This is a genomic window from Pseudobdellovibrionaceae bacterium, from assembly GCA_019637875.1.
In the GTDB taxonomy this organism is placed as follows: domain Bacteria; phylum Bdellovibrionota; class Bdellovibrionia; order Bdellovibrionales; family Bdellovibrionaceae; genus JAHBUW01.
This window is the reverse complement of record JAHBUW010000004.1, coordinates 113,848-171,518: the sequence shown is the minus strand read 5'-3', so window position 1 is coordinate 171,518 and position 57,671 is coordinate 113,848. Positions and strand designations below refer to the sequence as shown.

General features: G+C 52.0%; 51 protein-coding genes (2 of these 51 only partly in view). 34 read left to right on the top strand and 17 right to left on the bottom strand.

Annotated features, from left to right (window positions below; genetic code table 11):
• On the top strand, positions 1–470 hold the end of the coding sequence (locus tag KF767_07300; protein ID MBX3017676.1) for an ATP-binding cassette domain-containing protein. It extends 1,300 nt beyond the left edge of the window; the window shows 470 of its 1,770 coding nt (coding positions 1,301–1,770); its start codon lies off the left edge, out of view; its stop codon occupies positions 468–470.
• Here KF767_07300 and KF767_07295 read toward each other — a convergent pair.
• Positions 448–1,629 (bottom strand): Fic family protein, encoded by a 1,182-nt coding sequence (locus KF767_07295; GenBank protein ID MBX3017675.1) that lies wholly within the window; start codon positions 1,627–1,629, stop codon positions 448–450. The genes KF767_07300 and KF767_07295 overlap by 23 nt on opposite strands.
• 139 nt (positions 1,630–1,768) lie before the next feature.
• Between KF767_07295 and KF767_07290 the strand changes: the two genes are divergently transcribed.
• Entirely contained in the window at positions 1,769–2,107 is a 339-nt protein-coding gene (locus KF767_07290; GenBank protein ID MBX3017674.1) for a glutaredoxin, read from the top strand.
• A gap of 9 nt (positions 2,108–2,116) precedes the next feature.
• Here the strand turns inward: KF767_07290 and KF767_07285 are convergent, their stop codons facing one another.
• Genes KF767_07285 through rfbA form a run of 4 tightly spaced genes read right to left on the bottom strand, consistent with a single transcriptional unit; the run spans position 2,117 to position 7,405 of the window.
• Positions 2,117–4,435 carry a fatty acid cis/trans isomerase gene (locus KF767_07285; GenBank protein MBX3017673.1) on the bottom strand — a complete coding sequence of 773 codons (2,319 nt, stop codon included), beginning with the start codon at positions 4,433–4,435 and terminating at the stop codon, positions 2,117–2,119.
• Between the two features lie 43 nt (positions 4,436–4,478).
• Positions 4,479–5,561 carry a glycosyltransferase family 9 protein gene (locus KF767_07280; GenBank protein MBX3017672.1) on the bottom strand — a complete coding sequence of 361 codons (1,083 nt, stop codon included), beginning with the start codon at positions 5,559–5,561 and terminating at the stop codon, positions 4,479–4,481.
• A gap of 39 nt (positions 5,562–5,600) precedes the next feature.
• Entirely contained in the window at positions 5,601–6,527 is a 927-nt protein-coding gene (locus KF767_07275; GenBank protein ID MBX3017671.1) for an HAD family hydrolase, read from the bottom strand.
• Positions 6,527–7,405, bottom strand: coding sequence for a glucose-1-phosphate thymidylyltransferase RfbA (rfbA, locus tag KF767_07270; GenBank protein MBX3017670.1), 879 nt, complete (start codon positions 7,403–7,405; stop codon positions 6,527–6,529). The genes KF767_07275 and rfbA overlap by 1 nt, the downstream gene beginning before the upstream one ends.
• 116 nt (positions 7,406–7,521) lie before the next feature.
• On the opposite strand from rfbA, the gene rfbB reads away from it, so the two are divergent.
• From rfbB to KF767_07220, 10 genes are all read left to right on the top strand, one after another.
• Entirely contained in the window at positions 7,522–8,550 is a 1,029-nt protein-coding gene (gene rfbB, locus KF767_07265) for a dTDP-glucose 4,6-dehydratase (protein ID MBX3017669.1), read from the top strand.
• Positions 8,511–9,419, top strand: coding sequence for a dTDP-4-dehydrorhamnose reductase (gene rfbD / locus KF767_07260; protein ID MBX3017668.1), 909 nt, complete (start codon positions 8,511–8,513; stop codon positions 9,417–9,419). The genes rfbB and rfbD overlap by 40 nt, the downstream gene beginning before the upstream one ends.
• Positions 9,416–10,000, top strand: coding sequence for a dTDP-4-dehydrorhamnose 3,5-epimerase (gene rfbC, locus KF767_07255; GenBank protein ID MBX3017667.1), 585 nt, complete (start codon positions 9,416–9,418; stop codon positions 9,998–10,000). The genes rfbD and rfbC overlap by 4 nt, the downstream gene beginning before the upstream one ends.
• On the top strand, positions 9,988–10,776 hold the full coding sequence (locus tag KF767_07250) for a 2OG-Fe(II) oxygenase (GenBank protein MBX3017666.1): 789 nt from the start codon (positions 9,988–9,990) through the stop codon (positions 10,774–10,776). Before rfbC ends, KF767_07250 begins: the two co-directional genes overlap by 13 nt.
• 87 nt (positions 10,777–10,863) lie before the next feature.
• Entirely contained in the window at positions 10,864–11,589 is a 726-nt protein-coding gene (locus tag KF767_07245; GenBank protein ID MBX3017665.1) for an ABC transporter permease, read from the top strand.
• Positions 11,589–12,785, top strand: a complete 1,197-nt coding sequence (locus tag KF767_07240) for an ABC transporter ATP-binding protein (GenBank protein MBX3017664.1) — start codon at positions 11,589–11,591, stop codon at positions 12,783–12,785. The genes KF767_07245 and KF767_07240 overlap by 1 nt, the downstream gene beginning before the upstream one ends.
• Before the next feature lie 217 nt (positions 12,786–13,002).
• Entirely contained in the window at positions 13,003–14,514 is a 1,512-nt protein-coding gene (locus KF767_07235; GenBank protein ID MBX3017663.1) for a hypothetical protein, read from the top strand.
• Positions 14,515–15,432, top strand: coding sequence for an NAD-dependent epimerase/dehydratase family protein (locus KF767_07230; GenBank protein MBX3017662.1), 918 nt, complete (start codon positions 14,515–14,517; stop codon positions 15,430–15,432).
• A complete protein-coding gene (locus KF767_07225; protein ID MBX3017661.1) occupies positions 15,429–16,226 on the top strand; it encodes a glycosyltransferase family 2 protein in 798 nt (265 codons plus the stop codon). Before KF767_07230 ends, KF767_07225 begins: the two co-directional genes overlap by 4 nt.
• Positions 16,223–17,122 carry a glycosyltransferase family 2 protein gene (locus KF767_07220; protein ID MBX3017660.1) on the top strand — a complete coding sequence of 300 codons (900 nt, stop codon included), beginning with the start codon at positions 16,223–16,225 and terminating at the stop codon, positions 17,120–17,122. Before KF767_07225 ends, KF767_07220 begins: the two co-directional genes overlap by 4 nt.
• On the opposite strand, the gene KF767_07215 is transcribed toward KF767_07220, so the two are convergent.
• From KF767_07215 to KF767_07205, 3 genes are read right to left on the bottom strand one after another with little or no spacing between them, the layout of a single operon-like run.
• Complete coding sequence (locus tag KF767_07215) at positions 17,115–17,984, bottom strand: hypothetical protein (protein MBX3017659.1); 870 nt, start codon at positions 17,982–17,984, stop codon at positions 17,115–17,117. The genes KF767_07220 and KF767_07215 overlap by 8 nt on opposite strands.
• Positions 17,971–20,490: an oligosaccharide flippase family protein gene (locus tag KF767_07210; GenBank protein MBX3017658.1), complete on the bottom strand. Its 2,520-nt coding sequence runs from the start codon at positions 20,488–20,490 to the stop codon at positions 17,971–17,973. The genes KF767_07215 and KF767_07210 overlap by 14 nt, the downstream gene beginning before the upstream one ends.
• Entirely contained in the window at positions 20,483–21,637 is a 1,155-nt protein-coding gene (locus tag KF767_07205; protein ID MBX3017657.1) for a glycosyltransferase, read from the bottom strand. Before KF767_07205 ends, KF767_07210 begins: the two co-directional genes overlap by 8 nt.
• 173 nt (positions 21,638–21,810) lie before the next feature.
• On the opposite strand from KF767_07205, the gene KF767_07200 reads away from it, so the two are divergent.
• From KF767_07200 to KF767_07155, 10 genes are all read left to right on the top strand, one after another.
• Positions 21,811–23,193, top strand: a complete 1,383-nt coding sequence (locus tag KF767_07200) for a mannose-1-phosphate guanylyltransferase/mannose-6-phosphate isomerase (protein ID MBX3017656.1) — start codon at positions 21,811–21,813, stop codon at positions 23,191–23,193.
• Between the two features lie 212 nt (positions 23,194–23,405).
• On the top strand, positions 23,406–24,809 hold the full coding sequence (locus tag KF767_07195) for a hypothetical protein (GenBank protein ID MBX3017655.1): 1,404 nt from the start codon (positions 23,406–23,408) through the stop codon (positions 24,807–24,809).
• 514 nt (positions 24,810–25,323) lie between these two features.
• On the top strand, positions 25,324–26,349 hold the full coding sequence (locus KF767_07190; GenBank protein MBX3017654.1) for a hypothetical protein: 1,026 nt from the start codon (positions 25,324–25,326) through the stop codon (positions 26,347–26,349).
• An 18-nt stretch (positions 26,350–26,367) separates the two neighbouring features.
• Positions 26,368–27,507, top strand: coding sequence for a dTDP-4-amino-4,6-dideoxygalactose transaminase (gene rffA, locus KF767_07185; GenBank protein MBX3017653.1), 1,140 nt, complete (start codon positions 26,368–26,370; stop codon positions 27,505–27,507).
• 54 nt (positions 27,508–27,561) lie between these two features.
• Positions 27,562–29,733 carry a hypothetical protein gene (locus KF767_07180; protein MBX3017652.1) on the top strand — a complete coding sequence of 724 codons (2,172 nt, stop codon included), beginning with the start codon at positions 27,562–27,564 and terminating at the stop codon, positions 29,731–29,733.
• Between the two features lie 156 nt (positions 29,734–29,889).
• Complete coding sequence (locus tag KF767_07175) at positions 29,890–30,579, top strand: WbqC family protein (protein MBX3017651.1); 690 nt, start codon at positions 29,890–29,892, stop codon at positions 30,577–30,579.
• Positions 30,580–30,595: 16 nt separating this feature from the next.
• Complete coding sequence (locus KF767_07170; GenBank protein ID MBX3017650.1) at positions 30,596–31,414, top strand: phytanoyl-CoA dioxygenase family protein; 819 nt, start codon at positions 30,596–30,598, stop codon at positions 31,412–31,414.
• Positions 31,415–31,417: 3 nt separating this feature from the next.
• A complete protein-coding gene (locus KF767_07165; GenBank protein MBX3017649.1) occupies positions 31,418–32,359 on the top strand; it encodes a glycosyltransferase family 2 protein in 942 nt (313 codons plus the stop codon).
• 6 nt (positions 32,360–32,365) lie between these two features.
• Positions 32,366–33,223: a class I SAM-dependent methyltransferase gene (locus tag KF767_07160; GenBank protein MBX3017648.1), complete on the top strand. Its 858-nt coding sequence runs from the start codon at positions 32,366–32,368 to the stop codon at positions 33,221–33,223.
• 11 nt (positions 33,224–33,234) lie between these two features.
• A complete protein-coding gene (locus KF767_07155) occupies positions 33,235–33,873 on the top strand; it encodes a hypothetical protein (protein ID MBX3017647.1) in 639 nt (212 codons plus the stop codon).
• An 82-nt stretch (positions 33,874–33,955) separates the two neighbouring features.
• Here the strand turns inward: KF767_07155 and KF767_07150 are convergent, their stop codons facing one another.
• On the bottom strand, positions 33,956–35,506 hold the full coding sequence (locus tag KF767_07150) for a hypothetical protein (GenBank protein MBX3017646.1): 1,551 nt from the start codon (positions 35,504–35,506) through the stop codon (positions 33,956–33,958).
• Positions 35,507–35,656: 150 nt separating this feature from the next.
• Positions 35,657–36,418: a class I SAM-dependent methyltransferase gene (locus KF767_07145; protein MBX3017645.1), complete on the bottom strand. Its 762-nt coding sequence runs from the start codon at positions 36,416–36,418 to the stop codon at positions 35,657–35,659.
• Between the two features lie 256 nt (positions 36,419–36,674).
• Between KF767_07145 and KF767_07140 the strand changes: the two genes are divergently transcribed.
• Genes KF767_07140 through KF767_07125 form a run of 4 tightly spaced genes read left to right on the top strand, consistent with a single transcriptional unit; the run spans position 36,675 to position 41,164 of the window.
• A complete protein-coding gene (locus KF767_07140) occupies positions 36,675–37,499 on the top strand; it encodes a hypothetical protein (protein ID MBX3017644.1) in 825 nt (274 codons plus the stop codon).
• Positions 37,496–38,404 carry a hypothetical protein gene (locus KF767_07135; protein MBX3017643.1) on the top strand — a complete coding sequence of 303 codons (909 nt, stop codon included), beginning with the start codon at positions 37,496–37,498 and terminating at the stop codon, positions 38,402–38,404. Before KF767_07140 ends, KF767_07135 begins: the two co-directional genes overlap by 4 nt.
• The gene (locus KF767_07130) at positions 38,401–40,416 is read left to right on the top strand and encodes an NAD-dependent epimerase/dehydratase family protein (protein ID MBX3017642.1); all 2,016 of its coding nucleotides are present in this window, start codon (positions 38,401–38,403) and stop codon (positions 40,414–40,416) included. The genes KF767_07135 and KF767_07130 overlap by 4 nt, the downstream gene beginning before the upstream one ends.
• Before the next feature lies 1 nt (position 40,417).
• A complete protein-coding gene (locus tag KF767_07125; GenBank protein ID MBX3017641.1) occupies positions 40,418–41,164 on the top strand; it encodes a class I SAM-dependent methyltransferase in 747 nt (248 codons plus the stop codon).
• Here the strand turns inward: KF767_07125 and KF767_07120 are convergent.
• Positions 41,154–41,915, bottom strand: coding sequence for a class I SAM-dependent methyltransferase (locus KF767_07120; GenBank protein MBX3017640.1), 762 nt, complete (start codon positions 41,913–41,915; stop codon positions 41,154–41,156). The two genes, KF767_07125 and KF767_07120, sit on opposite strands and share 11 nt — an antisense overlap.
• A gap of 68 nt (positions 41,916–41,983) precedes the next feature.
• Positions 41,984–43,429 (bottom strand): HAMP domain-containing histidine kinase, encoded by a 1,446-nt coding sequence (locus tag KF767_07115; protein ID MBX3017639.1) that lies wholly within the window; start codon positions 43,427–43,429, stop codon positions 41,984–41,986.
• 60 nt (positions 43,430–43,489) lie between these two features.
• Here KF767_07115 and KF767_07110 point away from each other — a divergent pair, with 60 nt between their 5' ends.
• The 6 genes from KF767_07110 to KF767_07085 all read left to right on the top strand — a co-directional run bounded on the left by KF767_07110 (position 43,490) and on the right by KF767_07085 (position 49,957).
• A complete protein-coding gene (locus tag KF767_07110) occupies positions 43,490–44,947 on the top strand; it encodes a hypothetical protein (GenBank protein MBX3017638.1) in 1,458 nt (485 codons plus the stop codon).
• Between the two features lie 205 nt (positions 44,948–45,152).
• On the top strand, positions 45,153–46,100 hold the full coding sequence (locus tag KF767_07105) for a YcaO-like family protein (protein ID MBX3017637.1): 948 nt from the start codon (positions 45,153–45,155) through the stop codon (positions 46,098–46,100).
• A 9-nt stretch (positions 46,101–46,109) separates the two neighbouring features.
• Positions 46,110–46,466, top strand: coding sequence for a hypothetical protein (locus KF767_07100; GenBank protein ID MBX3017636.1), 357 nt, complete (start codon positions 46,110–46,112; stop codon positions 46,464–46,466).
• On the top strand, positions 46,441–47,934 hold the full coding sequence (locus KF767_07095) for a hypothetical protein (protein MBX3017635.1): 1,494 nt from the start codon (positions 46,441–46,443) through the stop codon (positions 47,932–47,934). Before KF767_07100 ends, KF767_07095 begins: the two co-directional genes overlap by 26 nt.
• On the top strand, positions 47,931–49,193 hold the full coding sequence (locus KF767_07090) for a HAMP domain-containing histidine kinase (GenBank protein ID MBX3017634.1): 1,263 nt from the start codon (positions 47,931–47,933) through the stop codon (positions 49,191–49,193). The genes KF767_07095 and KF767_07090 overlap by 4 nt, the downstream gene beginning before the upstream one ends.
• Complete coding sequence (locus KF767_07085) at positions 49,190–49,957, top strand: hypothetical protein (protein MBX3017633.1); 768 nt, start codon at positions 49,190–49,192, stop codon at positions 49,955–49,957. The genes KF767_07090 and KF767_07085 overlap by 4 nt, the downstream gene beginning before the upstream one ends.
• A 28-nt stretch (positions 49,958–49,985) precedes the next feature.
• Here KF767_07085 and KF767_07080 read toward each other — a convergent pair whose 3' ends face one another.
• Entirely contained in the window at positions 49,986–51,464 is a 1,479-nt protein-coding gene (locus tag KF767_07080) for a hypothetical protein (GenBank protein MBX3017632.1), read from the bottom strand.
• A 156-nt stretch (positions 51,465–51,620) separates the two neighbouring features.
• On the opposite strand from KF767_07080, the gene KF767_07075 reads away from it, so the two are divergent.
• Complete coding sequence (locus tag KF767_07075) at positions 51,621–52,826, top strand: HAMP domain-containing histidine kinase (GenBank protein ID MBX3017631.1); 1,206 nt, start codon at positions 51,621–51,623, stop codon at positions 52,824–52,826.
• 7 nt (positions 52,827–52,833) lie between these two features.
• Here the strand turns inward: KF767_07075 and KF767_07070 are convergent, their stop codons facing one another.
• Positions 52,834–53,442, bottom strand: coding sequence for a hypothetical protein (locus KF767_07070; GenBank protein MBX3017630.1), 609 nt, complete (start codon positions 53,440–53,442; stop codon positions 52,834–52,836).
• A gap of 140 nt (positions 53,443–53,582) precedes the next feature.
• On the opposite strand from KF767_07070, the gene KF767_07065 reads away from it, so the two are divergent.
• Positions 53,583–55,565 (top strand): DUF885 family protein, encoded by a 1,983-nt coding sequence (locus KF767_07065; GenBank protein ID MBX3017629.1) that lies wholly within the window; start codon positions 53,583–53,585, stop codon positions 55,563–55,565.
• Here KF767_07065 and KF767_07060 read toward each other — a convergent pair.
• The 3 genes in view from KF767_07060 to KF767_07050 are tightly spaced (each overlapping or abutting the next) and all read right to left on the bottom strand, a layout consistent with a single transcriptional unit that may run on beyond the window.
• A complete protein-coding gene (locus KF767_07060) occupies positions 55,562–56,104 on the bottom strand; it encodes a 2OG-Fe(II) oxygenase (GenBank protein MBX3017628.1) in 543 nt (180 codons plus the stop codon). The two genes, KF767_07065 and KF767_07060, sit on opposite strands and share 4 nt — an antisense overlap.
• On the bottom strand, positions 56,101–56,754 hold the full coding sequence (locus tag KF767_07055; protein MBX3017627.1) for a hypothetical protein: 654 nt from the start codon (positions 56,752–56,754) through the stop codon (positions 56,101–56,103). The genes KF767_07060 and KF767_07055 overlap by 4 nt, the downstream gene beginning before the upstream one ends.
• A protein-coding gene (locus KF767_07050; GenBank protein MBX3017626.1) for a hypothetical protein crosses the window boundary here: on the bottom strand, positions 56,747–57,671 show its 3' portion. It continues 443 nt past the right edge of the window; only the last 925 of its 1,368 coding nucleotides appear in the window; its start codon lies off the right edge, out of view — the gene reads right to left on this strand; it ends in the stop codon at positions 56,747–56,749. The genes KF767_07055 and KF767_07050 overlap by 8 nt, the downstream gene beginning before the upstream one ends.

The window sequence follows — 57,671 nt, the reverse complement described above, 5'->3', positions numbered from 1 at the left end:
CGATCGAAGAGAACATCCGCTATGGCCGACCCGAGGCGACCACGGACGAAGTGATCGCGGCGGCCCGCTCGGCCAATGCCCATGACTTCATCGCGGCTTTTCCTGAAGGCTACCGCACTCTCGTCGGCGAAAAAGGGATTCAACTCTCGGGCGGGCAAAAGCAAAGGGTCGCCATCGCCCGCGCTCTTTTGAAAGACCCGCGCATCTTGATTTTGGATGAGGCCACGTCCAATCTCGATACCGCCTCGGAGCACCTGGTGCAAGAGGCGCTGTCGCGGCTGATGAAGGGGCGCACGACGCTCATCATCGCCCACCGGTTGGCGACGGTGAAGGACGCGGACCGCATCTTCGTGCTGGACCAGGGCCAGATCCAGCAGGTGGGTTCGCACGAGGAACTCGCCGCCGATCGACAAGGTTTGTATTTCCAACTTCTGCAACGTCAATTCATTACGAGGTCGGCGACCTCTTGATCGGCTCGGTTCCTTGCGAAAGAATATTGAGATAGTCGTGATACACGAACGTCTTGTGCCGATCCTTACCGGTGATTTCACGGACAATCCCCAACTGAATCAAAATTTCGAAAGCCCGAAGAACCGTCGGCAAAGAGAGTCCCGTTTCCTCGCGGACAATCGACGTATTGCATATGGGTCGGCGCTGCAACACTTCGAAAACCGAAAGAATACCCGCGGAAACTGACGCCTCTTCCAGTTTACGGCGATCATTTTTGAAAACGGTCAGAACTTTGTGCGCGGTCTCTGTCGCTTGCGACGCGGTTTCCTCGACCCCAACGAGGAAGAACTCGATCCACTCCTCCCAGTTGCCGGTGACCCGTACGGACTGCAAAAGCTCGTAATAACGCTCACGATGAGTTTTGAAATACAAACTCAAGTAAAGAAGAGGCTCCGACAGAACTCCTTCCATGCAAAGCATGAATGTAATGAGCAGTCGCCCCAGACGGCCGTTTCCATCCAAAAAGGGGTGAATCGTTTCGAACTGAACATGCGCCAACGCGGCCTTCACCAGGACGGGCATTTTGACTTTCGGATCGTGCAGGAAGCTTTCGAATTCGCCGAGAACTCTCATCAGCTCGCCCACCGGAGGCGGAACAAACAAAGCATTCCCTGGGCGGCTTCCGCCGATCCAATTCTGGGAAGTCCGGAATTCGCCCGGTTGCTTCAAGTTGCCGCGACCTTTGCGCATGAGTTCGGCATGAATTTCCCGAATGATCCGCAGCGAGAGAGGGAACTCTTTCAATCTCGTTAACCCGTAGTTCATCGCAGAAACGTAATTGGAGACTTCAACCACGTCATCCATCGGCGCACCAGGAGCGGCGGCGTTTTCGTACATTAATAGATCGGAAAGTGAAGACTGCGTTCCCTCGATCTGTGAAGAAAGGAGAGCTTCTTTGCGGACGTACATATAGATGAAAAGCGATGCATCGGGCAGAATTCGACTCATCCCATCGAGACGACCTATGGCAATCACCGCCTTATCAATCAGCGGATAAAGCCGAGAAAGATCGATCTCTGGCTTCGGGGGAAGCGGCTTCGGCACGTAGGATTTGTAGGTCTCTTCGCCGCTTTTAACGACTTGCCATGTTCCTACTCTGTCTTTAAAGTCAGCCTTCATGTAACTCTCAATTTTGGGCAAATTTGTTAGCTATTTAAAGTAACTCTCATTTTTGTAAGTCACAATAAATAACTCACATTTTTTATAATTTTATTTACTTAGATGAATTCAAATCAATTATAGAAGACTTGAGGAACCCATGAGACCGCTACTGTCCAACGAACTGGTCGTCCCGAACGCGCAACGCTGCCAAGAGCAGTTTCACCCCTGGATCGTGAAAGAAGTCGAAACCCTGCGCACCACGCACGAGTGGCTCGTCGTCGGCATGAAGATGAATCCCGTCGTGAAAAACGCCCGTAAATATTTGGACGAGCAAGGAATCAAGTATCACTACGTGGGTTACGGCTCGTACTTCTCGATGTGGAAACCGCGCCTCGCCTTGAAGATGTGGGTGGGCTGGCCCACGTACCCGATGATCTTCCACAAGGGAAAACTCGTCGGCGGTTTCGTGGATTTGAAACGCTACCTGAAGGGCTAAGCGCCCCGCCTACGGATCCGCCGGAGAGCGCCCCACTTCCATCCGGTAGCGGGAAAGATCCAGATATCCCGCCTCGGCGGGATCCTCCCGGCGATTCACCTCTTGGATTTGGTCGAAGACCCGCCAAAAATCGGGGGACCGACGGCTGAGCGAATACTTGCGATGAAAGGCTTCGAAGTCGCGCTTCAGCCCGATTTTCTTTAGACCTTTCACGAACCCCGTGAGCTCATGCCCTTCCACGACGAAAATGTCATTGGGATAAGATCCCCGCACACCCGGCAGGATCGTCAGCGTGTCGCTGTCGGGATCCAGACGATGCCCCTCCCCGAACATCCACGAAATATTCTGGTACTCGCGGTTGCGGATGAGTGAATACAACTCGGTGACCTCGCCCTTCTCTTGAAGGACCAGAAGCGAGAACTCCGGCATCCGTTTCGCGAAGTAGGATTTTTCGTGAACCGAAACCGAGGCCAGCTCACGGAGCGCGCTCGCGACCGGCGGAAGTTTGTCCTCGGGCGGGCGAAGTTTCTTCCGGTTCAAACCGTCGGCTCCGCGAATTGCGGGCGCAAGGCGTGTGAAAAGAATCCGATCCAGGAGATGCGCGTGTGTGTCGGCCTGCCCCTCGAACGAAAGCGCCGCCGGAATTTTCGGAAACTGGTCCTCATTCAAGAGATTCAGCTTCATTTGCGTGAGCGTCCCCTGGTACCAGAATTTTTTGACCTTCAAGCGCTCTTCGGGCGGCAAGAAATCGAGATAGTTGTTCTCGGCCTCCATACGGATCAGGTCCATGTAAAGACGGGTCATGGCTTGATGTTTGACGTCACCGAAGACGTCGAAATTCACGACCAGGTTGTAGACCAGTCGTTCAAAAATCGAATAGTCCAACATGAAGACCGTACGTGGAAGATCCCCTTTCGCTCCGAAAACGACTTCGGCATTGTCGTCGTGACGGAAGACGGTCAGCAAGGCGTTGGGGTTTTCCCCCTCCCCGTTCCAGATGTGCGAGAGGTCGAGCCCCTTGGGAAAACGCTTCTCGAGCTGCCGCGCCTTCAATTGCCGATAACGATTGCGCAGTTCGGTGATGGCTTGAAAATCCTTGAACGCGCGCACGAGCCCCAGACGGGCATCCAAGTTCCCGGGCAGAAGCAAAAGCCGCTCGGACTCTTGGGCGAACTCGGGGTCCAAAAGCATCACGTCCTTCGCGGGATCGATGAAGAAAACGAAGAACTGTTCGCGGATGACGTTGACCGCGACGCTGCCGTTACAAACCGGGCCTTTGATGAACGTCATGATGTGGTAACGCGCGTCTTCGAGCAAAAACCGGTAGCGCGCGGCCACGGGAATTTCGCGAAAGGCGACAAAGGGATTCCCCGAAACCTCGCGGGCGAACGAGGGGAACTCGCGGGCCGTCCATTTCTCTTGCGCGAAGTTGCGTTTGATCCAGTCGAGTTTCTTTTCGCTGATCTCGTAGGGAATATGTTTCTTCGCGACCGTTGCGCCGACGTCCTCGTAGAAACAGTAGTGCCACTCTTTCACGCCTGGGTCGTCGTTCGGCTGGCGCGCGCGGACGGGCGTGATGGCCGTCGTGCAACCGGTCGACGACCGCGCAAGCTTCAGATAGCCAGAGTGCTTTCCCGGAAAGGCGAAGCGGGCCAGGAACAAATGCTCGAAAAGGTAACGCGCGACGAGCCGCGATTTCAGGTCCTTCGCGTTGAGGTAGGCCTCCCAGTCGCGAACGATCTTGAGCTCCTTCGGCGAAAGCCCTTTCAGCTGCAGTGTTTCGATTTCCCCGGGGGCGCCGGCCTTGAGCCAGGTTTTGATCTTCAGTTCCTCGTCCGCGGTCAACGCCGGTAAGGCGTAAGGCATGGCAAATTCGGGATGGCTTTTCTCAAGGGCGAAGACGTCCCGCTCGGTTCGCACGCACATGGTGTTCTCGCGGACCGTGAGGCTGGGATAGCTCGTCCGCTTTTTGGCGATCTCGATGAGCCTCCAGAACACCGATTTCTCGCCGTGGGCGAGAACGTCGAAGAACTCCTTCTCGCGCCATTCGCGGGTGTCTTTGGCATCTTCGAACATCCGCGTGGGCGCCATCTCCTGAAGGCGGTCGCCTTGATAGACCGAAAGCAGGTTGGCGCCGCGCTGGGTGCCCGCGTAGCTCTGCAGATTCATCTGGCAGGGCGATTCGTAGCAGCTGTGGCAGGAGATGCAGCGCGCGTTGAAGATCGGCTGGATGTGGTCGTGGAAGTAGGATGCGGGGACCGTGGCGGGGGTTTGCGCCCCGGCCACGGCAGAGAAACCGAGCGCCCACAAAACAAAAACACTCATCATCGCCTCAGACTGTCATGGGTCTTGGAGGCGCGCAAAGTAAAGATCAGGTACGAGCAAGCGTTTGTTGAATCTCTTCGAATACGCGATGGGGCGAAATCGCACTTAAGCAGCGGTTGTCGCTACAAGGGGCGAAGTTCTTGCCATCATAGCAGGGCTGACACGGAAGCTTTTCGGCGAGCTGTAGGATGCGCCCACGGTTACCAATCGGAAAACGCCAGCTTCCCTCGGTGGGACCGAAGAGGCCAAAAACGGGAACGCCGGCCAGTCCACCGATGTGCAGGGGGCCTGAGTCGTGCGTCACGAGAGCTTCAACTTCGCTGAGTGCACCGACGAATCCGAGAAGATCCAACTCGCCGATGCGATTTTTCACATTCAGTCCTTGGAAACTCTGCATCACCCATGCGTCGGTCGGAGCTCCAAAGATTTGAACGTCGAAACCATTCGCGAGGAGTTCTTCAGCAAGCTTACGGTAGTGCGTGATCGGCCAGCGACGAAGGCGATCATCGGCAAGGAGATTTCGCGCTCCACCAGGAGCGAACGCGATCACTTTCGAACCCTGACCTTTCCAGACCTTCAGGGGCCTGGGCATAAATTGTTTGGGATCCGGCGCCATGCTTGAATCTTCACGTGTCGCCAGTTTCAGGTATTCGTAGGAATGGTGCCTCGTCCCGGTTGGGATCCGATTCCCTCCAAGATGACTCCCGAAGCTAAAAACGGGACCACGAACCCCTTTGAAGAGAAGACGATAGCGCGGATCTGCATGTCCGATGAGGACTTCATCATATCGGCGCCCCAGGAATCGAAGAAAAACCTGCACGAACACGGTCAGCTTCGCCGTCAGGTTGCCTGCAAAAAGTTTTCGATCATTGATGGTTTCAATGATTTGAGCGTCAGAAAAAGTACGTACGAGCGGTTCCAAGGATTGACCGCAAACCCAAGTCACCTCAACGCCTTGCCGGGCAAGACTGCGTGAAAGGGGGAGCGCCATGATGACGTCGCCGATCGCCCCCAGCTTCACGAAAAGCACGCGTTTGCCCGTTGGCGCGGCAGTCATTGTTTGGGTTTCAGCGTCTTGCATGCGGCAAATGGTTTCATTGTCCGAGAGACGAGGCAAGACCGAAGCCATGGCATGAAGAGATCACCTCGACGCTTGGCATCCATACTGCTATCTGTCGGTAAGGCTCTCAACCTGCTTTAGAATCTCCGTGAGTTCCAAATCGGGAGTGATTTTGAAAGCTCCTAGGCAACCAGCACGCTGGCCCGCCTCCACGTCCACATCGGAGTCGCCGATCATCACCGAACGCGAAAGATCCAAGTTCAGCCGTGATGCTGCCCAGGTTAGCATTCCCGGTGAGGGCTTGCGCAGTCCCGGCGCGACCAGCCCCTCGACGAAGGCGGAATCCGGAAAATATCCTGCGGCGAAGGTTGCATCTAAATGGACACCTTCGGCGGCCAGCAACTCATCCATTCGCGATTGGACCGCATCGAACTGTTCCCAAGTGTACCATCCTCGACCGATACCGGACTGATTCGTCACGCAGACGACCATCATACCCCGGCCCCTCGCCCAGCGAATCAACGGTACAATTCCGTCTTTGAGGACCACGGCGGCAGGATCCGTAATGTAGGGAACCAGATCGATAATCGTGCCGTCACGATCCAAAAAGAGAGCCGCGATCGGCTGAGCAGACGGAAGCGTTCTTGGCTCGGGTCCAAGCTTTGGCGTCGCAATTCGGGTAGGCTCATTCTCGGCAATTCGCTTCAGCATCGCGCTCGCTCTGTTCCGAAATTCGGGATCCCGAATTGGCAACTTCAAAGAATGGGCTGGAGAGAAGCGATCGACGTTATCAAGCTCATGGGATACTCCAAGAATGACGCTACTTCTCGGATCGCGCGGCACCGAAATTTCGGGATTTTCATGCACAACGACGTCGGGAAAATGCTCGATCAGCCAACGGAGCTCCTCGCCCGTGAGACTTCCACCATCGACACCGAGGTGGCCTTTTGTCCATAGCGTGACTAAAACTGGAATGAGCTCGGGACAGTCACGCTTCAGGTCGTCAAGAAGGTGCGCCGAGATCGGGGATGGCATCAGCCCAATCCCGAATCGGCCGAGATTCTCCTCAGATAGTCACCGTAGCCATTTTTGGAATACTTATCTGCGATCTTGAGAAGCTGAGCTTTGTCGATGAACCCCTGAGTGTAGGCGATTTCTTCGATACAGCAGATCTTCATCCCTTGGCGTGCTTCAATCGTTTGCACAAATTGGCTTGCTTGCAAAAGAGAGTCGAAGGTGCCGGTGTCGAGCCACGCGAAACCGCGGCCAAGCGTCGTCACCTGGAGCTGACCTTTTTCGAGGTAGATCCGGTTGACGTCGGTGATTTCAAGCTCGCCACGAGCCGAGGGTTTGATCTGACGGGCGTAATCGAAAACCTTCTCGTCGTAGAAATAAAGTCCCGTGACTGCCCAGTTTGACTTCGGAACTTTGGGTTTTTCTTCGACACTCAATGCCTTCCACGACTTGTCGAATTCGACGACTCCGTAACGCTCAGGATCACTCACATGGCTGGCGAAAACGTCGGCGCCTTTGCTCAATTTAGAGGCATTCCGAAGCTTCGTCGGCAGGTCATGTCCATAGAAAAGGTTGTCACCCAACACGAGACACACTGGAGAGCCCTTGAGGTCATCTTCAGCAAGGTGAAACGCCTGGGCAATACCTTCAGGTTTAGCTTGCTCTCGATAGTGAAACTTCATGCCCAATTGCTCACCACTCCCGAGCAGGCTCTGGATCAGTGGCAGATCGCGAGGCGTCGATATTAAAACGACCTCGCGTATCCCCGCCATCATCAGGGTGGCTAGCGGATAATAAATGACGGGTTTATCGTAAACGGGCAACAGCTGTTTGCTAACGGAATCCGTCAACGGAGCCAAGCGCGTTCCTGATCCTCCAGCGAGCAATATTCCTTTCAAGAGACAACCCCATTCCTTTTTTGATTCGCAGACTTAGAAACCTAAATAGGTACAAAAGATGATTGTCCTTGTCTAGGGAGTTTGGCAGACATATGCCTTTGCGAGAGGGGAACTAAATGGGGCGTTGCCTACTTGTGACCGGTGGAGCCGGCTTTATTGGAAGTCAATTCGTTCGCATTGCCTTAGACAATGGATATCGGGTCATCAATTTCGACGCGCTGACTTATGCTGGGCATCTCGCGAATCTGAACGACGTTGAGAAGCATCCCGAGTACTGTTTCATTCACGCCGACATTCGCGATCGCGGCGGACTGCGCGCAGCAATGGCTGATCATCATCCCGATGGGATCGTTCATTTCGCGGCGGAGAGCCATGTGGACAACTCGATCCATGGTCCTCAGGTTTTCCTCGAAACGAATATCATGGGTACGTTTTCACTTCTCGAGACCGCACGCGAATACTCAAAGCTCTCGAAAAAAGCGTTTCGCTTTCTTCATGTGTCAACCGATGAGGTCTTCGGAGAACTCGGGCCGACCGGAAAGTTCTCTGAGACCACCGCCTATTCACCGAACTCTCCTTATTCCGCGAGCAAGGCGAGCTCGGATCATCTCGTGCGGGCTTGGCATCACACCTATGGTCTCGAGACGATCATCACAAATTGCTCGAACAACTACGGTCCAAGGCAATTCCCCGAAAAGCTGATCCCCCGAATGATTCTTAATGCGATTGAAGGAAAGCCGCTGCCGATCTATGGAAAAGGGGAAAACATTCGCGACTGGATTCACGTTGAAGACCATGCTCGCGGAGTCCTGCAAGCCTTCGAGAACGGTCAAAGTGGCCAAACCTACTGCCTGGGCGGCAACTCCGAACGCAAAAACGTCGAAGTGGTCCACTCGATTTGCGAAATTCTGGACCGAAAAATGGCCCGGGCTGACGGCAGAAGCTACAAAACGCAAATTGAGTTCGTCTCTGATCGACTAGGCCACGACTTCCGCTACGCAATCGACGATCGCAAAGCGGCGAATGAGATCGGCTTCAAACGACGTTTCGACCAATTCGAAGATGGTCTTGCCTCAACCATCGACTGGTACCTGAAAGCCGATGAGTGGCTGGCAAAGCTTCGCTCAAGGAACTCGGCGAAATGATTTTGATTCTTGGACGCAATGGACAGATCGCACGCGCCCTTCAAGATCTCGTTTGGGACGAGGAAGTATTGGCTCTGGGTTCAACCGAAGTCGACTTCACCCGTCCCGATCTTATCGCATCTCAGCTGGATAGGCACATCGAAACCCCTCCCCGGTTTATTCTCAATGCGGCCGCCTACACGGCCGTAGACAAAGCCGAGTCAGAGCGGAAGGACGCTTTTCTCATCAATGGTGAAGCGGTCGGAGCCATTGCACGCTGGGCCACTTCACGCGGCAGCCGGATTCTACATTATTCCACGGACTATGTTTTCCCGGGATCAGGTGAGCGCGCGTGGACTCCCTTCGATGCGACAGACCCCGTGAATACCTATGGAGCAAGCAAACTCGAAGGCGAAAACCAGCTTCGGGTCCATGCTCCCGACGCCTTCATCCTCCGCGTTTCTTGGGTCGTCTCTGAATACGGTCACAACTTCGTAAAGACCATGCTCAAGCTCGGACGCGAGCGAGACGAACTGAGCGTCGTGCACGATCAGATCGGAAGCCCCATGTCCGCAAGAAGTATTGCGGAACTCTCACGTTTGATGATCCTCAAGGCTGATCAAGTTCGTGGCGGAGGTACATATCATCTGTCCTCGAAGCCCTACGTTTCGTGGCACGATTTCGCACAATCCATTTTCGCGTGCGCCCGCGACAGCGGATTCGACTTGAAAGTTAAAAAAGTAAACGCCATCTCTTCCGAAGAATATCCGACCCCGGCTCGTCGTCCGCATAACTCGCGCATGTCGGACGACCTCTTCTTCGAAGAGTTCGGTCTCCGAATGAGGCCATGGCAAGAAGATCTTCGACAAATCATCGGGAGACTCAGATGACCTTCGAAACCCTACCCTTACAAGGGCTCATTCTTATTCAAAACCGAATCTTCTCGGATGACCGGGGGTATTTCACCGAGCGCTATCGCACGGACTTGTTTAAACGACACGGAATTGCAGAGCCTTTCGTTCAAGATAACTTCTCCTGGTCGAAGCCTGGTGTCATTCGCGGGCTCCACTTCCAGCATCAGCCCGCTCAGGGGAAGCTTGTAACCTGCATCTCCGGAAAGATCCTGGACGTGGCCGTCGATATCCGACTCAATTCGCCGACCTTTGGCCAACACTATAAGGTGGAACTCAATGCGCGTACGCCAACCTGGCTTTGGCTTCCCGCGGGGTTCGCGCATGGATTCAGTGTATTAGGCGAGGAACCCGCGCACGTCCTTTACAAAGTGACGGCGGGCTGGGGTCCGGGCGGCGAAGGAGGAATCTTCTGGAAAGACCCGAAGCTTGGGATCGACTGGCAGGTCTCATCACCACATTTGAGTTCCAAAGATATGCAACTGCCCTCATTCGAAGAATATCGTAACAATCCCAAGTTCTTCTGGAACTCACGAAGCGAGGCTCCATGTCACACGTGATTTGGCCCAAAGATCAAGAACGCCTCAGGAAGAGCTTTCAAGATTCGGCGCCGTTTAACCATTTGGTCATCGACGATTTTTTGGATTCCCAACTCGCGAGCGAGGTGAGTTCCGAGTTCCCCGAGTTTTCTTCTCCGATCTGGTACTCCTACGAAAACCAAATCGAAGATAAACGCGCGATGAACTCATGGGATCGCTTCCAAAAAAATACGTATCGGTTGTTCGCTTACCTGAATTCCCCCGAATGCCTAAGGGAGTTAGAGCGGATCACGGGAATTCCCGAGCTCCATCCCGATGTGGGATTGAATGGCGGGGGCCTCCATGCGCACAAGCGTGGAGGAAAACTAAATGTTCATCTTGATTATTCTATTCACCCCAAGCTCGAACTCGAAAGACGATTGAACCTCATCATCTATCTCAGCCCTCGTTGGGATGCATCTTGGGGCGGAGGACTTCAACTGTGGAGTCATGATGCGGAAAATGAAGCCCCCGGCCGATGCGAAAAAACCGTGGACAACGTGTTCAATCGTGCCGTTTTATTCGACACCACTCAGAACAGTTGGCACGGACTACCCGATCCCCTGCAGTGCCCAGAAGGAGTAGTGCGACAGTCACTCGCCATTTATTATCTGACTGATCCCCGGGCCGAGGCGAGCCGGCGGGGTAAGGCCCTCTTCGCTCCTCATATGGATCAAAAGAACAACCCCGAAGTGATGGAGTTAATACGGCGAAGATCCGGCATTGAATCCGCAAACGAAGTTTACCGGAAAAAGTAGGGATTTAGGCGGATCATTCACGTGGCATCAAACCAAATGCGACGCCGCGAGCGCCTCCAGCTCTTGTGGCAACTTACGAAAATTGAGATGCGCCAAAAGTACTCCGCTTCGGCGTTTGGACTGGTATGGGTTTTTCTTCTCCCGATTCTGAATATCGCGATCATTTGGTTCGCGTTCGAATTCGGAGTGAGAACCACCCCGCGTGAAGGAGTCCCATTTATTTTGTGGCTCCTGACGGGGATGATCCCGTGGATGTTCTTCTCCGAATCGGTTCTGAGCGCCGCGACCTCAATTACGGAAAAGTCTTACCTCGTCAAAAAAGTCGTTTTCGATTTTTCGATGCTTCCGCTCATCAAACTCCTCGTCGCCGGAGTTCTGTTCACCACTCTGGCGCTGATCTTCGTCTTCGTGCTTGCGGCCTACGGATTCTACCCGACATGGCATTGGATTCAGTTTGCCTACTACACGATAGCGCTTTTCGCACTCGTAATGAGCGCAGCGTGGTTGCTTGCGACGATCACCGTTTTCTATCGCGACTGTGCCCAGGTCGTCTCGCTCGCCGTGCAAATTGGGTTCTGGACCACTCCTATTTTTTGGTCCGTCGAGAAACTTCCCGCCCACTTTAGACCTTATGTCGAGCTCAATCCAATGGCCTACATCATCACGGGTTATCGACACGTGTTGTTTGATCAATCAAACTTTTGGGATGACGGGGCCGCGCTGATCAAATTCTGGACTCTGGTGATCCTCTTCGCCAGCCTCAGTAAACTCGTCTACGGCCGAGCAAAGAATCACTTCGCGGATGTGCTGTGATGATGGACGCATTGGTGATCCGCGATATTTCCAAAGTCTACCGCGTTTACAATCATCCCTTTCAACAATTGATGGAGATGATTGATCCTCTCGGACGTCCGAGACATCAACCGTTCCACGCCTTAAATTCGCTTCACCTGACGGTCCCACGCGGCGAAACGCTCGGGGTGTTAGGCAAAAATGGGAGCGGAAAGTCGACGCTCTTGAAGATCATCGCCGGAGTCCTCACGCCGACTTCGGGAACCTGCACCGTGAATGGAAGAGTCTCGGCGTTACTTGAGCTCGGCGCGGGCTTCAACCCAGACCTCTCGGGCAGAGAGAATATTTATTTGAGCGGGGCTCTCCAAGGTCTTCCCCGCCAACGTATGGCCGAGAACTTACGCTCGATCGAGGAGTTCGCCGACATCGGCGCGCACATCGAGCAACCCGTCCGAACTTATTCGAGTGGGATGTTCGCACGCTTGGCCTTCGCGGTCTCCATTCACGTCAATCCAGACATCCTCATCGTGGACGAAGCTTTAAGCGTCGGAGACGTGTTCTTCCAAGCGAAGTGTTTCGCGAAATTCGATTCTTTCAAGAAGGAAGGTAAAACCATCCTATTCGTCACCCACAGCCTCGAAACGGTGGCGAAGGTCTGTAGCTCAGCCATCCTCCTGGACGCGGGAAGACTCGTCGCGGAAGGAACACCCCATGCGGTCATCAACGCCTACCGCCGAATCGACTCAGGTCGCACTCCCACCGCCGAAAAGGATGATACCGACAACTACGGTTCAAAGGAGCTCACCATCGCTTCGTTTGAGATCAAAGGAAGGGACGACCGAACGGGACCGGAGTATCTGCAAGGTGATTTGGTCGAGATCAAGATCAACATCGAAGGCGATGCACTTCTTCCAGGATTGATCTGCGCCTTCGCCATTCGCTCGGTCGAAGGATTGGACGTCGTCGGATCAAACACCGAACTCTTGGCTATTGACCTCTCGCGATCTTTCGCTCGCGGAGCCCGGTCGGTGAAATTCAAGCTGCCATTGGACCTGCGCTCAGGCCAATATCTGCTTTCTCTCGGTTTGACCCGAAAAGACGAATCGGGCGCACTTAAAATCGTACATCGTCGTTACAATTGCCAATCATTAACGATTCTCCCCACCCAAAACGGCACGGGAGTGTTCGCGCCCCAGATCGGAGTCCAAATTGAATAATCACCGAATCTCATCCGATATCGATTATTCCGATGGCGACGTGGAAAAGGAAATTTTGGCGACCGTCCAACAAGCGAACACGCTAAGCTCAACCACGTCCATCGCTCCGGAGCGCCATGCGAACTGGGCTTTCGAATATCATTTGAGCCACCGGCGAGCGAACTTGCTCCGTCACCTTTCCTTTGCCGGTTGCTCGGCTCTAGAGATTGGCGCGGGAATGGGAGCGATGACCCGCTTTCTTGCCGAAAGTGCCTCTCGCGTCACGGTCGTCGAAGGCACGCGATCCCGTGCCGAAGTCCTTCAGTCACGAGTGCGGGATCTAGAAAACATCGCTGTCCATATCGGAGACTTCAAGGCCTTCGAGAGTGATGAACTCTACGACCGTGTCGTCGTCATTGGCGTGCTGGAATACGCCGATGTGATATGGGGTGGGGAAAGTCCGTTTCTAGATTTTCTGACGAAATGCCGAAAACACCTTAGACCAGAAGGCCAGCTTATTCTTGCAATCGAAAATCGCCTGGGCTTCAAGTATTTTAACGGTGCCACCGAAGACCACACCGCCCAGCTGTTTGACGGCATCGTCGGCTACAAAGGAGCGCGCTCTCCTCGAACATTCTCTCGTCATGAACTGCAAGAGCTCTTCTCGAATGCCGGTTTCGGGCAGACCCGTTTTTCATATCCCGTACCGGATTACAAAATGCCGAAAGGCGTTCTCCAGCAGGAGTTGTTCGACCTGAACCCCTCATTGTTTAAGGAGCTCAGTCTCTCAACATACAGTCGGGACTATTCAGGACATCGGAGCGAACTGGTTCCGGACGAGCTCTTTGTTTCTGCTTTCTCTGATGGACAACTGCTGGACCAGTTTTCGAACTCTTTTCTGATCCAAGCCAGCCCCCTCGGAGAGGTCGCCGGACCGCGAGAACTCGCCACTCTTTACTCGTCTACGACAAGCCCGCTGACCCAAACTCAGTTCACCGAACGCCAGGGTCAGATCGAAGTGACGAAATCTCATATTCACGGTCCAACAACCTCGAAAGGTCTCAAGTGGATCGCCCCCCCGCCGACGATCGTCAAAGGCACGACGCCGGTGAGCTTTGCGCTGCTACGTTCGAGTTACTTCAACGACGACAATAGATTTGATCAAATCTGGGCCGCGTACGAAGCCCTGATCACGCAAAGCCGTGACGGCACGACCGTCCCCTCAAATCAGTGGGACTTAATTCCACGAAACATCATTCAGAATGACGATGGACTGACTCCCATCGACTTGGAATGGGAACTCAACGAAGATCTTGAGATCTCGTACCTCATCTATCGTGGAATCTCTTCCTTAAGTCCCTACGTCAAATCTTATCTCGCCGAGCGATTCGGCACTTTGGATGTCTTCTACCAAGCGAGCTGCGAACGTCTTGCCGTTCTGCCGGAGCTTGATCGATGGATCGGATTTGAGATCCAAGTTCAAGTCGAACTCAACGGCCAAAGTGGTCATTTTGAGGATCTCAAAGCCGACTTCATCGCCTCCAAACGACCGCAAGTCCGCATCACCGATCTCGGACGCCAGCTTTCATTCCTTACGCGTGAGCGCGAGATTTTGCTCGCCGAGCAAGTTCGCTTGAATGCGGAGTTACGCACTTTCACCGATAAACTCGCGCGTATTCACCGGCTTCCGGGAATGAAATATCTCCGAAAGTTCAAACGTTTTGCCGCCGCCTCGCGGAAGGGGCGCTGAATGAATGAACACGCGCGTCTCTTGTTGATCACCGGCGGAAGTGGTTTCATCGGCCAGCATTGCGCAAGGGAAGCTCTCCGTCGTGGTTTTTCCGTGGTGATTGTCGACCTGAAGCCAGGACAGTTGCGGGCTCCTAACCTCCGCTACATCCAATGCGACGCCCGCGACTCCTCGGCCTTTGCGTCCGAACTGAAAACCGCCGACGCCATCATTCACCTCGCGGCAACTGTGAACGTCAAACAGTGCGAAACTGAGCTCGAAGTCTCTTACGCCAATAACGTGATGACCACGATCGCCTTGCGATCCGCGATTCGAAGCTCTACGAAAAAGCAACGTTTCGTTTTTGCAAGTTCCGCGGCCGTCTACGGCGACCTCGGGCATGCCCAAGCCAGCGAAGATTCTCCCACCTCCCCCCTCTCAAACTACGGACTGCAAAAACTTTTTTCAGAACGTTTCCTCTTTCAGAACGAGCACCCGCAACTATCGACCATCGTTCTGCGTTTTTTCAACGTCTTCGGTCCCGGCATGGACCGGACTTCTCCGTATTCCGGTGTCATCGAGATTTTTATGAGAGCCTGCGAAGAGAATCGCCCTCTCACCATTCGCGGCTCCGGGGAACAAACCCGGGACTTTGTTTATGTCGGGGACGTCGCCCGGGCGGTCGTCGACGCCGCCACGTCTGACTCACCAGGCGGTGTTTTCAATGTGGCCTCGGGCCGCGCCATGACGGTCAACGAGCTCGCGGATATGATCGAATCCATCTACGGCCGCCCCTTCTTTAGACGAAATGAGGAGTTCGGTGGGTTTGAAATCATGCACTCAAGAGGGGACTCCCGAAAAATCCAGACCGTTCTTGGATGGCAGAGCGAGGCAAACTTCGGCGCATCTTTGCGTATAACCAGGGAGACACGGAGTTGAAGATCAGCATTTGTATCCCCGCTTACGAGGCCCCACGACTTCTCTTTCGCGCCCTTCTTTCCGTGGTGAGCCAAAGTGGAGAGGGTTTTCAGACCGAGATTGTCGTGACAGATGACTCCAGGTCCGATGCCGTTCAAAATGTGGTTCGACAGTTCCAGGACAAAGGAACGGATATCACCTACGTCCGCAATCAACCGAGTCTGGGCGCACCGGGAAACTGGAATAAGGCTCTTCGCCTCGCGACGGGAGACGTTTTGACTCTCCTTCACCATGACGACTTCTTCCTGAGAAACGACTACCTTGCAAAGCTCGCGCAGGTTTACTCTAGCGATCCGTCGATAGGGATGACGATGGCAAGATCCAGCTGGATTCGGCCACTCTCCCCGACTCGTCTTCAACGCGGCCCTTCGAAAAGGCAAATTCTCAAACTGAACGCGGGCTATATGCTGGAACTCTTCGGGACCAATTTTGCATCGACACCTTCGGCCGTGACATTCCGGAGTCAGTGTCTTGAAGACTATGACAAGCAATTCAAATATCTATTGGACGTGGATCACTATCTGGCCATTCTTAAGCTTCGGAGTCCGCGCGTGAAGCGTTTAGACAAGCCGTGGATCGGTATCAATGTCGAGGATCCCGGCCAAATTACAAATGCCATCGTATTCAGGAACCCGGACTCCATCAAAGCCGAATGGAAAGCGCTCTTCGCGAAATGGGCTCCCCGAGATTTCTTGATTCGACGACTTGGCGCCACCAAGATATCCAAAGCACTTGAGAAGGACGGCCTGACATGAAAATCACAACGGTTATCCCTGTCTTCCGTGACACCCAGTATTTGCTGGATGCCATCCAAAGCAGTTTCCTTCAGACCGACGTCGAGCACGAAGTCATTGTCGTCAGCGATGGCAACTCGGAAGAGATCGAGAAAGAAATTCTTACCTTCACAAAAATTCCGGGTGTGCGTGCAGAAGTTCTTTCGGTGAATGTCGGCTTGGCCGAAGCGCGAAATGCAGGCTTTCGCAAGGCCACAGGAGATTTTGTTCGCTTCTTGGATGCCGACGATGTGCTCTTGCCTGACTCCGCAAAACAATTGAAGGCTTTCCTCACACATTCGGAAGTAGATGTCGTCATCGGTAAATATCTTTTTAGTGATCGAGAACTCGTCCAAACCTGGGGCAGCGACTTGCCGCCACTCGCGACAGATGTCACCGGTGCAGACATTCTTTTCGGCTGGGAGACCTCGATTTCGATTCCGATTCACAGCGCTCTTTTCCGCCGCACGACCCTTCAAAAGCTGAACGCCGATGGTCCGTTCCGTTCGGGGATGCGGGCGAAAGAAGACTTCATTTTTTGGGCGGAACTCCTGAATATCGGAAAGTCTTTAACCATCGAAGATACCGTCTGTCTTTATCGTCAACATGGTACTAATATGTGTAAAGATATTCGCAGTATGGGTGAAAGCTATTTGCGAGCGGTGAATATTATTTCCTCAACGGTCGTTGCCGACTCCGACGTCCGGCTGCGTTTTTTGGACCACAGCCTCAATCACTTCTATCACTTCTACTTCCGCCCCCAACGCGGTTATCTCGAGGAAAAATTCGCGACATGGGGATCTCGCATAGAACATGCCCTACGGAAAAACCAGCTCCTCTTCCGCACGGCGAAGTCGTTGCGCAAAGCTCTTACTTAGTACTTTCGCCCCCGACACGCCAAAACTTCGCGCGAAGACGTCGGGCGAGGCGCAGAACTCGCAGAGCTTCGGCGACATAATAGAGGCCCCCGGCACGAAACAAAGATGTACGAACATCAAAAATCCCCGGGGAGACCTTGCGAATTCTTTGGCTAAGAACAAGCTCAGTCAAAATCATCTGAGCCTTCAGACGTAAATTCTCATGGTTTTCCTGGGTCCAAGGTTTCGCCGAGTGCCATGTTGCGCCCAAGCGATAACCAGGGTCCACTCTTCCGGTCAGCCACTCATGCAAGTAAGCACGAAGACTGGGGCTCACCAAAGCCTCTCTCGCGAAGAGAGACTCGCCACCGAACACTTTCGACCAATCCATCTCGAAGGAAAAGCGCCCCAGCTTACGCACTGTCACCGCGGGCATCACGAAATAGTTTGTCCGAATCCAGCTCCGAAGTGAATATCCGAAAAACTCGACACCCGACGGATATTCGTCCACATAACCGCAGGTCCATCCAGCCTGAACTCGCTTCTGGATTTCCGAAGGACGAAACATCTTAAGAAAGCCCCCGCCATAATTCACCGCGAGCGTATCGTTGGCGAAAACGAACACCGCCGTCGCGGCCGCGGGTCGAGAGAAGATGTGCCGAATCCCGACATCCCAACCGGAAAACTCACGCCCCGAGTTGTCCCCTTCCAGAACCACCGCTTGATCAAATGGCACGCAGATCTTCTTGTTGTCGACGATCACGATTCTCAACGGGATATCCGCAAAAATTCGACTCGTCGTCTCGATAGCGGTCCTGAGCGCCACCTCGCGATTTCGGTCCCCCCACTCGAGATAAACGAGGATCACCTCACCGAACGCCATATGCTTCATCCGCAACGGCGGATCGATCGAGGATCCGGCCACAGCCTTTGATCGCGCACGCCCGCGCGAAAGAGGGGTCGATCCGAAGGTGCAAAAGTCCGACCCCGATATACAACAAACCTCCGAACCAAGTGCTCGAACGCCAACCTCTTTCGACGAGGCCAAGCTTGAATCCAAAACTCATATAGTCCGCGATCATACGATCCGTGATTCTCCAAGACTCAATGGCGCGCCCCTTGAGTTCCTGAAAGCTCGTCCCCGGTGGACGATAGAAGAAACCCTGGTAAGGAACGACGCCAACGGCGTTCCCATCATGCTGAACATAGTCGTAGAGCGGCGAAGCGGGAATCGGATAGACACCTCCGCGAGCCGCCGCCACGAGGGCGTACCACTGATCATGATACTTGAAAGAGTCCGGGATTTTCCAGTGGGAGCGCAGAAGTTCCACGTCCATCAGGCTGGCCGCTCCAGTGACACAGTTGCGGATCAGGAAGTGGGCGGGTGACTGCTCTTCCACTTGCCGATCCTCATGTCTCCAGGCCGACTCCGCGATCAACTCATTCCCGCGATCCGTGAAACGGACAACCCGCATATCGCAATGAACCAAAGATCCCATCGGCTTCGATTCCAAAAAGTGCACAGACCTCGAAAGCTTCTGCGGATACCATTCGTCGTCTTGATCGCAGAACGCGACGGCGTCGATATCTTCCGCCAGAACCATCGAGACGCCACGTTCAAAATTTTTGGTTGCCCCTAGCCTCTCACAATTCTCAAAGATGCGGAAACGAGGGTCCGAAAGCTCGGCCGCGACCTCCAAGTTCTTTGTGATCTCGGCAACCGACGAATCAACCGTGAGATAGCAAACCCAACTCCGGAAGTCCTGTGCCCTCAGGGAACGCAATTGCCTTACGAACATCCTCGGATCCGGATCGTAGACGGCCATGGCAATGCCCACCTTTCGAACCCCGCCGCGACGCAATCCCGAGGATGGACCCACCGTCTTAAATCTCAAAATGCGGTTCAACAGATACTTCTGATCTTCGAGGCTGAGAACCCAGTACCAGCCCACGATCGGCGTCAGAAGAAAAACGGCGCCCGCAGAAGCGATACGTAACGACAAAGAAAGAGGCATCGTCACGGCCGCGAGGCCAAAGAAAAGAAGAATCCCTAAGACCGCGCGCGCCAACCCTTCTGTTGCCTTCAGGCGCGAGAGCGACACGTAGTGCAAGGCCAAACTATCGAAAAGCACACGCACCATCCATGCTCCCGCCGCACCGACAACGCCATTGAATCGGAGGCCGACATAGAGAAAGAGCGCGTACAAGGGAAACTCCACGACGTGTAGTTTCGCGGGGAGCGAAGGCTTTCCGATGGCCTGCAAGAAGGCCGCGGGTACAAAACCGATGCAGTTCGCGAAAATTCCGAGCGCAAGGACCGAAAGTACGGCGGCCGACTGATGTGCGTATTCGGGGTTAATCCACAGGCGAAGAATCTCTTCCGAAAGAACGGACAGAGAAAAGGACAGCGGCGCGATGACGATCACCAGAAACTTGGTGCTTCGGAAATATAAAGTTCTGAGTGAAGGCAAAGACTCAGCCTGCGCGGAGAACGCCGGAAAGATCACGCTAATCACGGCGCCCGGTAGAATCCAAAACTTCAGCACGATTTCCATCGGCGCCGTGTAGTACGCAACGGCCACCATCGAAATCATCGAACCGATCAGAAAGCGATCCAGATACGAAAGGAAGGGCTGAATCAGATTGGACATGGATATCCAGAATCCAAAACTCAGTAGCTCCCGCAGGACATTTCGCGGCACCCGAAAGCCTTTGGGATATCCCGAAAGGCAGCGACCGCACATGACTAACATCAGCACCCACATCAGAATTCGCGCGAAGACCAACGTGGCGATGATCCAGGGAAGCTCGATGGTATAAGCCGTCATCGCTAACGGTAAAAGGTAGGTCAACGCCCCAATGGGAACCTGTATGAAGTTGATCCAATCGAATTTCTGAAAAGCCTCAAGAGTCCCGCGAAATATGGTCGAGCTCACCACGAAAGGAATGACGATCCCCATGATCTTTAGACTATTCAACACCTCGCCGTGCAGCCGATTGTCGACGGAAAAGAAATGAACCGTTAACCACTCCGACGAAAAGTAAAGAATCCCACCGCCCAAAATACCCAGGGAGACCGAAATGAGGAGTGCCGCCCAAATCGCCTGAAAAAGCTCAGAGTTACGCAAGGGAATTTTCTGAACCACGGTTCGCACAACGGCCCGGCCCAGCCCGAGGTCGAAGAGATTGAAGTATCCCGCGAGCACCCAAGCCAAAGCCAAAACGCCGAACTTTTCGGTCCCCAAAGCACGAATCAATCCAGGGATCGAGAAAAACGCGATGAGAATCGGCAGTGCCTGCCCGATGATGTTGATGAATACGTTGCGAGCCAGCAAGTGCCCGGCGGGGCGCACCGACATCGCACCCAACTCTTGATCGGTATTACTCACGGAAGTCTCCGTAAATAAAATTCCCGTCCAAGACTTGCTCTAGAGGCTTCATCGCCAATAACTTTCTCTCTTGGTGGCCGTCTATTGAGAGTATCCGACGAACCCAATCCTGAGGATCGTCGGAAACCCATAGAAGGGAAGATCCAATAAGTGCTTTGTCGACTCTTTCGACTGCCGCTGAATTCGCCAAAGTAGGAATTCCCGAAGCCACAGCATCCAAAAGTTTAACTCTAACGCCCGATCCCTCAATATGCGGGATCAGAAAAGCCGAGAGACTGGACCAGAAATCCTCCATATCAGTCAGAAAACCGAGATACTCTACGAAAGGATATTGCTTCAACTTCTCCCGCATCTCGGGGCTCGGATTGCGACCTACGACACGAAGGGTTCCGGACCAACCCCGACGAAGAAGCTCGGGACCGAGGCGATCCAGGATCCACTCGAGGCTCAAGATATTCGGCGCGAAGTCGAGCGTCCCGACAAAACCCAGAACGCTCCCCATGCGCCGACTCTGATCGAGGTCCTCGACAAATCGCCGCTGGCGCTGGAGAAGGCGGGCGGGGTCATAACTCGGGGGCCTGACTCGCTGGCAGGCGGCAGGATGTCCAAGACGAGTTTGGAAATCCGATGCGTCCTTGGCACTGACGTACCAGCACTCGTCCACGAGGTTTGGCAGTATCCTTTCGATGTCGGTCAGCTTTCGCGCATTCATTCGGTGGATAACCCGAAAAGGGCCAATTTTCTCGTTTTCGGCCCTCAAGCGATAGAGGTCGGATTCTATATTGTGAAAATGCAGAACCCGCGTCTTCTCTCGCACATTGTCCCTGGATGATAACCAGTTCCACGCATATGTATAATGATAGATCGCCAGATCAACTTCAGACAACTCTTGGCGGTGGTCCAAGGAGCGTGGGTAGTAGAAGTCGGCTGGACTTGGTGCTGCGCTGAACAGGCTATTCAGCGTTCGCAGGGTACGTTTACCAATCCCCTCACGGCTTGTTTCATCTTCTCCCCAGCTAACGACTTTGACCTTTCCCTGAAACGGGTCAGACAATTGAGTCTTTCTAGAGATTCGATCCGCACTTTCTTTCCAAGTAACTAGCTCCACATCGTGCCATTGCGCCAGGCTCCGAATCTGATCGAACATGACTTGGTAAGCCCCTTCTGTGATGGGGTACGGAAAATATGGGCAATAGATACGGATTCGAAGGCGCTGCACGAACGGAAAAATACTCCGTTCTACTTAGGGACTCACACTGCTGCGTGTTATGTTTCCACACCTCCGATTTCTAGGCTATTAAGTAACTTTGGAGGAGTTCCTTGATCCCAGTCATCCTATCCGGCGGCAGCGGCACCCGCCTTTGGCCTCTTTCTCGAGCCAAGACGCCGAAACAATTTTGCCACTTTTTCGAGCAAACCCTACAAGAGATGACTTTGCGTCGACTGACAGCTTTTGGATCACCTTGGATTGTTACCAACAAAGGATTGCGCGATCAGACGGTTCTCCAACTAAAGCAATTGCAGATCCCTCTCGAGCATCTGATTCTAGAGCCCGTGGGCCGCAATACGGCGCCCGCTATCGCGTTGCTTTGCCATGTACTCCGTCAAAACACCGACAGGAATCAACTCGTCGGTATTTTTCCGGCAGATCAGCTTATTACTCAGGAAAAATCCTTTCAGATCGCTGTCCGCGCCGCCGAGTCCGAGGCCGCAAGAGGCAAAGTCGTCACTTTAGGCATTCGTCCGTACTATCCCGCGACCGGCTTTGGCTACATTCAGACGAGCTCAGAAGTACCGGCAAGCGCTCGTGAGACTTTGAAGTCCGTCGAGCGTTTTCACGAAAAACCTGACCTCCCAACCGCGAAGAAATTCCTGCAAAGTGGGTTGCACTACTGGAACGCCGGAATATTTATTTTCCAGATTGGCACGATGGCCGACCTACTCCGTCTTCATCAACCCGAGATGTGGAGACTTATCGAAAGCGTCCAACTCGACCTTAGTAATCTTGAAACGGTTTACTCGCAGATTAAAAACATCAGTATCGATTACGCAATTATTGAGAAGCTAGGGCCTACAGAACTTTCCTGTGTCCCGTGTGATATGGGATGGGATGACGTTGGTAGCTGGGACGCGATTGCAGAGATCAAAGGCAAACTTGAAACGCCAAATCATGTCACCGTGGACTCCGAGAACAACTATGTGCATACGCTTCCCGACAAACTCTACAGCTTCGCCGGAGTGGACGACCTGATCGTCGTGGATACCAAGGACGCACTTCTTATTACCCGCAGAGGGCAATCGCAAAAAGTGAAAGAGGTCGTCGAACAAGTCGGTAGTCGAGCACCTTCACTCCTGCAGCAGCATCCTGATGAGGAACGTCCCTGGGGGGGCTTTGAAGTTCTCAAGAATACAGATTCGTTCAAATCCAAAGTCGTCTTCGTGAACCCGGGTCAACAGATCAGCTATCAGTCGCACACCAAACGCGAAGAGCATTGGCTTGTCGTCGAAGGACGCGGCGTCGTCGTGCTCGACGAACAGGACATACCCGTCGAACGGGGCAGTTACGTGAAGATCCCACTGCAAGCCAAGCACCGTATCCGCAATACCGGTACGTCCGTCATGAAGTTCGTCGAAGTTCAGCTCGGAAGCTACTTTGGCGAAGATGATATCACTCGATATCAAGACGATTATAGTCGAACGTAACTTTTTGAAGTAAGGCCCAATCTTAAATGCGAACTAAGTTTTTCTTTCATTCCCGCGGTGCTGGACGGTATGCCGCGGCCATCTGGGCGAGCACAGTCGCGGGCTTGATGTACTTGCTCTTCTCGAGGCTATCCTTAAGCTTGTGGGATGAGGGTTTTCTTTGGTACGGGGTTCAACGCGTTTTACAGGGCGAGACAGCGTTCCGAGATTTTATGTCCTATGATCCCCTCCGTTACTACTGGAGCGCAGTATTTTCAGTTCTCTGGGGCAACGAAGGAATTGTACCCATTCGTTTCTCAATTGCAATTATTCAGGCCTTAGGAATCTTCTACGGAATCCGCATACTCCAACAAGAGAAAATAACAATTCACCCATTTATGGTGGCGATTCTCTCGATCGCATTGGCCGCATGGATGAGTCCAAGGCACAAGACATACGATGCAGCCATAGCAATTTTCAGCGTATTTAGCGTAACTGTTTTTCTGAGCAACCCAAATGAACGATGGAACGAATTTAGGCTCGGACTAGCCGTTGGCTTCGCAGCGCTAGTTGGAAGAAATCACGGCGTGTATGCCTTGTTTGGCGCAATACTCGCGTATTCGACATCTCTCTGGCATGGATCACAAGAAGGTAATTGCCGCATTCGCTCGATCAATTCGTTCACAATGGGCGTGATCGTTGGCTACAGCCCGATTGCTGTGTGGATGCTATTCTACCAAGGAGCCTTTGGCGCGTTTGTAGATAGCGTTCTGTTTTTGTTCACCATCGAATCCACAAATCTTCCCCTCCCGGTTCCTTGGCCCACGCCGTCCAGAATCATAAGTAGTTTTTCCTTAGCAGAGGTTCGAGATCTATTGCTTGGCATTGGATTTGTTTGGTTCGCTCTCTGCTGCTTTCTCGCGCCCGCAGTTCTGTTTTTGAGTCGCTGGCTCCCATCCCTCCGAAGCCCAATGTTGATTGGCAGCGCATGTTTAGTTCTTCCTTATGTTCATTATGCATTTTCGCGCGCCGATATCGGTCATTTTGCACTTGGAATATTTCCGATTTTTTTCTTCACGATCGCACTTGTACAATTATGCAAGCCGTATCGAACACTCATTCTACTCGCACTAACTGCTTCAGGTCTTACTTTAGCACTGCCCTATATTTCAGGCTGGAAATGCCTTGCGGAACAGCCATGCCATATTGTCGAAGTGCATGGTGATCAAATAGCCGTGGACGCTAACCAGTATTCGGAGATTTCAGTAGTACAAGATGCTGTATCTAGTTTTGGAGGCAAGGAGAATGGTTTTCTGGTCGCCCCATTTATGCCTGGAGCATACGCGCTATACTCGGCAAGATCGCCGATGTGGGCAGTTTACGCGCTGTGGGCAAGAGGAGAGCAGGCGGAGCTTAGAGAGATTCAACGAATGGAAGAATCAAAAATTAGTTTCGCTCTTCTGGACCTACAAGATCTCGACGGAAGAAAAGAATTGAACTTTGCAAGTACAAATCCAAGAGTCCTAACTTACATCGAGCAGAAGTTTGCGAAATTCAAAATCGTCAATTCGCACGTGCGGCTATATTACGGACCGAAGAATTCATCTGCAGCCGAAGGCATGATTCCAGGTGACTAAATCCATCTTAGCAAGGTGTCTTCTACACTTCTCGAGTTTAGGTGCGCTTATCTCCATGGTCGCATGGCTACCCTCCTATTACCGCACAAATGACGATGTCGCTATTCTAATGTGGACGAAGGGCGTCGGCTTGTCTCCAGTTGGAACAGAGTTCACTGTTTTCACACACTACCTATATGGCCGATTATTAAATATTCTCTTCGACTCATTCCCGTCGGTGAGTTGGCACTTCTTGATCTTATATATTTTGGGAATCTTATCGATTTACATAGTTATTCGACTAAAATACTCAGCTGCTGGAATAGCAACCTGCATTTTGCTCTCAGCCGCTCTAGCGATACTCCTAGTCCTACAGTTCAACTTCACCACTGTAGCATTGGTTACTTCGATAACTTCAGTCTCTTTGATGACTCAGAATGAGAAGCGCAATCAATTTTGTGGTGCGACGTTAATGTTGATAGCCTACTTGATACGGCCAATGGCCTCATACCTGGGGTTATTCACCCTAGTAGTTATGCAACTCGCAACTGTATTTCGCGAGCGCAGAATAAATCCTAACTCTATTCTTACGACAGTAGCTTTGATTGTCTTAATGGGTATAGGGTCCTACTTTAACACTAGCCACTACGACCGTGAAGGGTGGGAAGGTTTTTTCGAGTTCAACGAACTACGAGCAAACATCAATGACTATAATTTGGTCCGTAGCGACAGTGAAGCAGTTCAAAATTCGAGTCTCTCAGCAAATGATTTCGAGATGCTTCGAACGTGGAACTACGCTGATCGAAAGGTATTTTCGATCGATGTTTTAAGGGCGCTCGGCGCCTTTACTTTGGACAACTACTTCAGACTGGATCGCGTTCAAACTTTCGCTCGATACTTACAGCCCGAATATCTTTTCTTGTCGATGTTGGTAGCCCTGGTCGTCTTTTTTTCGGGTGGCTTTCGCGACAGCTTATTTCAATTTGCGTTATCCTCAATATTGTTCTTCGGGCTGGGGCTCCTTCTGAAGATGCCTGATCGAGTAGGTGACGCGATTATCTTACAGCCTTTGATGCTCGTTCGGCCACGGCATGTCTCGAAACGAAAACTAACCTTAACTCTACTTTCAATGCTCATATTGGCGTTCTCTTATCACAAGATAAGTGCCAAGAAAATTGAGCTCACAAACGAAAACAAACAGTTAAGTGAGCGCTTAAAAACCCTACGGTCAATGCCGCTAGATCTCGTTGTCTTGTGGGGGCCAATGCTTAGGATCGAATTCGTCCACCCCCTTGATAGCCTTGAATCCTTTCGGATGATAAACCTTTTCGGTCTCGGAGCAACGTCGCAATCTCCGTTTAACGACTATTGGATGGAGCGCCTTGGTTTTGATGACATCTATCTTTACACGCTCAACAATTCTCGCACCGCAATCATTGCGGATGAGGCTCGAATATCTATTCTCAAGCAATACTACATGGAACGTTACGGACTACGAACAAACGCTCGAAGTATCGAACCTTGGCTTTTCCAAATTTATGAAGTGAATCATCAACCATAGAAAGACACTATGTCTAAAATGCAACTATCCTTCAATTGGCCCCACATGACGGGCAAAGAGCTAGAATATATCGCAAAATGCCATGCGAACGGAAAGCTTGCCGGCGATGGCCCGTTTACTAAGAGTTGCCATCGGTGGCTCACGGAGAAAACTGGAGCATCTTCTGCTCTTTTGACTCATTCTTGCACCGCTGCTTTGGAAATGTCGGCGTTACTTTTGGAATTACAGCCAGGGGACGAAGTCATAATGCCATCGTACACATTTGTTTCAACGGCAAATGCATTTGTTTTGAGGGGCGCTGTTCCGCGCTTTATCGACATTCGAGAGGATACCCTCAACATTGATGAAAGGTTAATCGAAAGCGCAATCAGCGAGAAGACTCGTGCAATTGTACCTGTTCATTATGCTGGCGTTGCTTGCGAAATGGATGAAATTATCAATTTGGCAAGAACGTACAAGATCCCTGTCGTCGAAGATGCCGCTCAAGGTGTTATGTCGACGTACAAGGGACGAGCATTGGGCGCGATCGGAGATTTCGGCGCCTACAGTTTTCATGAAACAAAGAATGTAATCTCAGGTGAGGGAGGAGCTATCCTTGTTAACAACCGAGAATATATTCAGACAGCCGAAATCATTCGCGAGAAAGGCACAGACCGAAGCCGATTCTTTCGTGGAGAAGTCGACAAGTATACTTGGCAAACCGTTGGCTCATCTTTTCTTCCAGGCGAACTCATCGCCGCGTTTCTGTGGGCACAACTAGAGGATGCAGAAAAGATTACGGAATTGCGAATGCAGGTATGGGAAGAATATCACAAATGCTTAGAAGCGTTAGAGAGTGCGGAGTACCTTCGACGCCCGACAATACCAAGACATTGCGGTCATAACGCTCACATGTACTACGTAATTCTCGACCGGGGCATTGACCGACAACGTATTCTTGCAAAACTTAAAGAATCTGGCGTGTCCGCAGTGTTTCATTACGTGCCTCTTCACTCTTCACCAGGGGGCAAAAAATATGGGAAGACCGGCGGAAGTTTGAATATAACTGACGACCTATCTGAGCGAATTTTAAGACTGCCACTTTGGGTTGGAATGTCCATTACAGACGTTGCTCGAGTGGTGGAGGTGCTCAATCAAGCTCTAAAAGAGACTCGATAGTCACATATGTACCTCAGTCGACTCCGCTCACTATCGTACAAAACAATCCATATCGTGTGGCTGATAATTGCCATAGTCATTTCTTTACCTGCTCTGAACGGCTTCGTAATTGCGCCATACCCGCCTGGTGATGACGTCAATCTTCCGACTAATTCGTCTTTCGAGCGGCGGGAGTTTTCCGATTATGGCAACAGTTTTATACCTAGACTCCATATACAGCTAAACAATGACAGCTCTCGTAATCTTAAGTTTTGGAGCATGAGAAATGAACTTGGAAGCCCACAATATCATGTAGGTAGCTTAAGCCCCGCATACTTTCCATCATGGATTCTTTCGTTCCTAGTTAAAGATGCTTGGATTTTTCAAACGATTTTTGTTTTAGGATTCATCTATCTAATCGGTTTCTTTGCTATCGAAATAGGACGCAAATCCCAAGCACACCCAATCGCAGGATTAATATGCGCTATCGTCTCCGCTACCTCTCCAGCTGTTCTTTTCTGGACGAGCTTTCCACTCTTCATCGGAATTTGGTGTTGGTCTCTAGGAATTTACTATTCACTAATTAGGCTTACTCAAGTCCAAAACATATCAAATAGCTTGATTTTAGGATTCTGCGTTTACAGCCACTTAATGATAGCGACACCACAAGCTTCAGTCTACGCGGCTTACATTTTCGCAGCTCTTCTTACTTGGCTTTCGTACCGCAGCTCACGCGGGCGAATGATTTGGGTTACCGCATTTGCTGGTGTCTGTATCGGCGTCTTAGCTAGCATAACTCCGTTTATTGACGTGTACCATATGCATCAGAATTCCTCACGCATCAGTGCGGGCTATAGTTTTTTTGCTCAAAGCCAAACCGCTTTTGCCAATCTTAATGACCTAGCAAAGTTCTTCCTTGTCACTTTCACACCAGACCTTGTTGGCAGTCCGATCCGGAACGATTACCCACTTCCCTTCGCAGCAGTGTCGTTACCATGGCCCGCACTTCTTCTCGTTCTGGCCGGTTTAAGGTTGTCCAGATCACAACTTCCATTGATTGCTATTTTGAGCGCACTAGCCTTGATGGCGTTCTCACCAAGAGTCTATGAGTTCTCAATCAAATATTTAGGCTTCGGTTTTTCTCGTGGAAACCCACTCAGTTATGCCTTCGTTCCGTTGTTCATCCTTGGTTTAAATGGTGCCGATCTACTTTTACGAGACCGACTAAAAAGGTCTAAACTCCTCTTGATAGGAGCAGTACTTCTTATACTTCTTGGTTCAGCAGTTTGGTGTACTGCGGCCTTAGGACTACGCCTAAGCTGGGTCGCCTTCATACCTTACGCAATGCTATTGGTAGTGTTGTTCACTACAAATCATCACGTCCGCAGTACGGCAGTTGTTCTAGTAGCCTTGAGTTTCGTTGTACTGCTAAACCTGAAACTAATCGTATGGCAGCCCTACTCAGACATGAGGCAGAGATCGCGAAGCACCAACTACCTCGTCAATGAATTATCTCAATGGGGAAGATTTGCCATTACCAGCAACGATGTTTCATTCCTTCCCCCTAACAGTAATGCCGCTTTAAACCTTTCCAGCGCACATACTTACAATAGCCTATCATCTAAGTTCTATCATCGCGCAATCGGTCGCCTTGGCGGAAAAATGTCAACATTAGGACGATCGAACCTGTACATCTCCCCATCTTGTGACGACATAATTTTCCAGTTAAGTAATATCGAGATTCTTGTTTCATCTGAAGCAAGATCAGAGTCCTCGTGCAGTCTTCCAACCTTAGCAATTGACGGACTCCACTTCTCCAAGGTGAAGAACCCTTTCGGATTCGGGCAGGTATTTCCAGCAGATAAAATCGATCAACACCTGCACAAAAATCAATTGCCTATCGGATCGAAATTGAATGCAAATTCAAAAGAATCGGACTCATTCGAATTCATTTTGCGCGTACCAACGGATTCCATCGCAGTTTTTAGTCACATCTTTCACGAGAACTGGAGTGGCACGTCCATAGACGAAGAAGGAAATGAACGTCTTCTCCGCACTTTCCCGTTCGCCGGAGTTTATCAGGCATATTATCTTCCGAAGGGCTCATCGAGCTTAAAAACGGAATTTAAAGCACTCGGCCGTTTCATGATCTGGGTAAATATATTCTGGCTAGTTATCGCTCTCGGTCTGACATTCAATTTTCTAGGTAATTTCACGCGGAAATCTCGCCCCCAACTCAAAAGTTAAAGGTCTGAGCATCCCTGAAGCAATGCGGCGAGCCTCGGTAAGAAGCATTATCTCGCTATCTGCTGTAAGATGAACCTTGATATTAGATCAGTAAGAATAGATGGTCTGTGCCTACTATAGGCCATATCGCGAAATCCTGAAAACGTCCGGGTTATTGTGAAGAAAATTGCTATCCTCCAATCCAACTATATTCCTTGGAAGGGGTATTTTGACCTCATCGGCTCGGTCGATGAATTTGTATTCTACGATGACATGCAGTTCACGAAGAATGACTGGCGTAACCGAAATAAAATTAAAACGCCTCAAGGTGCCGCTTGGCTATCTGTTCCAGTTGGCCAAAACATAAGTCGGACAATTAGGGAAGTAACTCTACCAAATAGTGATTGGCAGGCCAAGCACTGGAGAGCCCTCCAGTTAAATTATAAACAAGCGCCGCAATTTGACGAGATCGCGGATTTAATTTCGCCATTGTACTTGAACCGTAGGTTCACCTCTTTGTCAGAACTCAATCATGCTTTGATAGGAAAAATTTGCGAGTACCTCGGCATCGTTACAAAACTGTCAACGAGCTGGGACTATAAACTTTTGGGAGATAGAAACGAAAGACTCGTGAATATTTGCCGACAAGCGGATGCTCAGGTATATGTGTCTGGCCCAGCGGCTAAGGCCTATATCTCGGACGAATTGTTTGATCGCTCAAATATTCAAACAGAATGGTTTAGTTACGAAGGCTATCCTCCTTATCCGCAGCTATGGGGAGAGTTCGAGCATGCTGTGTCGATCTTAGATCTGCTATTTAATTGCGGAAAAACATCACCCCAATTTATGAAGTTCGGTAAAAAGTGAGTTCAGGAGTACGAAAATGAATCTTCTTGATTCCCAGTTTAAATTGCGTCCAATTTCCCAAGATGAGCAAGAAACGCAAAAGTACAATATCTTGACTCGCGGATTTGACGTCATCCCTAACTTTCTTCCGCTTCCGTTGTGCTCTAAACTTTGCAATAAACTTCAAAGTGCGGTGTCAGAGTTTTCTCCGGTCCCTAACTCGGCTCGCAGCCATCTTGATCGTCACCAATTGCACGACTTAATTACCTACGACCTGGATTTCGCGGGCCTCCTTGAAGATGCACGCCTACAACCCTTGATCGGTAACTTCCTTGGGAAGTCGTGGATCATGTACGCAGCAACATCCTCTTCCATTCCCCCAAACGGGACGAACTATTCGAATCGAATTCACATTGATTCACCTAGATTTCAACTTGGATATGCGTTCAATCTGGGCGTCATTTGGGTTTTAAGTGACTACACTGAAGACAATGGGGCTTTAGAAGTTCTGCCCGGCTCCCATCATGTTGAAGACTCTCCAAGCGAAAGCCACTTCAATAACAACGCGCAAAAAGTGATTTGCAAAGCCGGCTCGCTAATTACTTTCCATGCCCGCTTGTGGCATCGCACTGGAGCAAATCGGTCAGATGCTTGGAGACACTCGATGACAATGAACTGCTGTAGGTCCTTCATGAAACAGCGCATGGATTGGGTGCATTTTGTTAAGCCAGAAATATCGTCCCAACTTAATGAGCAAGCACGGAGACTTATCGGCTTTGACACACGTTTACCCAAAACATTAGAAGAGTTTTTTGTGCCTGAGGACCAGCGGCTTTATAAAGCCAATCAAGGATAGAGCGTGATTGAATACTCAGTCGTAATTCCAGTATATAATAACTCGGCAACAGTACGAGAACTATTTGAACGCCTCGTACTTACGTTCACTTCACTTGGCAAATCCTTTGAAGTTCTACTGATAAACGATGGCAGCCGAGACACCTCGCTCGAAGTTCTTAGAACAATTGCTACCGAAGACGTCAGATGCAAAGTTCTTTCTCTATCGCGCAATTTCGGCCAACATCCTGCCATTTGTGCCGGCTTCGAGAATGCGAAAGGATCGAGGATAGTCCTTATGGATGCAGATCTTCAGGACTCGCCGGAAGACATCCCGTACCTAATCCGTCAGATGGACGAATCTGAAGTTGATGTCGTGTACTGCATCAAAAAGCGCGGAGAAAAGAAATTCTCTTCCAGGATTACCTCGGTCCTCTATCACTACACCTTCTCGAAAATCGTCAGGACTTCTGTGCCCACGAATGTCGGTACATTTCGAATGTTCAATCGAAAATTTCTAGACGCATTATTGCGATTCAAGGAAGTTGAGGTGCTCTATGGTCCACTCATGTTTTTCATGGGATTCCGAAGCTCATTCGTAACTCTAGATTTTCGAGATAGAAGCAACGGAAAGAGCTCCTACACTTTCACTAAACGCCTCAAGTTGGCAGTCAACTCTCTCATCAGCTATACTGATATCCCTCACAAAGTATCTATTTACTTCGGATCCCTACTTCTATTTATCGTTATTGTGTGGGGAACCACTATTTTTATTCAATTCGCTATGCTTGGAAGGGCATTACCGACGGGTCTTACGTTGCTAGTGCTCGTATCACTTATTTCACTCGGAAGTATTTTGGTCTTTCTTGGAATTATCGGAACTTATCTTTTCCGAATTTATCAAGAAGTACTAAATCGCCCCAGATATCTAGTGGCGGAGTCTTTTAACTTTGAAGGCGAGAATTGAGGCTAAATGAAAAACGAAAAAGCCCGCCAAGAGGCAATTGAAGCAAACATATTTGTACACTCTGCTCTCGCAAACTCAGGCGAGTACAATAAGAGTCCACATTTTCGTCCTGAGAACAAAGAGAAGGTACGGAATATCCTAGGAAGAATTGTATCGACATACCTTCACAATAAATGCCAAAGATCGATCGATTTTGGGTGTGGAACAGGCTTCTTAACACATATGCTGACCGATTTCTCTCAGCACGTTGACGGCATCGATATCACAGAAGATATGATGAAACAAATCGACCTTTCGTCAGGAAAAATCAGTCTACACCTTTCGCCTGCTGAGAATACTCCCTTCGGAGGTGACCTTTTTGACTTAGCCACAGCCTATTCATTTTTGGATCACCTAGTGGACTACAAGGCATGCCTTCGCGAGGCATATCGCGTGCTGCGAACGGGAGGCGTTTTCTACTCTGACTTAAATCCTAATAGAGATTTCATCGAACTATTCGACAGAATTTCAAGAGAAAATTCGGACTATTCAACACTGCCTGCCATCTTAAGAAAAGAGATTTTGGGATCGCTACATAACGGTGACTACTACCAAAAAACTTTTGGCCTCGATGCAACTATGCTTGAAAAGGCTGAACCTGGAAAGACCATCTCTAGAGGTTTTTGTGCGAAGGAGTTTGAACTCGCGGCGAGAGAAATTGGATTCAGCGAATGCAATTTCGAATATGAATGGTATCTTGATCAAGCAAGGATCATTCACGGTAGCACCCGAGAAAGTTCAGAAGGAATCGAGGGCTATCTTCAATCGATTCTCCCCGCCAGCAAGTCGTTATTCAAATACCTACGGGTAGTACTCATTAAGTGAAAAATTTAGTAGTGTTCGGAGCAGGCTCTCTCGCCATCAGCGTTGCTAAACTCGCGCTCGAAAATTGCGGATACCACTCGATTAAATTTGTAGTTGATAATCCAACCGCTGACTTAATTTTCTCTGAACCTGCCATCGCTTGGCATGATTTCCTTCAGTCAAAACACCTACGCGATGACTTCATCATTGCTGTAGGTTACCGGGATATGGAGGCACGAAAATCAGTATTCGAAAGATGCCATAATGCAAAATTAAAGATCGTAAACCTCGTTTCAAATCACGCCAAGATACATAGTTCGGTCAAACTCGGAGTAAACAACATCTTCTTTGATCAGGCGGTGGCTGAGCACGGTGTGGAAATTGGAAACAACAATGTTATTTGGACAAATGCTGTACTCTGCCACGACACACAAATAGGTAATCACAATTTTTTCGCCGCTGGCGCTGTTATTGGTGGCCACTGCAACATTTCTGACTGTTGTTTTTTCGGTTTCAATTCAGTAGTGAAAGAAAAAATGAATGTGAGCGAGCATACTTTGCTAGGTGCGCTTTCATACCTGAACAAGGACCATGTCTCGCATCATACCTGGGTCGGTGCGCCAGCTAAACCGATAAAGGAACATTTAGACGGCCTGAAGATCCCTCGCTAGATCACAATTTTAGAAAGATTTGAATAAGACATTCACATTCCCGCTCAATCGCCCACAGTCTGCCTATTTTGCACAGATAACGTCATTGACTAGTAAAAAACTCGTAAGGCAATTCCTCAAGGAAGCTCCGATTATCTCTATAATGTTTTAGGATGTACTCATACGTTGCACGATGGGTATGACGATACTGCAACTCTTCACGACCATCCAACGAAAGGTTCCAGACTAGAATGGCCTTCGGGGCATTCTTACGCAACAAAGCGATTTCCTTCTCTTCAAACCGGTCGTTTCTCGGCAGGACACCGTAGATTTCCCAGATCGGTGAGATTTTTCGAAGCACGGAATACGCACCAGGCCACAAAGGAACAAAAGCAATGTCATTCTCACGAGAGCTGAACTCACGGTTAATCTTCTCGATCAACTGAATTTCCGCTTGGACCTCAGGAGATATCCACAAACGTTCCCCGGAGATATTGACTGCGACAAATTCTCGGATGTTCCAAGGCAAGATCGCAAATTTAGACGGAATCATCAGAAGCAGGATGATGATAACACCCACTGCAAATCGTCCTTTGCCGCGAACATTGAGCGCGAGAAGCGAGATACCGATTAGAAATGGATAGAGCCCCAGCGACAAATGCTCTAAATCCGCCCGTGAATAGGCATAGTGCGCGTAGGGTAATGAAAAGCTAGCGCAAGCAATAAGGACCAAACGAGTTCGCTCTTCAAGATCGATCTTAAATCTGCGTAAGACGTAGGGAACAGCGACAAATAAACCGATTCCCAGAAAGAGTAGGCCCACGGTCAAATCTTTCAACTGCCTCAACGCCCCACCGCCGCCAAATGCATCCCAAGGCATCGGAATGGGAAGCGGAAGATTCGTTGCTCCCATCTCGATGATCGAAAGAACAGAGTCTAGAAATGCCGCCCAATATCCCGGAATCAACCACAGCATGAAGAGCTGGGGCGAGAAACCAAGCACGACACCAATAGCGAAGAGTAGAACACGATTCATCGAGATTATTTTGCGCTCCAGAAAGGAGGTCATCACCGTCGCGATGACAAAACCGACGACACCATAAAGACCATGGTTTCGACCCAAGACGGCGACTCCTCCAACTACCACTCCCGCCATGAAGAATCTGGCTGAACTCGGATGGGTTAGGACATGGAATGTCGTGAAAACTAACAAGACCGACGCGAAGATGTCGAAGCCCTTATACCACCGCAGCATCCACAATGTCGCGATGACGATGTAGCTCAAAACCATCACCCATCGCCAACCACTCAGACTTGCCCGCCCCAGCATTAACGTAGCACCAAGAGCAACACTCACGCTCTGTAAGACCATCGCGGCATATCGGACGGGAATAACACCATCACTTCCCAAAGCAGTCATGAACCACGAAGACCAATAATATCTGAAGGGATCATAAGCGATGAAATCACGAATGGGCACTTCTCCACGCAAAACCGCCTGAGCGCCATACCAGAGAAAGCCTTCATCCCATAGGTTCAGTCCGTAAGGAATTTGCCAGACGAAAATCGCCGCGCTCAAAGCTAGAGCCAATAATACGGCGATTTGCCACTCTGTTAGGTAGGTGCGGTCTTGTGCGAATTTGAGCTTATTCATTCCTGATACCTACAGCTCTACTGGAGAGCATAGGAATATGAAACAACCGATATCGGTTTGACCAACTCTGAGCGAGAACTCGGGAAAATTACTCTCCGCGCCATGGGCGAAATTCACTCGGACTTCCGCTTAAAAGCTGCGGAATAGATGCTATCGCCGGCGGCTTGAATGGGCTTTCGCCGTGATCATAACCTGACCACAGACGAAGTTACGAACAAGGGGGATTCGCTCCACCAGCGGCTCAAAGACACGTAGAAGTCTAGCCATCCAATTTGGGCAGAAAAAAGGTACGAGATTCACGTAGCGAGTGTTGCGCAAATCAAATCCAGCATCCTCCAGCCACCAGTTGATCGTCATCGGAAAGAACGAACGCTCTTCGTGATCGACATGGTACCGCGAGAGACGCTCGATCAATTTCAAAACCGGGTTATTTCCGTTGGGTTCCAAAATGACAACCGTTCCTTTGAAACCTTTGAGTAGCTGAATGGCCTTCTTCGGATCTGGAAGATGATGAAGAACACCGCGAATCACGATGCAGTCGTAATCGTTGAGATTTAAGACTTGATCGAGGTCGTAGATATTTCCAACTCGGAATTTGACAACTCGGTCCACGCCCACATTTACGGCACGTTTTTTTGCCGCAGCAACTGCGAGCTCCGCGGGGTCAACTCCCAAGACTTCCTTCGGCTGATAGGCCCCGAACTCCACGGTATAAGCCCCATCCCCACAACCTAAGTCGAGGACCCGCTGATCGCGGTACTCAAAAGCAGATGCTATGGAATCAGACAATCGACCGTTCGAGAAGCGACCCGATAGGGATTCGGTCGTTGTATAGGAATAGGAACCATCATTGCTGACATCCAAGTTGAACTGTTCGACGTTCTTCTTTGCTTTCGATGTATCTGCTTGCATTCATGTAGCTTAGGTCATGATCATCAAACGGACAATTTTTGCGATCAAAACAGGTCTTGCCTGGACCGACGAAAGAACGTAATTTCCTTGCGTGATCAAGGACTTATTAAGATTCATGGTGGTCCTCGGAAGACCTCCGACCCAAGGCTTGAATCGTGCTCACTCAAACCAAACCTCTCCCCTCCATTTTACGTCCGCGCTACCCTATTTTAGTCTATGACATCCCTCACTTTTTCACGCTCAACGAGGTGCTGAGTTGAACGCGCACAAACATGAAATTCGTGATTCAGATATCGCGCATCTCGAAAGCCGTCGTGCCGCGCTTCGCGAGAAACTTCTGAACCTCTACAAAAGCGCAAACGCTGGGCATATCGGCTCTTCGCTCAGCTGTCTCGAAATCCTGATGCTCTGCCATTCCGTTTTTCGCGGTGAACATGACCGTGTGGTCCTATCGAAAGGCCACGCCGCGGGCGGACTTTATTGCGTGCTCGATGAACTGGGCCTTTTAGGCGTTCCCTTGACTGACTTCTACAAAGAAGGGACTCGCTTAAGCGCGCATCCTCCCTGTAAATCGCCGCTTCCACGTGTCCCCTTCGGAACTGGCAGTTTGGGTCACGGTTTAGGGCTAGCCGTGGGCATGGCGCTCGCGCAACGTTTCGCCAAGCACGAGGCTTGGACCGTCGTCATCGTCTCGGAAGGTGATCTGAACGAAGGCTCCACGTGGGAAGCCTTAATGAGTGCAGCCCAACTGAAGCTGGGACGCCTGATCACAATCGTCGATGCGAATGGGCTGCAGGGGCTCGGCTCCGCCACGGAGATCATGAATCTCGAACCCCTGCGCGCAAAAGCTGAGAGCTTCGGTCATGAGTGTTTTGAAACCACGCAAGGAAATACATACTCAGCCTTAGCGAAAGAAATGCGCGGAATTCTGGCGAGTACTTCTGCGAAGCCGAAAATGCTGATCGCGCGAACCACCAAAGGTGCTGGCGTCGACTACATGGAAAACAAATTCGAGTGGCACTACCTACCCATGAATGATGAACAATTCGCCAACGCGATCGAACAGGTGAGGAAAACGTGAGACGAGCCTTCAGCGACTGGACGGAACGCGTTCTTCCCGCATCGACGGATTGCTTCTTTCTGACGGGAGACCTGGGTTACAACGCCTTCGAAGGATTGCAGAAAGCCCTGGGCGAACGCTTTTTGAATGCGGGCGTCTGCGAACAACACATGGTTTCAATGGCCGCCGGGATGGCGAGCTTCGGTTACAAAACTTTGTGCTACAGCATCGCCCCCTTCGCGATCTTCCGCCCCATGGAACAACTGCGACTGGATGCCGGCATTCACAAGCAAAACGTCAAAGTCGTCGGAAATGGCGGCGGTTACGGTTACGGCATCATGGGCGCGACTCACCACGCACTGGAAGACCTGGCGGTCACGACCTGCCTTCCGCACTTTCGTGCGTACGTTCCTTGCTGCGACGAAGAAGTCGGAATCGCCTGTGACGAGATGATGCGATGGGAAGGCCCCACCTACCTGCGCTTGGGAGCATTCACCGCAAAGGGCAAGCTGGATACTTTCACCACCTACTCTGCGGTCCAACGTCGTCGTGAAGGACGGGCACTCACCGTCGTCGTCCTCGGACCGCTTTTGGGAAATGCCTGGGAAGCCGTGCAAAACTCCGGAACCGACGCGGACCTTTTTAGCGTTTCGCAACTTCCACTTACGGACGCCGACATCACTGAGATCCGCGCAAGCCTCTCAAAAACCGGAAAACTTTTAGTTTTGGAAGAGCATGTTGCGCGCGGTGGACTGGGTGAGCATTTGGTTTATCTTCTCGCGCGGGGCGGGACGTCCCCAGCGATGTTCCGCCACCAACATGCCCAAGGCTATCCCTCAGGGACTTATGGTTCACAGAAATTCCATCAACGAGAGTCCGGGCTTGATCCCGCCTCGATCATCGAAGCGATGAAAGGGATGTTATGAACACCGAAGCTCTGTTTCGGTCGACCCTGACAGCGGAGGACATCGCCGAAATCAAAAAGCTTCCCGGACCGATCCTCGTAGTCGGCGCGGGCGGATTCATCGGCGCACACGTTCTGTTTCAACTTCTACAGCACCGACAAGACGTATTCGCTCTCGTGCGCACGAAAGATCTGGGATGGCGTTTGCAGGCGGCTCCTGAAGGCATCGATCTGGCGAAACATCTGACCGTCGGCGACATCACCGACAAAGACAACATCCGCGGTATCGTGGAGCGGTTCCGTCCACAAGTGGTCTTCAACCTGTCCGCTTATGGCGCTTACGAGCGACAAAGCGATAGTCAGAAGATTCACGACGTGAACTACATCGGACTTCTGAATCTGATCGAAGTCCTGCAAGAGACGGGCTGCTACGCTCTCGTACAGGCCGGGTCATCTTCAGAGTACGGCATGAACGCCGCGGGCCCGAAAGAGAACGCCCCCCTGCTGCCCAATAGTCATTACGCCGTCTCGAAGGGCGCCGCCGCGCTCATGATCAAGTTCTTCGGCCTGAAGCACGACTTCCCCTGCGCCAATCTACGTCTGTATTCGATTTACGGCCCCTGGGAGGACCGCAATCGGCTTATCCCGACGCTCGTCAACCGCGCACTTGAAGGCAAATACCCGTCTCTGACGAATCCGGATATCTCGCGAGATTTCGTTTACGTCGACGACTGTTTGATGGCCTTCGTTCGTGCCGCCTCGACGATTTGCCGCAACCGTCGTGGTGAATCCGTCAACATTTGCGCAAGCCGCAAAGTCACGCTTGCGTCACTCGCACAAACCGCTCGTGAGGTTTTCAAAATTCCCGGTGAGCCGAACTTCGGGACCATGCCTCCCCGCCGCTGGGATCTCACGGAATGGTACGGCAACGGGGAACTCGCTGCGAGCGAAATGAACTGGCGCCCTCGAGTGGACCTTGCCACCGGCCTTCGCCTGACCGCCGAATGGGAGACGGCCGCGCACGGTCTTTTGCAGGGTACGAAAACTCAACCCCAGCAACGCAAGATCTCGGCCGTCATCGCTTGTTACCGCGACTCAAAAGCCATTCCGATCATGTACGAACGTCTGAAGGAGTCGATCACGAGTATCGGCTGCGACTACGAAATCATTTTCGTCAACGACAACAGTCCCGAAAACGATGCTGAAGTGATCGCGAAAATCTGTGCACGCGACATCTCGGTGATCGGAATTTCGCATTCGCGGAACTTCGGATCCCAAGCGGCATTCATGAGCGGTATGGAGCTTTCAACCGGCGATGCGGTCGTTCTGCTCGATGGGGATCTACAGGACCCACCCGAAATGATCCCGAAACTCGCCGAGCGTTGGCTCGAGGGTTACGATGTGGTTTACGGCGTGCGCGTGCAGCGCGAAGCACCTCTACACATGCAGTTCTTCTACAAAGCCTTCTACCGACTGTTCTCTCGGATGGCTGACGTGAAGATTCCGGAAGATGCCGGCGACTTTTCCCTCATCGACCGGAAGGTCGCAGGCAAGATGCTGCAACTCCCTGAGCGCGACATGTTCTTGCGCGGACTTCGGGCTTGGGTCGGCTTCAAACAGACCGGCGTCCCCTACGTGCGTCCCGAGCGTATGTTCGGCACGACCACAAATAACTTCACGAAGAACATTTGGTGGGCAAAGAAAGCGATCTTCTCGTTTAGCTCGAAGCCCCTCGACCTCATGCAGGCGTTGGGTTTGGCCGTAACGGCGCTCTCTTTCGCTCTCGGGGTGTTTTATGTCGCCTACACGTTCCTCTCGGGAAACACCGCCCCAAAGGGGTTCACGACAATCGTTGTCCTTTCGTTGGGACTAGGTGGATTGCAAATTCTTGCCATCAGCATCCTCGGCGAATACATCAAGAAGATCCTCGAAGAGGTGAAGTCGCGGCCAAAATTCATCCGCACTTCCGTTACGCGCGGGAAGGTCGCTTACTCGGAAGCCGACTACCTCGCGCGCGATAGAAAGAAAAACTGATTTGGAACTGATCACTGACGAAAACGGCATTAACCAGATTTTCCGTCCATCGCCCGCGATGACGGTTCGCACTCATCGTCGCGCCGACCGGATTCGCGAGGCGCTGCTCGCCTCGCCGTCCAACCCGGTTCGTGCTTTGGAAATCGGCTGCGGAACGGCCGAAATGTCATTTCTGGTCGCGAATGACCCACGCATCCAACTGACGGCGGCGGATATTTCCCCGAAGTTCATCGAGGCCGCGCAGTCACAGCCCGCCCGTCCCAACATCCGTTTTCAACTGGCGGATGTGACGGCACCGGCTTTCCTGAACCAGCATAAGGGTCAATTCGACTTCGTCATCGGGAACGGAATCTTGCACCACCTTGTGAATAACATCGATGGCGTCTTCAAGAACCTGCGGGTCATCCTGAAGCCCGGCGGCCGCTTGGTCTTCTGGGAGCCGAATCTACAGAACCCGCTCGTGTACTTCATGTTCGGCACGAAACTCGGACGTCGGCTCATGCGACTTGATCCCGACGAAATGGCCTTCACCAAATCCTGGATCGCCGAACGCCTGCAACGAAACGGCTATATCGTGCACGAACTCCGCTGCCGGGACTTTCTCTTACCGAATACTCCGAGTTTTCTTATCAAACCGCTCATTTGGTTGGGCGATCTGCTCGAGCGTACGCCTTTCAGCTTTCTGGCGCAGTCGATCTTTTTGGTCGCCACCAAGAGCGATGCAGCGGACCAAAGCCCTACTTCGTAAGTTCGATCGTATATCCTAGAGGATCGACGTCCGATCCCACGCGAAAATAGATTCCCAGCTGCCCGAACAGCAGCGCCAACGCGGTCACCGGAAGCAGCAGAAGCCCCGGAACTAGCCCAGTCAGCCAGCGGGTCGGTCGCAATCCTTGCAAGATGAGACGCGCATTCAACGCCACAAACTTGGCGGCGATTGCGCTGATCTCGGTGCCGCGGGCGCGAACACTCAGATCGCTGAAGTTCGCAAAAATCCGCTCAAAGGCACTGGGCGTGAAGCGGTAGTAGTCATGCGGAATGAAGTGATAGCGCGCCGACCAGGGCACGGTGAAAATCGCCCGCCCGCCCGGTTTGAGCACTCGGAAGATTTCGGCGATGAAGGTTTCGGTGTCTGGCACGTGCTCTAGAACTTCCGAACAGATCACGAAGTCGTAGGAGGCATCGGCAAACGGCATCGTACGTCCATCGTAGTAGATCACGTCGGGATTCCGTCGGCCAAAGACCGAGGTGGATTCAATATCCAAACCGGTATAACGAGTTTCGGGCCCCAGCAGATGCTTGAAAGGCCCATTGCGGCAGCCAACATCCAAAACCTGCCCGCGCACATGGTGCAAAGTTTTAGCCATATCACGATAAACGGTATTGAACTGAAGGTCCACAGTCCGGCGAAGATGGTAGATCAACGCCTGCATGCGCGTCTTGACTGCAATATGCTGAACCGGACGGAATTCCTCACGGATTTCGGATGAACGCGACATTCTTTATAAGTTAGCACGCGTGCGGGTCATGTCCATGAAGAAAAGCGGCGAGATAGCGAGCAAAAACATTAAGGCTCGTAGCGACGAGAAGCCAGCTCAGAAACCCCATTCAACCGAATCTCCGCCGGAATTCTGAAACGGATCACAGTGCCTTCCGAAGGCGAACTCAAAACCTCGATGTCACCATGGGACGCTTGGATGAATGCAACAGCGGCGGCCAAACCTAAGCCGTTTCCACTTTCTTTACCAATACTAAGCCCCTTCTGACCGAAGCTCGACCGCACCTCCGGAGGCAGACCAGACCCATTGTCCTGAACCGACAATATCAGGTCTCCATCGTACAGACGAAGTCCGATTGTAACTCGAGGATCGGTCCGCCCGACGATGGACTCCAGGTTCTCTCGGCTGTTCGTAACGAGATTTTGCAGCACTCGCCGAAGAGCCACAACGTCAACGGCACAAATCCCTGCGCCCTCCTCCATTTCAAGAGCGAACTCAATGTTCGGATGAGCCATACGATTCATCTGAACGATTTCCTGGAGGACATTTCGAATATCAAACATTGTCGTCGTCTTGGAGGCCATTTGTGGAGTCTCACGTGTCGCGGCCATCGCCTGCTCCAATTGTCGCTGAATTGCATTTACCGCCGCCGATAGGACCTGCTGGGCCTTCATGTCCGCAAAGAATTTTTTGGTTCCGGAGATCAACTTCAATGAAGACAGTGGAGAGCGTAGATCATGCGCCAATTGACGGAGCATCTCTTTTTGCGCAGTTTCTTTTGCGCTTTCGATTTCCAAGTCCCGCAACCGTGCCGTTTTCTCCAGATAACTGGAAATCGACGTTTGGATCACCTCCATCTCACGGCTTTCGACAGGGACATTTCGAACCGACTCTGCCAAGGGCGATCCACCGTCGTCCTCCCGGATAAGCCGTACGATGTCCGTCACCGAGCGCACGTGATTCGAAATCGTGGTTTGCACCTTACGCATCCACATCCGGCTGATGACGACATAAAGCAATGATCCCATTGCTAAAAATAGACCGAGTAGCGGGAGACTGTGATGATCGAAGCGCTGAACCTTGAGAGTCCCAAGCTGCCCAGGAGAAGCCTTAGAAAAACCGAACGGAATTTCGATCTCACTCACTAGTGTCCACACCCGCGGCGTCTGTACGACGACGTCACATACCGGAGCTTCGATCACGTCCGGACGAACGAACTGGATTCGTCCAATTTCAGACATCTCTGCGATTCTTTCACATAGCAGCTGAATTTCACTCCAACGTCCATCGACTAGCCGAGACCGCATCTCAGGAACGTAAAAACCTTGAAGAAACTGTCGATAGCTCGAGTTAGTCGAAAACCAATGGGTAAAGTAGCCAAAGATCAGCATAACCCCGATCACAAACCCTAGAAGCTTAAGGCCTGAGCGAAACGGGCGCACGATCATCGCCCCTAGTTCGGGAGCAGCCCGGCGCTCGGATTTTTCATTTGCAGTCGACGGCTCGGCTCTCATGGATTTCCCTAAGCTTTTAATAACTTGTCGGAATTATGCATCGCAATATATCTTCATGATATGCGCTTTTCAAGATGGGGTCTGCTCGGCGGCCTTTTCGCCGCCGTTTTAGGAATTTTCGCCCTGACAAATCTTTGGTCAGTTCGTGGGAGTAAGCACATACTCATCCATTCGCGCCCCCTCGATTGGAGTATGGCTGACGCCTTTATCATCTATCACCAGATGTTCTATCAGCTCTTCGGACAAAGCCTTATTGAACCCGGTCGTGACGGACAGGTGTACTCGGGCCTCATTGAACGTTGGCATATCGATCACGTAGCAAACCGCGTGGATTTCGAGATCAATGCCAGTCATCCTCTCTTCTCTATGGAGGGGGCCCCCCGTCTAGAGTCCTTGCCGAGTATGATCTTTGAACGTCTTCGCACGGAGGATAGCTCCATCGGTGCCCAAATCATCCGCCCCCTCGACATGCGATTGGAAAGTGTCTCGAAAACCGAGACTGGCATCAAATTCAGCCTTCGCTTCAAACAGATTTACCCTTTCCTTCTCCAGACTCTTGCGCGCCCGTCCTTCGCGATTTTCCCACCCAAAGATCTGATCATGAAAGGTATCTCTTACGGGCCTTACAGAGTGGTTTCAGCACAAAAGCTGCAAAACGATTGCGATATGGTCCAGACGGAATCCAAAGCCACAGGTGCGAAGGTTAGATTCGACGTTTGTTTCGAGGCTGACCACATCCGCGAGCTCCTTTCCAAACACGAAGTTGACGCACTTCTGAGTCCGACGGTCAAAGAAGGGGAATTCCAAACAAAGCTCGAAAAAATCGACATCGGCAGCACTGGATTCTTAATCGGTGGGTTCAATACTGAAACTATGTCCTCTCTAACTCCCGAAACGAGAAGAACAATTGGATGTCGTATTTGGAAAGCCCTTGGCCGTTGGGCCGAGAAGTCCGGATCCGGGATTACATCGCTCTCGCATCTATTGCCGCCCGAATATCTCTCTCCGGATGCGCTGAAGTCCCCGGCCTGCACTTCCGAAATCGCCAACCAAGCCGCGAACTGGCCAACCGGTATGAAGCTCCGCCTTCCATTCAACAACCAATTATTTCCTCCATACTTGAAAGATCTATTGATCGAAGAACTGAAGCTTCCGGAAGTAGAATTTGTCGACTCAGCATTCAAGAAACCTCAATCTGTCGACGTCATGTTTTCGGAAGCTTCGACAATCATCCCGGACCCCGGGTTAGCGACCCTTATCTTTCATGATAACAGCTTCTGGTGGATGCACTACTGTGGTCAGGAATCATTTTTGCGCCTCCTCGCAGACGCAGGAAAAATCCATGAACCGAAGAAACGCATCGACGCATTCACCGCCGTGACCAACTCCATTTCGGAGTCAGGATGCGCCTTTCCGCTCTTGCTTCTTCCAACGACGATCTACGCGAAAGACACTAAGACTATCAAGAAGACGAAGTTCCGGCAGGAGTTCCTACTTATTGACATGCTGGGGCTTTAAAAATGCAGTATCAGGTTTTATGCGCCCACGCAAAAAACGTAGGACTCCGCTAACAGAATTAGCGCATCCATCCCTCATAGAAAAATATGCCTGTTAACAAAATCAACAGTTAACAGCTATCTACCTGGAATCAGATTTTACCGTACTTCGAAAGAGCGATTTGACACTCTTTCGTTTAGTATCCAGCAAACTCAAGGTGGGGACCGTGCTAGGTGAAATCTGGGGAAGCGTTGCAAATCGGAATGTATTCGAACGCCTGTTGTCGCGCGCGCAGACAAACGTATGCTCGGGCGAGAGCTTTCATGTCCGACTGACTCGTCTAGAGGACTGGTCCAAATTCCACCCCAAACATGGCCACACATTTGTAGCTTCACTGACCTGCATGGGACGCATATTTAAGGGTTCAGGCTGCGCGCAAGTACCAGCTCTCGCAATACAGAAATCGATCTCCGAGGCCTATGAGCGCTGCTTGTTCCACTTAAATCGGTTCTTTCATGGATCCTCGAATTCGAACGGCTTCGCCGCTCACCCATGCTTAAATCAAGCAGTTCGCAATGCCGTGGAAGAGTTAGCAGAACGTGATACCGTGTTAAGACATTACTACGGTCAGATCCCATTTGTTCATATCTCTCTAGAAACTTTGCCTAAGCAGTTCGAAACGAACCGGATGCTGGCACATGGCTATCTAATAACTCAAGTCATGTTGGGGACTGCCGGTCGAACTTCGACCATCAGCCTTCTCGCGGAGTCGCTAGTTCAACCGGGGCGGCCATTGATATCGCACGGTTCCGGAGAGACTGCACATAAAGCCTATATGCGATCCCATACGGAACTCTCTCGTAGCGTCGCGTGCGCTGAGCTTTTACCTTGGCTTGCCCAGTCCAAAGATCCAAAGGACGAGATATTCAAGCACATCACAGCCCTATGGAAAGCCTCCCCAACAGAGATCGAGTGGATGAATGGCGAAGTATGGAGCTGGCATAAAGTCGAGAAATCTTGGCGCGGTTTACCGATGCCCGTGATCGCAGCCGCCAATATCCAACGCTTAGCGCAGGGGGATTTACATGTGGTGAAAGCCACGTCTCCTGACTTTTTGAAACTGGAATTCAAGGAAAGTCCAAATCTCAAACTAAAAAGGCACTTTGTCGCCTGAGGAGGCTAGATGCTGAAAAAACTGATTCTTAGCTTAACGGGAATCCTGGCTACAGGTCCCAACGTACATGCTGCTCTCAGCAAAAGCGAGATCCAAGGAGACCAAACAGGTTTACTTAAAAGCTCGCTATTCCATGCACCTCGCAAAGTCGTAAGCGAAAGCCGAGACGTCGAAGATCTGCTGCGCTCGCTGGCGATCACGGCAGAAAAATCTCGACTACAAGGCGAAATTTTTGGCCTGAACGAAAAAGGAGAAATCGAATCTCTTGGAACCCGCGAAGAACTCGAGCTGATGAAGTCAGAAGTTCAAAGATTGCAGATACTGATCGCTGGCGTTCGTGATGTCAATCCGACTACAACTTTTTAAGCTTTTGAAAACGGTTTCATCCGCGATGATCCTCTCTTTCGCGGCGAAAGGCTCGAACGTGGATAGAAGTACATTGCATATCTATCAGGACTATCGCCTTCCCGTCGATTTACGGCGAGTGGCGATTATGCCGGACGTTCAGATATCGTATTCTATCGGTACGGGTCTCGTGGAGTTTGACGGGCGCGGCGGAATTACTGCCGCGCTCGCCGAATCATGGAAGATCGATGCCTCGAAAAGATCTTTAACGTTCCGCCTTAGAGATACTAAGTGGTCCAATGGAGAAGCCATCACGGCCTCCGATGTTGTATCCAGCTTCAACAACGCCAAGCGAGCAATTTCGAAAGACGTTCCAAGCGTCTTCAACTCCTATGTTAGCATCAAGGCTCAATCGCCGCGCGAAGTTAACTTCGAGCTACGTGAAAATATATCGGCCATGAAGTTTCTCGAAAGGCTCTGTGAGCCAATGTACGGATTGGCTCGAATTGAAAATGGAGAAATGAGTACGAACGTTAGCTCAGGCGCATACGTTCTAAAGCGCGCATCAGAAACAGAACTTGAGCTTTCCAAAAATCCCTACTGGATTCATACGCACGATCGTATGTTCGATACGGTAATTGTCCGTCGCCCAAAAGCGCCAGTCTCTGTCCGGACATTGAAAGATGACACATGGCCAATGGTTATCAACATCCCTAGCTTCGCACTAAAAAAAGACGTTGCGCTTCTCGGGCCAATGCCTACGTCTTGGCGACGTCATCTAGATGGGCTAATTTCTCTACGTTTCGCGGGCCGATCAGATGTCCGAGAATTCCGTACCCTTATTCAGTATCTAAGAACTCACGGAGATTTTAAAGCTCTCTCCGAAATCGTCGAATTTGCGGTGCCTGCCGACCAAGTCTATCCGAAAGGCCAACAGCTATACTCCTCTACGCCTCCCAAGATAGAAAAAAACTCGATGGATGACTTAAAAAAATCCTGGAAACACAAAGATGTGAAGATCCTTTATGCTCCGGACCGAATTCCGAACGAAATGATCAAGGCCGTCGAGCAGTCACTATGCCGTACGCTGCCTTTTCCTTGCGTGTTCATCGAAACAAAAATCCAGGAAATTGAAAATCAACGCCAAGCGGGTGTTGCCGACCTCGTGCTTGCTGGCGTCGGAGTAGACGCAATCAATTTCGACGGTGCCCTTTCTTACTACTTCGAAACCGAACCGAATATAATTCCGTCTGACGACAGCATGAAAGGGAATTTCAAGCGACGTATGCATGAAATTCGGACGTCAAAAGTGTCGGATCCGATCCCGGCATATCGAGATTTAATGAAGGAAGTGATTGAAACACATTCAATCCTTCCGCTTTTCCATGTATCGACCACTTTTCTTGGAAAATCGTCCGTAGATTTATCCGAAGCGCCGTTAACCATCGAAACGCTGCCCTACTATACAATTCTAAAGGCGAGAAAATGATCAGAAGCGAACGTTCTTTTCAAAGCTACATGGCGTCCCTGGGGTTCATAAAAATGACTCAGGCAATGCTATTCGCTGCTTTGATCGCGTTCGCCGTTGTGATGATAAATGTCTACGCGACCTCCAAACAGATATTTGAGTCTCAACTTGACGCCGCCATAAATGTCTATCGAATGCAAATTCTTGCGGGGGATCTCAAGCGGACTCAACTCGTTCTTAAAGAGATTTTGGCCAATGGAGCTCCAGCTCGCATAGAATTCTTTGACGAAATCGGTGGCAGTCTCTTCCCCGATATGTCTCCGCAGAGTTCTTCCCCCTCTCTTAGTTTGCGTGCGGAGCAGCCGATTTTCTTTGATTCCGGTAAACAAAACCTCTTTGGAACCGTTCGTGCGCAGCAAGAGCTACGTATGAACTGGTTCTTGTTTTTGACTATGTTTATCGCCCTTTTACTAAGTCAGGCTATCGCCGGATATTTCTTCTCTTCCGCACTCAAAGAAGTCAGCCAGGATTTGACTGCCAAGTTCAAGGCTTTAAGAGGACAGAATGCGGACTCAGTCGCAGATATTACGGAATTGAGCGAGATCGCAACTTCTCTCAACCAAATGCAGAAGCAACTTGTCGAAGTAAGAACTACCTTCAAATCTCCTGAAGAGATGAGGCGCTTTGCTCACGATCTCCGAAGTCCTATGTCAGCAATTTCTCTGGCGCTGGGAACCATCGAGAATCTTCCAGCTCCTGCGCGCCGACTCATGGACAATGCCTTCACGCGGATGAGTACTATGACTACATCACTTCTGGAAAAGCCCACGGGGGCAAAAGTATCCATGAGGGAGGCTTTAAATTCCCTTATTCAGGAGAAAATCTCCGAACACAGATCTTTCGACCTGCGCTGGGAACTGAACTTGGTTGGCGATGTTATTTTGACATCTGACCATGCAATAGACTTTGTTCGCTCGATCTCAAATGTATTGAACAACGCCGCGGAGGCCTCTCCAATGCACGGCATGGTCATTCTCAGAGTACGTGTGGAACAAGATGACATCTTTATCCAAGTTCAGGATCAGGGGGCGGGTATCCCTCAGGAGCTGCAGGCTAAAGTCTTGCGCGACGGACTGTCGACAAAAGTAAAAGGGCACGGAATTGGCCTTTCTTCGACTTACCGTTTGGTCAAATCCTGGGGCGGCCAAGTAAACTTTGGGCGTGTGCCGAGTGGGGAATTCGAAGTCGAGCTACAAATACCGAGAAAGGCACTCGCATGAGTCGCTCAAGTGCAGATGCTTACGAACCCGAATTTATAATTCCTTCCGAGCAAATTTCCACAATCCTAGCTGCGACCTGTGAATCTCCGCGTGCGGCGAACTTGCAGCACTTCCAGATCCGATACTACGTTTCTGGCGAAGAGCTGAGTCAACTAGCGACTATGTTTGGCGATCATGAATACCTGGGCCGTTGTTCCATGGCACTCTTCTTTTTTGTCGATTTGCGGTCGACGGCAGAGTGGATGAGGTCACGTGGCGAAATATCTCCGTTTCTCAATCGCATTGGCTTCCAATATGCCTACGCAGATGCAGCGATCTCCATGCAAGCCGCGGCGAGTACCGCCGAAGGGCTAGGTCTCCAAACTCGAATTCTGTCCCATTGCCTGCAACGATCCAAAGCTGCGAGCAAAGTCTTCTTCTGTCCGCCCGGGGTGATACCGACACTGATCCTTACTATTGGCAAAGGTCTCCCCGTTTTGACTCATCCGCGATTCCATCTCAAGATCGAAGACTTCTGTATTCGGGGAGCAGCCCCATGGAAAACCGGTGCCGAAATTTATGAAGCATCTGGCAAAGAAGCTGCTGATGCGATTTATCTCAAGCAGCGACCAGAATTGTCGGCTCGTGGCTTTGCTGCTCACCCGGCCCGAGCTCTTGCCCGCGCTAAATACAAAGACTATGACATGGAAAGCTTCTCGCAAAATTTGGATGAGCTCATTGAGGAATCCATAGTCGCGTTGAAAGCATTAAAACAGGAAAGCTAAAGCACTTCTCGCTCCCTGTACCATGCACTTAACGGGCGCTTTTCCGAAAGCTCCACGCCTGAATTCCCCACCCGAATGCGTGTTCTTCATCACGGTATAGGTCACCTCGATATGCGACCACCCCTGGATAATGAGCCACAGGAACGATTAAACCCTGCTGAGCCACCTTGATTTCCAGTTCCCTTACCTTACGGTCGAACTCGACTCCATCCGCAATGATCGCGAGCGAGGCGATCTCGTTCTTCGCGAGGATGTCAGAGAATCCTGTCAAGGTTGTCTCCAGAAACGAAAAATGGGTCAACGGATCGGAGGGCGAAATTCCCAACAGAGAGATTGCGATTTCCACTTCGTCGTCCGCAAAAATTCGTTTCCCTTCACCGCGAGCCAACAGCTCGAGGCGAACGTTCGGAAAATTCTTTTTCAGTTCTTCTATGAGTCGCGCGTAAATCGGGATCTGCGCCCAACTTTCAAGCGTATAAACGACGAAAGAACCGTCGTACGCGGTTTTCAAAACGTCAAATCCAGCGGCCCGTTCGTACTCTTTGTCGTTCAAGGAAAACTCACGGTCGGCTGGTGAGATGGAGTAGGCCGGCATCCCGAGATGAAGCTGATTCCCTTCTTCACGCTGAAAGCGGTAAACGGTTGCCTGAAGGGCACGTCTTAATTTCAGGGGAATTTGGCGTTTTACGATCAAATAGACGAACCACTCCGTCGGGAAGACATCGATTTTATAGCCTTTTTGTTCAAGTAAAGATCGGTCCTGGACGTCCAATGCCTGACCATAAAAATATGCCGCGTGATGAACGTCCGGATTCATTGAGGCCACAAAGGCCTTCGTTTCCGCAGGATTGTATCGAACAAGTTCCGCCTTCGGGATCGTATTGGATCTTAGCTCTTTCGGATAATTTCGATTGATTCGAAGCTTGACCAAGTCCGCCGAGACCGACTCCAACAAATATGGTCCGGTGGCGGTCTCGCCTATGTCGGTATACATCGGAAGTTGAGCAGGATTAAATATGCTGAAATCGGGAATCGTGAACAGGAACTTCATATTGAGCGGAATCTTCGAAAAATGAATTCGTAGCTCATTCTTCACGTCATCGCACTCGACACGTTTGAGGATTGATCCGTAGGGTGCATGTCGCGTACCCCGCAGGCCGGACTCGACGCCATCACACATTGCACTCATCGAAAGAATGTTTCCGTTCGCCTGAAGTAAAGGAAAACGCGGAGCAACCGTCACAATCTGACTTTCATGATCGATCCGAATATTCGAAAACACGGAAGCGAATCCCAACTTTAACGACGTGCGGGCATGACTGGCGAATAGATATTCTGATTGCACCTGCTCACCCACTGAAAAAACCGAGCGTGGATCCACTTGCTCTCTATAAGTGAAAGGGAAATAGGCACGGAAGGTTTCCAAATTCGGAGCTCGGGAATCGGCGCCGCCCCCGAGTAAAGAACGAACTAACGAAGCCAACAAGGCTAAGAGCAGTAAACTCAAAATGAAAAAGGGGATGCTATTCCGAAGCTTCAATAGAAAAGGCTCTCTCGTTTCGCGTTGGCCCGTCGGTAAATCGTCCTCGTTTTGAAGATATGATAGCAGCCTTTTCTGGTCACCCCTCCTCTTCCCCATTGCTTCTGGACAAAGAATGATCCTTTGCGTTATTTTCTACGGATGACTCTCCGAACGAAGGCACTCTCGTTTAAAATCATGCTCGTAGCGGGCGTCGTTTGGACTTCAACTCTCGGGCTTCTAACCTATACAGAATTAAGTAATTTTAAAGACCTCGTAAATCAGAGCACCCAGCTCATCCGCACCCAGGAGGGAAGCCAAGGCGTCGCTATTGGCCATTACGGAGCCTCCTCTTTGTTCCTCAAATTGGTTGAATCGGACGGGCGTTATCAGGTCACTCAACTGAAGTTGAGCTCAACGGGACAAACGAGTTTAGAGCGGACATTTCCGCCCTCCAAGGAATTCTCATGGTCGGAAAATTTGGGGCTCAGCCCGCGCTTTCAAACCGACCTCGGGAACTTCCAGATTCAGGGAGCCGCGACCATCTCCCACAAGGTCCTCGCCGAATCGCTTCTGATATCCTTGGCCTGCGCCTTACTCGCCGTAGGCGCTCTCGCTTTGGCTTGCCGGATCAATCAAAATCACGTCCTTCTTCTCACAGCCACTTCACGAGCTGAACTGGCTAAACAAGTAGCCCACGATATACGCTCTCCCCTGTCAGCGATAAATTTGATCGCCGGGCAATTGACCGGTGTTCAGTTAAATCAGAAGGAAATACTCCATTCGGCCGTCAACCGAATCAACGAGATCGCGTCAGATTTGCTCATGAAAAGCAGGCATGGGGCGATACAAGATTCCGCGAGCGGCGAACCCACCCCAAATACAGTCTCTGAAGAAATCCCGTTCGAAGTGGTTCTGAGTTCGTTGCTCAATGAAAAGAAGTTGGAGTATTCGAACCATACAAATATCGATTTCGCGGTCGACACCCCGTATCCCGAACCGACGATAATTTTAGGGTCACGAACAGACCTAGCTCGCGTTCTTTCCAACATTCTAAACAACTCCGTGGAATCGATGCAGGAACGAGGCGGACGCATCACGATTTCCGTGCGACGTTACGCAAAGTTCCTCGAAGTAAGCATCGTCGACAAAGGGTGTGGCATTCCCGTGCACATCCTCGAGCAGCTCGGAAAAGAACCTCTCAGTCATGGCAAGGGAAATGCCGGATCCGGTATTGGTATCCTCCACGCCCGCCGGTACGTCGAGTCTATCGGAGGAACCTTCTCGATCTCGAGCCGCGTGAACCGCGGCACGATGGTGCGACTTTCGCTCCGTCGTGTAGTTGCTTAAGCCAAGCTCAAAGCTCCGCCGCCGCATCCCCATACACCGCCATCTCCGAGGGCCCCCAGAGCCCCTCACGTAGGTCATAGCGGCTGAAGGCCTCGATGAAGATGTGGAAGACTCCGCGCACAAGTTCATCCGAGTAAAAATACGGAATCTTGCGCTCATTCCCACTCACCGGCATCAAGACACGTTGAGAAAGGCCCTCCGCCTCGAGGCCCGTGATCAATTCGTCGAGCGCTTTATGGTCCGCCGCGCGGTACATGAAGAAAACCGTGCGACCCCAGAAATCGAGCGGATACTTTCTCTTCCAACGAGTCGACAATTCCTTCAGCCGGCTCAAAATCCGCGCGTGACTCTGTTCCAGGTGCTCGTAGCGCACGAAAATGTTTCGCCGCTCGCCGTCCTCATCGCGGAAATCCAGGTAACAACGGGCCTCGCCCGGAGCCCACTCCAGGTTGCAATAGCTGCCCAGCACCTGCGCGTTCAATCCGAACAGCAAATGTGAATTGTGCTGCCCCTGCTGTACATATTGTGACGGCAGTGACACGGATTGCGCCCCCGCCCCGGTTGAAACCAAGGTCACGAGCAAGACGGCTTGAATCCAGATCTTCCACGACTTCATAAGCTCTACCCAACTCAAGTTCCGTGCCCATCCCCCATCCCGCGAAAAGGGTCCTCCCGTCGAAGATTTAGACGACCGCGCCGCCCCCTCCTCGAGCTCACCATCCCTCACGCGGCGCGGGCTTTGCTCCTCCCGCCCCCATGGCTTACCCTCGTCCGACATCTTGGCTTCCGCAGCTCGGCCTCGTCTGCTTGGCGCTCTTCGCCCAAGCCTGCACGCCCTCGTCCGCGCCCACCTCCAGCGCGAATCTTTTTCTGGAGCATCCGGTCCCCCGGCCCCACAATCATGAGGCCCACCTGCCCGACCTCGACTCCGTCGTCGGCATTCACTTCCCGGGCGGGCGCGGTTCGACGATCTCGAACTCTCCGTTGACCGCTTCGAAACTCACATTCCCGATGGCGCAGCTGGACGTCTCGGGCGCCCAGGGATGGAAACAGCACTCCAATGCCCTGAGCCTTCAGCTCATCAACGACCTCGCCCTCATCAACGACTCCCGAATCCGCTGGTACGTCCGTAACTTCCGTCCCGACGTTCCCCGCTATCCCCTCGACCCGTTCCAGAGCGAAAAACGCCTCTCCCTCCTGCGGAGATGGGAAACGCGGCTCGCGGAATTCAAAACGCCCCGCGAGCTTTCCCGTCTCGAAAAACTTCACCTCGAAGCCGACGTCCGTTCCCTCCGCGCGATGATCGCGCGCGAAATTCTAAGCGTCGAGAACGACCTCCAGCGCGGCGACATCAAGGACCTGATCCTCAACCCCATCTGGAACGTGCACACCACCCAAACTCCGGAAGCGATGTCCGGAATGCTTCGCCAAATGGCACCCGCCCAAGGCCCCGGCTATTTCACGGAGCTCCGTCGCAAGATCGAAACGCAGCTCGCGAAAAATGCGCTGCGGGTCTCGAAAGAAATGCTGAACTTCTTCATCCTGGATGAGCAGCGCGCGGCGTACATGAAAACCTTGAGTAAGCCCTTCGAAAATCCCTCTCCCAAAGACACCGAAGCCCTCGCTCGGCTGGAGTTAGACTTGGCTCAATTCGGGGACTGGATGAAATCCCACCAAGCAGAACTCGATGCACAGCCTCGCACGCAAGACAAAGCGCGCACCGAGGCCGACCTGCTCGTCAAGTACCGCACGGCCGGCATCAACGCCACGCCCGCCGAGGTTTACGCCTTCGGTGAACGCAAACTGCGTGAAATCGAAGCCGAGATGAAAGCGCTCGGACCGAACTCCGGCCCGGCGCCCGCGCGACAGGCCCAACTTCTGGCGCTCCCCACCTTACGCTCCAGCGAAGATATGCTCGACGCCTTCCACCGCATGGCCGACCGGATCGACGCGCTTTTACGCGCGGAGCGGATCATCACCCTTCCCGAAGAGCCGGTCAAAATCGTCGAGTGCAACGTCGCCAACTACCCTTACAAAGAGAAAATGCGTTTCTGTTCGAATCTTGTACCGTCGATGTCGGCCGAAAACTATTTGGCCCACTCGCCGATCTCGAACGGACTTTCCATTCCGCGCGTGACCTTCCCGGCCTTCGAGTATCTGCAAGACAAAGCGCCGAAACTGCTCAAACCCGAAGTCGCGTTTCCGATCATGGCGCACGAGGCCCGCCCCGGCCACGAGCTTCAGTTCCGCAGCTTCGCAAACGGACAAAGCACGCTCGCCCGCTCGTTCCTGGCCGAGCAACGACTGAGCGTCGAGGGCTGGGCGCTCTACGCCGAAAAACTCGTGGAAGAGGCGATGGGAGAGATCTCGAACGATCTGCGCGCCGAGTTCCTGCGCCTACGTCAATGGCGTGCGGCGCGCGTGGTTTTGGAAAGCCGTCTTTACCGCGAAGCTCTCCCCGCGGAAGAGGCCGTCCAATTTCTGATCGAACACGTCGGTCTGGACGAGTCCACCGCGGCGGATGAGGTGAAGACCCGCTACCTCGACCGCGACTTCCCGAGTGACGCCTCTTATCTGTACGGTTACGAGCTTCTCTTGCGGCTGCGCGAAGACATGCGCAAAGAGTTCGGCGCGAAGTTCGACCTCATGCGCTTCAACGACGCGGTCGTGAAGATGGGCTTTCTGCCGCCCGATCAGATTCGCGAGCTCGTCAAAGCCGAAATGGCGGGCGATCGTTAAACGAAATCCCAATCCACGATGAGCGTGCGGCGGCGAAAGCCCGCCGCGGTCGGGCGCACCGCGTGCCAGGCGCCGGGATGAAGCTCCAGGCAAGCCATGCGGTTCTTCAGCGGCGCGATCGTCGTCGCCACGTCCACAGGTGAATTCATCACCACGAGCTCACCACCCGAGGCCGAGCTCCAGTCCTCGTTCAAATAGATGATCATCGCGAGGTCGCGCTTCTCGTCCGCGTCAGTGTGGGGCGGAAGACCGTTCGAGTTTTCCGGATAGTCGTAATACTGCGGCACCGGATAACGCGAGGAACGTTTCACCTTGCGACCGAAGAGGGATTCCAAGCGGGACTTCATTTCGGAGGAGTACAGGAACTTCAAGACTTCGACGTCCCGACAAACGCCGAAACGATAACCCGTGGGATGCGGCAGGAAATCCGCGTCGCCGAGGCCCGCGAACGCGTTTTCCGCACGCGCCAGAATCGCCGTCGGTAAAAAGTCGTCCGCGATCCAATGTTGAAAAGGCGTCGCTTGATATCCCGTTGTCATTTGATCCCCAACCTTTCTAAAAATCGACCCGCGCTCGGCGATTCCAACGTCGCCCGCGCCCCGACGTTCCACTCACCCGGCGGAAGCGCGGCGAAGATCTCGGCGGCGGCCCGACGGGCGACCTCGACCTCTTCCGGAGCGTACATCCAGCGCAGCTCCGTCGCCGCGAGATAAACCATTCCCGCGTGCAGCGCCTTATCCACGCTCCAGGCTTGCTCGCGCCAGGAGACCCGAATTTCGTTTTGCAGAAGCGGGGCCAATTCCGCGAAGCGCGTGCACTCGCGCCCCCACCAATGATGAACGCTCTCGTGCACCAGATTTTCGAGAACCGGATAGCTCCCCCAAGCGCGTCCCGGTCCCCAGATTTGCGAGGGCGGCAGGTGAAAACGAATCAGCTCGGTGTAGAAGACAATCCCCGGGCACTCGGGATAAGCGGCCGAGGAAAAAGCCTCGGCGACGTCACCTTCCCGACGGAGTTTCGCCGCCCAAGGGGAGTGTGCGCGAATGAAGTCCAACGCCCCGGGCAGCCCCGCCGCGAAATCCGCCAGTTCATGTTCGAAGACTTCCGTCGTCGGTTTGAGACTTTGCAGCCGGTAGCCCGGAAAGCCCGTCGGCAAGAAGTCACGGGCCCTCTCCGTGGAATTAGGCATGATGGCGAACCTCGACGATCAAATGCGCGCCCGCGAGGGCTTCGAGTCGATCGGCGATCCGCGCGCGGTTTTCGGCGTCCAGGTTCGCGTCCCACTCGTCGAGCAGGATCACGGGGGGCAGGCCCCGCTTCTCGGCGAACTCCAAAGTCCGCAGGATCTTTTCGCCCGAGGACGAGGTGCGATTCTCGGTTTCGACCCAGAAGTCCGAATGCGCGGGCAAATAGTAAGCCCCGTCGCCAAGCTTTCCTTTCAGACTCAACAGCAGGCTCGATTTACCGGCGCCGTTGGGGCCGCGCACGACCAAACGTCCCTTCGCGGGCAGACGTCCCGCCAGCATCTCGCGGGCGCCCAAAGCCGCGACGACCTCGCCTTCGGACTCGCGACGGAAGCTCAGACGCAATTGATCGAGGCTAACGAAGTCTTCCGTGCGAAGCTCTTCGATCCGGCACTGCGCGAGCACCTGACGGGCCTGCGCCGAAATTCCCGTGAGCGCCGTCATGTAGCTCAAGAACACCTGCAGGTTCCCCATCACCTGAAATTGCCGCGGCAAGGTCGCGAGCATCGACGCCAGAAACGCCGCCGTCGGATTCATTTGCAGAAGCACGACCACCGACACCAGCACCGGCGTCAGGATCGCGAAGGTCGTTCCCACCGAGACGAGCTCGGACAGCGTGACCGCGCCCATGGCCTTTGTCCGGTGACGCCCCAGGTCCGCGTCCAGCGACGTGCGGAACGCGCCCCGGTGGACGGCGTGGGCCGCGAACATATTGTCCCACGAACGCTGGAGTTTCGCGAACAGCGCCGTGCGTGAGACCTGCGCCTCTTCCGAGACGGCGTCGATGCGCGGGAGCATCCGGCGGAAAATCAAAAACGCCACGCCCGTTCCGAGCGCGAACGCCGCCGCGATCACGGGATGA

Coding starts and splice junctions, on each gene's coding strand:
- KF767_07090 (MBX3017634.1), top strand. CDS start 47,931: ATGATCAGAAGCGAACGTTCTTTTCAAAGCTACATGGCGTCCCTGGGG.
- KF767_07055 (MBX3017627.1), bottom strand. CDS start 56,754: ATGCCTAATTCCACGGAGAGGGCCCGTGACTTCTTGCCGACGGGCTTT.
- KF767_07120 (MBX3017640.1), bottom strand. CDS start 41,915: ATGTCGCGTTCATCCGAAATCCGTGAGGAATTCCGTCCGGTTCAGCAT.
- KF767_07250 (MBX3017666.1), top strand. CDS start 9,988: ATGTCACACGTGATTTGGCCCAAAGATCAAGAACGCCTCAGGAAGAGC.
- KF767_07205 (MBX3017657.1), bottom strand. CDS start 21,637: ATGTTCGATCAGATTCGGAGCCTGGCGCAATGGCACGATGTGGAGCTA.
- KF767_07275 (MBX3017671.1), bottom strand. CDS start 6,527: ATGCCATCCCCGATCTCGGCGCACCTTCTTGACGACCTGAAGCGTGAC.
- KF767_07195 (MBX3017655.1), top strand. CDS start 23,406: ATGTCCTATGATCCCCTCCGTTACTACTGGAGCGCAGTATTTTCAGTT.
- KF767_07145 (MBX3017645.1), bottom strand. CDS start 36,418: ATGCAAGCAGATACATCGAAAGCAAAGAAGAACGTCGAACAGTTCAAC.
- KF767_07130 (MBX3017642.1), top strand. CDS start 38,401: ATGAACACCGAAGCTCTGTTTCGGTCGACCCTGACAGCGGAGGACATC.
- KF767_07095 (MBX3017635.1), top strand. CDS start 46,441: ATGTCAATCCGACTACAACTTTTTAAGCTTTTGAAAACGGTTTCATCC.
- KF767_07150 (MBX3017646.1), bottom strand. CDS start 35,506: ATGAATAAGCTCAAATTCGCACAAGACCGCACCTACCTAACAGAGTGG.
- KF767_07070 (MBX3017630.1), bottom strand. CDS start 53,442: ATGAAGTCGTGGAAGATCTGGATTCAAGCCGTCTTGCTCGTGACCTTG.
- KF767_07060 (MBX3017628.1), bottom strand. CDS start 56,104: ATGACAACGGGATATCAAGCGACGCCTTTTCAACATTGGATCGCGGAC.
- KF767_07110 (MBX3017638.1), top strand. CDS start 43,490: ATGCGCTTTTCAAGATGGGGTCTGCTCGGCGGCCTTTTCGCCGCCGTT.
- KF767_07295 (MBX3017675.1), bottom strand. CDS start 1,629: ATGAAGGCTGACTTTAAAGACAGAGTAGGAACATGGCAAGTCGTTAAA.
- rfbB (MBX3017669.1), top strand. CDS start 7,522: ATGGGGCGTTGCCTACTTGTGACCGGTGGAGCCGGCTTTATTGGAAGT.
- KF767_07160 (MBX3017648.1), top strand. CDS start 32,366: ATGAAAAACGAAAAAGCCCGCCAAGAGGCAATTGAAGCAAACATATTT.
- KF767_07085 (MBX3017633.1), top strand. CDS start 49,190: ATGAGTCGCTCAAGTGCAGATGCTTACGAACCCGAATTTATAATTCCT.
- KF767_07215 (MBX3017659.1), bottom strand. CDS start 17,984: ATGGCGTTCGGTGAGGTGATCCTCGTTTATCTCGAGTGGGGGGACCGA.
- KF767_07100 (MBX3017636.1), top strand. CDS start 46,110: ATGCTGAAAAAACTGATTCTTAGCTTAACGGGAATCCTGGCTACAGGT.
- KF767_07230 (MBX3017662.1), top strand. CDS start 14,515: ATGAATGAACACGCGCGTCTCTTGTTGATCACCGGCGGAAGTGGTTTC.
- KF767_07235 (MBX3017663.1), top strand. CDS start 13,003: ATGGGAGCGATGACCCGCTTTCTTGCCGAAAGTGCCTCTCGCGTCACG.
- KF767_07190 (MBX3017654.1), top strand. CDS start 25,324: ATGCAACTCGCAACTGTATTTCGCGAGCGCAGAATAAATCCTAACTCT.
- KF767_07280 (MBX3017672.1), bottom strand. CDS start 5,561: ATGGCTTCGGTCTTGCCTCGTCTCTCGGACAATGAAACCATTTGCCGC.
- KF767_07170 (MBX3017650.1), top strand. CDS start 30,596: ATGAATCTTCTTGATTCCCAGTTTAAATTGCGTCCAATTTCCCAAGAT.
- KF767_07245 (MBX3017665.1), top strand. CDS start 10,864: ATGCGCCAAAAGTACTCCGCTTCGGCGTTTGGACTGGTATGGGTTTTT.
- KF767_07285 (MBX3017673.1), bottom strand. CDS start 4,435: ATGATGAGTGTTTTTGTTTTGTGGGCGCTCGGTTTCTCTGCCGTGGCC.
- KF767_07115 (MBX3017639.1), bottom strand. CDS start 43,429: ATGAGAGCCGAGCCGTCGACTGCAAATGAAAAATCCGAGCGCCGGGCT.
- rfbC (MBX3017667.1), top strand. CDS start 9,416: ATGACCTTCGAAACCCTACCCTTACAAGGGCTCATTCTTATTCAAAAC.
- KF767_07240 (MBX3017664.1), top strand. CDS start 11,589: ATGATGGACGCATTGGTGATCCGCGATATTTCCAAAGTCTACCGCGTT.
- rffA (MBX3017653.1), top strand. CDS start 26,368: ATGCAACTATCCTTCAATTGGCCCCACATGACGGGCAAAGAGCTAGAA.
- KF767_07220 (MBX3017660.1), top strand. CDS start 16,223: ATGAAAATCACAACGGTTATCCCTGTCTTCCGTGACACCCAGTATTTG.
- KF767_07290 (MBX3017674.1), top strand. CDS start 1,769: ATGAGACCGCTACTGTCCAACGAACTGGTCGTCCCGAACGCGCAACGC.
- KF767_07065 (MBX3017629.1), top strand. CDS start 53,583: ATGGCTTACCCTCGTCCGACATCTTGGCTTCCGCAGCTCGGCCTCGTC.